Source organism: Streptomyces sp. NPDC056160 (assembly GCF_042268205.1).
Taxonomy (GTDB): Bacteria; Actinomycetota; Actinomycetes; order Streptomycetales; family Streptomycetaceae; genus Streptomyces.
Map to the genome: position 1 here is coordinate 1 of NZ_JBHJUW010000043.1, position 56,289 is coordinate 56,289.

49 protein-coding genes and 3 pseudogenes are annotated in these 56,289 nt (G+C 72.9%); 24 read left to right on the forward strand and 28 right to left on the reverse strand.

Going from position 1 to position 56,289, the window contains the following annotated elements; all coding sequences use genetic code 11:
- Positions 1-418: pseudogene (locus tag ACFC02_RS17915) on the reverse strand (transposase); the annotation flags it as partial.
- A gap of 89 nt (positions 419-507) precedes the next feature.
- Between ACFC02_RS17915 and ACFC02_RS17920 the strand changes: the two are divergent.
- Together ACFC02_RS17920 and ACFC02_RS17925 are read left to right on the forward strand one after the other, a co-directional pair.
- Positions 508-963, forward strand: coding sequence for an ImmA/IrrE family metallo-endopeptidase (locus ACFC02_RS17920; protein WP_376357576.1), 456 nt, complete (start codon positions 508-510; stop codon positions 961-963).
- Positions 927-2,585 carry a tyrosine-type recombinase/integrase gene (locus ACFC02_RS17925; protein ID WP_376357578.1) on the forward strand — a complete coding sequence of 553 codons (1,659 nt, stop codon included), beginning with the start codon at positions 927-929 and terminating at the stop codon, positions 2,583-2,585. The genes ACFC02_RS17920 and ACFC02_RS17925 overlap by 37 nt, the downstream gene beginning before the upstream one ends.
- Before the next feature lie 146 nt (positions 2,586-2,731).
- Here the strand turns inward: ACFC02_RS17925 and ACFC02_RS17930 are convergent, their stop codons facing one another.
- A complete protein-coding gene (locus ACFC02_RS17930; protein ID WP_360961442.1) occupies positions 2,732-4,177 on the reverse strand; it encodes a glyceraldehyde-3-phosphate dehydrogenase in 1,446 nt (481 codons plus the stop codon).
- Positions 4,178-4,366: 189 nt separating this feature from the next.
- Here ACFC02_RS17930 and ACFC02_RS17935 point away from each other — a divergent pair, with 189 nt between their 5' ends.
- The 7 genes from ACFC02_RS17935 (at position 4,367) to ACFC02_RS17965 (ending at position 9,351) form a co-directional block, all read left to right on the forward strand.
- Positions 4,367-5,428, forward strand: a complete 1,062-nt coding sequence (locus ACFC02_RS17935; RefSeq protein ID WP_376357581.1) for a PucR family transcriptional regulator — start codon at positions 4,367-4,369, stop codon at positions 5,426-5,428.
- Between the two features lie 665 nt (positions 5,429-6,093).
- A complete protein-coding gene (locus ACFC02_RS17940) occupies positions 6,094-6,639 on the forward strand; it encodes a hemerythrin domain-containing protein (protein ID WP_376357583.1) in 546 nt (181 codons plus the stop codon).
- Positions 6,636-7,724 carry a hydrogenase expression protein HypE gene (locus tag ACFC02_RS17945; protein ID WP_376357585.1) on the forward strand — a complete coding sequence of 363 codons (1,089 nt, stop codon included), beginning with the start codon at positions 6,636-6,638 and terminating at the stop codon, positions 7,722-7,724. The genes ACFC02_RS17940 and ACFC02_RS17945 overlap by 4 nt, the downstream gene beginning before the upstream one ends.
- A 1-nt stretch (position 7,725) precedes the next feature.
- Positions 7,726-8,322 carry a DUF5947 family protein gene (locus ACFC02_RS17950; protein ID WP_376357587.1) on the forward strand — a complete coding sequence of 199 codons (597 nt, stop codon included), beginning with the start codon at positions 7,726-7,728 and terminating at the stop codon, positions 8,320-8,322.
- Between the two features lie 10 nt (positions 8,323-8,332).
- Complete coding sequence (locus ACFC02_RS17955; RefSeq protein WP_376357589.1) at positions 8,333-8,539, forward strand: hypothetical protein; 207 nt, start codon at positions 8,333-8,335, stop codon at positions 8,537-8,539.
- A gap of 121 nt (positions 8,540-8,660) precedes the next feature.
- Positions 8,661-8,840, forward strand: coding sequence for a hypothetical protein (locus tag ACFC02_RS17960; RefSeq protein WP_376357591.1), 180 nt, complete (start codon positions 8,661-8,663; stop codon positions 8,838-8,840).
- A 10-nt stretch (positions 8,841-8,850) separates the two neighbouring features.
- Positions 8,851-9,351 (forward strand): nitroreductase family deazaflavin-dependent oxidoreductase, encoded by a 501-nt coding sequence (locus ACFC02_RS17965; RefSeq protein ID WP_376357593.1) that lies wholly within the window; start codon positions 8,851-8,853, stop codon positions 9,349-9,351.
- 101 nt (positions 9,352-9,452) lie between these two features.
- On the opposite strand, the gene ACFC02_RS17970 is transcribed toward ACFC02_RS17965, so the two are convergent.
- Positions 9,453-10,430 (reverse strand): SDR family NAD(P)-dependent oxidoreductase, encoded by a 978-nt coding sequence (locus ACFC02_RS17970; RefSeq protein WP_376357595.1) that lies wholly within the window; start codon positions 10,428-10,430, stop codon positions 9,453-9,455.
- Positions 10,431-10,745: 315 nt separating this feature from the next.
- On the opposite strand from ACFC02_RS17970, the gene ACFC02_RS17975 reads away from it, so the two are divergent.
- The 4 genes and pseudogenes from ACFC02_RS17975 to ACFC02_RS17990 form a co-directional block, all read left to right on the forward strand.
- Positions 10,746-11,513, forward strand: coding sequence for a DUF3566 domain-containing protein (locus ACFC02_RS17975; protein WP_376357597.1), 768 nt, complete (start codon positions 10,746-10,748; stop codon positions 11,511-11,513).
- A gap of 187 nt (positions 11,514-11,700) precedes the next feature.
- Positions 11,701-13,755, forward strand: a complete 2,055-nt coding sequence (locus ACFC02_RS17980; RefSeq protein ID WP_376357599.1) for a flavin monoamine oxidase family protein — start codon at positions 11,701-11,703, stop codon at positions 13,753-13,755.
- 61 nt (positions 13,756-13,816) lie between these two features.
- Positions 13,817-14,902: a hypothetical protein gene (locus ACFC02_RS17985; protein ID WP_376357601.1), complete on the forward strand. Its 1,086-nt coding sequence runs from the start codon at positions 13,817-13,819 to the stop codon at positions 14,900-14,902.
- Positions 14,903-14,914: 12 nt separating this feature from the next.
- Positions 14,915-15,214: pseudogene (locus tag ACFC02_RS17990) on the forward strand (TlpA family protein disulfide reductase); the annotation flags it as partial.
- Positions 15,215-15,303: 89 nt separating this feature from the next.
- Here ACFC02_RS17990 and ACFC02_RS17995 read toward each other — a convergent pair.
- The 4 genes from ACFC02_RS17995 to ACFC02_RS18010 all read right to left on the reverse strand — a co-directional run bounded on the left by ACFC02_RS17995 (position 15,304) and on the right by ACFC02_RS18010 (position 18,504).
- A complete protein-coding gene (locus tag ACFC02_RS17995) occupies positions 15,304-16,233 on the reverse strand; it encodes a DMT family transporter (protein ID WP_376357603.1) in 930 nt (309 codons plus the stop codon).
- A gap of 316 nt (positions 16,234-16,549) precedes the next feature.
- The gene (locus ACFC02_RS18000) at positions 16,550-17,350 is read right to left on the reverse strand and encodes a ribonuclease BN (RefSeq protein WP_376357605.1); all 801 of its coding nucleotides are present in this window, start codon (positions 17,348-17,350) and stop codon (positions 16,550-16,552) included.
- A gap of 63 nt (positions 17,351-17,413) precedes the next feature.
- A complete protein-coding gene (locus ACFC02_RS18005; protein WP_376357607.1) occupies positions 17,414-17,686 on the reverse strand; it encodes a DUF3040 domain-containing protein in 273 nt (90 codons plus the stop codon).
- A gap of 257 nt (positions 17,687-17,943) precedes the next feature.
- Positions 17,944-18,504, reverse strand: coding sequence for a hemerythrin domain-containing protein (locus ACFC02_RS18010; protein WP_376357610.1), 561 nt, complete (start codon positions 18,502-18,504; stop codon positions 17,944-17,946).
- A 281-nt stretch (positions 18,505-18,785) separates the two neighbouring features.
- On the opposite strand from ACFC02_RS18010, the gene ACFC02_RS18015 reads away from it, so the two are divergent.
- Complete coding sequence (locus ACFC02_RS18015; protein ID WP_376357703.1) at positions 18,786-20,423, forward strand: cytochrome bc complex cytochrome b subunit; 1,638 nt, start codon at positions 18,786-18,788, stop codon at positions 20,421-20,423.
- A gap of 65 nt (positions 20,424-20,488) precedes the next feature.
- On the opposite strand, the gene ACFC02_RS18020 is transcribed toward ACFC02_RS18015, so the two are convergent.
- The 5 genes and pseudogenes from ACFC02_RS18020 to ACFC02_RS18040 all read right to left on the reverse strand — a co-directional run bounded on the left by ACFC02_RS18020 (position 20,489) and on the right by ACFC02_RS18040 (position 25,201).
- On the reverse strand, positions 20,489-20,962 hold the full coding sequence (locus ACFC02_RS18020) for an SPW repeat protein (RefSeq protein ID WP_360961392.1): 474 nt from the start codon (positions 20,960-20,962) through the stop codon (positions 20,489-20,491).
- 120 nt (positions 20,963-21,082) lie between these two features.
- Entirely contained in the window at positions 21,083-21,475 is a 393-nt protein-coding gene (locus ACFC02_RS18025) for a cytochrome c oxidase subunit 4 (RefSeq protein ID WP_360961389.1), read from the reverse strand.
- Positions 21,472-23,190: a cytochrome c oxidase subunit I gene (gene ctaD, locus ACFC02_RS18030; RefSeq protein WP_376357706.1), complete on the reverse strand. Its 1,719-nt coding sequence runs from the start codon at positions 23,188-23,190 to the stop codon at positions 21,472-21,474. Before ctaD ends, ACFC02_RS18025 begins: the two co-directional genes overlap by 4 nt.
- A 78-nt stretch (positions 23,191-23,268) precedes the next feature.
- Positions 23,269-24,394, reverse strand: a pseudogene (locus tag ACFC02_RS18035) (B12-binding domain-containing radical SAM protein); the annotation flags it as partial.
- Positions 24,395-24,397: 3 nt separating this feature from the next.
- Entirely contained in the window at positions 24,398-25,201 is an 804-nt protein-coding gene (locus ACFC02_RS18040; protein WP_376357615.1) for an RNA polymerase subunit sigma, read from the reverse strand.
- A 268-nt stretch (positions 25,202-25,469) separates the two neighbouring features.
- On the opposite strand from ACFC02_RS18040, the gene ACFC02_RS18045 reads away from it, so the two are divergent.
- Both ACFC02_RS18045 and ACFC02_RS18050 read left to right on the forward strand, forming a co-directional pair.
- The gene (locus ACFC02_RS18045) at positions 25,470-26,597 is read left to right on the forward strand and encodes an enolase C-terminal domain-like protein (protein WP_376357618.1); all 1,128 of its coding nucleotides are present in this window, start codon (positions 25,470-25,472) and stop codon (positions 26,595-26,597) included.
- A gap of 175 nt (positions 26,598-26,772) precedes the next feature.
- On the forward strand, positions 26,773-27,567 hold the full coding sequence (locus tag ACFC02_RS18050) for an SAM-dependent methyltransferase (RefSeq protein ID WP_376357621.1): 795 nt from the start codon (positions 26,773-26,775) through the stop codon (positions 27,565-27,567).
- 61 nt (positions 27,568-27,628) lie between these two features.
- On the opposite strand, the gene ACFC02_RS18055 is transcribed toward ACFC02_RS18050, so the two are convergent.
- From ACFC02_RS18055 to ACFC02_RS18065, 3 genes are all read right to left on the reverse strand, one after another.
- Complete coding sequence (locus ACFC02_RS18055; protein ID WP_360961375.1) at positions 27,629-27,829, reverse strand: antitoxin; 201 nt, start codon at positions 27,827-27,829, stop codon at positions 27,629-27,631.
- Positions 27,830-27,973: 144 nt separating this feature from the next.
- A complete protein-coding gene (locus ACFC02_RS18060) occupies positions 27,974-28,453 on the reverse strand; it encodes an ATP-binding protein (protein ID WP_376357624.1) in 480 nt (159 codons plus the stop codon).
- Positions 28,454-28,643: 190 nt separating this feature from the next.
- Positions 28,644-28,799: a DUF6131 family protein gene (locus ACFC02_RS18065; protein ID WP_360961369.1), complete on the reverse strand. Its 156-nt coding sequence runs from the start codon at positions 28,797-28,799 to the stop codon at positions 28,644-28,646.
- A gap of 169 nt (positions 28,800-28,968) precedes the next feature.
- On the opposite strand from ACFC02_RS18065, the gene ACFC02_RS18070 reads away from it, so the two are divergent.
- Complete coding sequence (locus tag ACFC02_RS18070) at positions 28,969-29,391, forward strand: hypothetical protein (RefSeq protein ID WP_376357629.1); 423 nt, start codon at positions 28,969-28,971, stop codon at positions 29,389-29,391.
- Positions 29,392-29,451: 60 nt separating this feature from the next.
- On the opposite strand, the gene ACFC02_RS18075 is transcribed toward ACFC02_RS18070, so the two are convergent.
- Positions 29,452-30,240 (reverse strand): polysaccharide deacetylase family protein, encoded by a 789-nt coding sequence (locus ACFC02_RS18075; RefSeq protein WP_376357632.1) that lies wholly within the window; start codon positions 30,238-30,240, stop codon positions 29,452-29,454.
- 260 nt (positions 30,241-30,500) lie between these two features.
- Between ACFC02_RS18075 and ACFC02_RS18080 the strand changes: the two genes are divergently transcribed.
- The gene (locus ACFC02_RS18080; RefSeq protein WP_376357635.1) at positions 30,501-33,875 is read left to right on the forward strand and encodes a pyruvate carboxylase; all 3,375 of its coding nucleotides are present in this window, start codon (positions 30,501-30,503) and stop codon (positions 33,873-33,875) included.
- Positions 33,876-34,269: 394 nt separating this feature from the next.
- On the opposite strand, the gene ACFC02_RS18085 is transcribed toward ACFC02_RS18080, so the two are convergent.
- The gene (locus ACFC02_RS18085; protein WP_376357638.1) at positions 34,270-35,535 is read right to left on the reverse strand and encodes an amidohydrolase; all 1,266 of its coding nucleotides are present in this window, start codon (positions 35,533-35,535) and stop codon (positions 34,270-34,272) included.
- A gap of 293 nt (positions 35,536-35,828) precedes the next feature.
- On the opposite strand from ACFC02_RS18085, the gene ACFC02_RS18090 reads away from it, so the two are divergent.
- Positions 35,829-36,656 (forward strand): alpha/beta fold hydrolase, encoded by an 828-nt coding sequence (locus ACFC02_RS18090; protein WP_376357641.1) that lies wholly within the window; start codon positions 35,829-35,831, stop codon positions 36,654-36,656.
- 23 nt (positions 36,657-36,679) lie between these two features.
- Here the strand turns inward: ACFC02_RS18090 and ACFC02_RS18095 are convergent, their stop codons facing one another.
- The 4 genes from ACFC02_RS18095 to ACFC02_RS18110 form a co-directional block, all read right to left on the reverse strand.
- The gene (locus tag ACFC02_RS18095; protein WP_376357644.1) at positions 36,680-38,197 is read right to left on the reverse strand and encodes a polysaccharide deacetylase family protein; all 1,518 of its coding nucleotides are present in this window, start codon (positions 38,195-38,197) and stop codon (positions 36,680-36,682) included.
- A 100-nt stretch (positions 38,198-38,297) separates the two neighbouring features.
- Entirely contained in the window at positions 38,298-39,824 is a 1,527-nt protein-coding gene (locus tag ACFC02_RS18100; protein WP_376357647.1) for a glycosyltransferase, read from the reverse strand.
- Complete coding sequence (locus ACFC02_RS18105; RefSeq protein WP_376357650.1) at positions 39,821-41,230, reverse strand: nucleotide sugar dehydrogenase; 1,410 nt, start codon at positions 41,228-41,230, stop codon at positions 39,821-39,823. Before ACFC02_RS18105 ends, ACFC02_RS18100 begins: the two co-directional genes overlap by 4 nt.
- Before the next feature lie 164 nt (positions 41,231-41,394).
- Positions 41,395-42,816: an amino acid permease gene (locus ACFC02_RS18110; RefSeq protein ID WP_376357653.1), complete on the reverse strand. Its 1,422-nt coding sequence runs from the start codon at positions 42,814-42,816 to the stop codon at positions 41,395-41,397.
- Positions 42,817-43,060: 244 nt separating this feature from the next.
- Here ACFC02_RS18110 and ACFC02_RS18115 point away from each other — a divergent pair, with 244 nt between their 5' ends.
- The gene (locus tag ACFC02_RS18115; RefSeq protein ID WP_376357656.1) at positions 43,061-44,122 is read left to right on the forward strand and encodes an ABC transporter permease; all 1,062 of its coding nucleotides are present in this window, start codon (positions 43,061-43,063) and stop codon (positions 44,120-44,122) included.
- A 111-nt stretch (positions 44,123-44,233) separates the two neighbouring features.
- Complete coding sequence (locus ACFC02_RS18120) at positions 44,234-44,614, forward strand: DUF1330 domain-containing protein (protein ID WP_376357659.1); 381 nt, start codon at positions 44,234-44,236, stop codon at positions 44,612-44,614.
- Between the two features lie 69 nt (positions 44,615-44,683).
- Here ACFC02_RS18120 and ACFC02_RS18125 read toward each other — a convergent pair whose 3' ends face one another.
- The gene (locus ACFC02_RS18125; protein WP_376357662.1) at positions 44,684-45,706 is read right to left on the reverse strand and encodes a LysR family transcriptional regulator; all 1,023 of its coding nucleotides are present in this window, start codon (positions 45,704-45,706) and stop codon (positions 44,684-44,686) included.
- Between the two features lie 185 nt (positions 45,707-45,891).
- Here ACFC02_RS18125 and snpA point away from each other — a divergent pair, with 185 nt between their 5' ends.
- On the forward strand, positions 45,892-46,602 hold the full coding sequence (snpA, locus tag ACFC02_RS18130; protein ID WP_376357665.1) for a snapalysin: 711 nt from the start codon (positions 45,892-45,894) through the stop codon (positions 46,600-46,602).
- A 209-nt stretch (positions 46,603-46,811) separates the two neighbouring features.
- Positions 46,812-47,501, forward strand: coding sequence for a class I SAM-dependent DNA methyltransferase (locus ACFC02_RS18135; protein WP_376357668.1), 690 nt, complete (start codon positions 46,812-46,814; stop codon positions 47,499-47,501).
- Between the two features lie 89 nt (positions 47,502-47,590).
- Here ACFC02_RS18135 and ACFC02_RS18140 read toward each other — a convergent pair whose 3' ends face one another.
- Complete coding sequence (locus ACFC02_RS18140; RefSeq protein ID WP_376357671.1) at positions 47,591-48,328, reverse strand: SAM-dependent methyltransferase; 738 nt, start codon at positions 48,326-48,328, stop codon at positions 47,591-47,593.
- A 206-nt stretch (positions 48,329-48,534) separates the two neighbouring features.
- On the opposite strand from ACFC02_RS18140, the gene ACFC02_RS18145 reads away from it, so the two are divergent.
- On the forward strand, positions 48,535-49,119 hold the full coding sequence (locus ACFC02_RS18145) for a TerD family protein (protein WP_376357674.1): 585 nt from the start codon (positions 48,535-48,537) through the stop codon (positions 49,117-49,119).
- A 120-nt stretch (positions 49,120-49,239) separates the two neighbouring features.
- Here ACFC02_RS18145 and ACFC02_RS18150 read toward each other — a convergent pair whose 3' ends face one another.
- The 5 genes from ACFC02_RS18150 to ACFC02_RS18170 form a co-directional block, all read right to left on the reverse strand.
- A complete protein-coding gene (locus tag ACFC02_RS18150) occupies positions 49,240-51,567 on the reverse strand; it encodes a GH92 family glycosyl hydrolase (protein ID WP_376357677.1) in 2,328 nt (775 codons plus the stop codon).
- Between the two features lie 304 nt (positions 51,568-51,871).
- On the reverse strand, positions 51,872-52,930 hold the full coding sequence (locus ACFC02_RS18155; protein WP_376357680.1) for a hydroxyacid dehydrogenase: 1,059 nt from the start codon (positions 52,928-52,930) through the stop codon (positions 51,872-51,874).
- Between the two features lie 35 nt (positions 52,931-52,965).
- Positions 52,966-53,847, reverse strand: a complete 882-nt coding sequence (locus tag ACFC02_RS18160) for a carbohydrate ABC transporter permease (RefSeq protein ID WP_376357683.1) — start codon at positions 53,845-53,847, stop codon at positions 52,966-52,968.
- A complete protein-coding gene (locus ACFC02_RS18165) occupies positions 53,844-54,818 on the reverse strand; it encodes a carbohydrate ABC transporter permease (RefSeq protein ID WP_376357686.1) in 975 nt (324 codons plus the stop codon). Before ACFC02_RS18165 ends, ACFC02_RS18160 begins: the two co-directional genes overlap by 4 nt.
- A complete protein-coding gene (locus ACFC02_RS18170) occupies positions 54,815-56,158 on the reverse strand; it encodes an ABC transporter substrate-binding protein (RefSeq protein ID WP_376357689.1) in 1,344 nt (447 codons plus the stop codon). Before ACFC02_RS18170 ends, ACFC02_RS18165 begins: the two co-directional genes overlap by 4 nt.
- Positions 56,159-56,289 lie beyond the last annotated feature (131 nt).

Genomic DNA, 56,289 nt, shown 5'->3' on the forward strand with positions numbered 1-56,289 from the left:
CGCACCGAGCCCGCGTTGCCCGGCCTGAGCAGGGCCGCGGCCGGTTCCCCGGTGCCGTCCGGCCCGTGGTCGACGAAGGCCATGAGTGGGTGATGACTGAGCGTTTTCTTCCAGGTCTTGGCGCGTGCTCCTTCTCGGAGTGCGCCAGGATCAGGACGCCGTCGATGTCCACGATCACCTCGCCACCCGCATCCGGCGCTGTCTTGCCGGCCAACCACCAGACCCGCTCACGGACTTCGGCTCGTGCACGTCGGATCGCCGTGACCGCGAGGGGACCGGCTGCGGCCAGGGTATAGACCAGGCGGGAGACGGTCGGGGCGGAGGCCACCGGCCCGAACACAGCGGGCTCGGCCCGCAGCATGGTGATGTCCGTCAGGCAGGCTCCGCCGAGCGCGACCGCCAGAGCAAGGTCGAGGAGGGCGCACATTCTCTTCACTTGCCTGCCGCTACTGTTGTAGACATGGGATCCGGCGCGCTTCCCACCGTCCGAATGACCCTGGGGGGCGTATGTTCACAACTCCTAGCCTCGCTGTACCAGCCGGTCTCCACTACGCCCCCGAGGACATCCTCGACCAACTCGGCACACGCATCGTCCGCACCTGGCTCCGCGATACCTGGGGCATCTGGTCCCGCGACGATCACAGCATCGTCATCGCATCCGGACTCGGCGCCGCACAGAAGGGATGCGTCCTGGCGCACGAGTTGGAGCATGCCTTGGCCGGAGACATCGACTGCGGCAATCGAAGTTGGTCAATCCGCCAAGAACGAAGAGCGGACGTCGCTGCAGCCTGCAAGCTGATAGCTATCTCGGACTTCGCCGAAGTCGCCCAGTGGGCGCCCGACATCTACACCGCCGCTGGCGAGCTGATGGTGACGGAACGGCTCTTGGAAGTCCGCCTCAACGACCTGCGAGGGGAGAGCTGGCCGTGGCGACGTCAGGATGGATTGAAGATCGCTGGCTGAAGAAGAGGCCTAATCCCACCACCGGCAAGCGGGAACGCACCGAGCTGTACGGCAAGTGCAAGCGGTACCGCGTCGCTGGCATACCCGGCGTCCGCAAGCGGTCCTTCGACACGGCGGACGAGGCCAAGGTTTGGCTGTCGGACACGCTGGCGGCCATCAAGAAGGGCGACTTCTTCGACGAGCGTGCGGGGGAGATCCTGCTCGGCGACTACATCACCGACGTGTGGTGGCCGAACTGCGACTACGACCAGTCCACGGCCGAGTCGATGGAAGGGAAGATCCGCAAGAACATCGTGCAGACCTCGCTGGGTCGCACTCCCATGAACGTGGTCGGCGACGACCACCTCATCGCATGGAAGAAGGAACTGAAGGCCCGGCGCCTGGCCGACACCACGATGGAAGTGCTGTGGACGCACCTCTCCAGCATCTTCAAGAGCGCAGAGGGCAAACGCATCAAGCAGAACCCCTGCCGCGCTGCCGCCACCGGCGTCCGGCCGCAGGCATCGGGGGAAACGAAAGCACGCGCCTGGACCAGTCGCGAGGCCCACGCTATCCGGGAGGCGATACCCCGCCGCTACCAGATGGTCGCCGACCTGGGCATGCACGCAGGGCTGCGGCAGGGAGAGACGTTCGCCTTCAGCCTTGACGACGTTGACGAAAGCCTGATGGTCATGCGCATCCGTCGTCAGTTGCAGTGGAGCAAGGACGGCAAGACCGCGTACTTCAAGCTGCCGAAGAACCGGAAGGAACGTCAGGTCCCGCTGTCACCGGGCCTCCTCAAACGCATCAACGAGTACGCGGACGAGTTCCCCTCTGTCACGGTGACGCTGCCGTGGCAGGGGCCGGGGAACTCCGGGCGGGCGACAGCCACCGTCAGCCTGCTCGTTACAACGCAGTGGCGGAACCGGGTCCGTCCGGGCACGTTCAACGAGAAGACGATGAAACCTGCCCTCGCGGCAGCCGGCCTCATCAAGCCGCGGCGAGAAAACGAGGTCTGGGGCTGGGAGCCCTGCCGGGAGATGATGCACCACCGGTGGCGACACACCTACGCCAGCGTGCAGCTCGGTGCCGGGGAGGATCCGGTGTCAGTGTCGCACTGGATGGGGCACGCCTCGGTGACCATCACGCTGGAGACGTATGCCCACTTCCTGCCAGACAACGGGATGCGGGGCCGGACCGCCATGGACGCGTGGCTGGACAACGGCGCGCCCAAACCCCCGGCAGCCGTGGACCTACGCGCGTCGGTGCCCCTCGGCTACACCGAGATCAGCACTCTGTCGCTGCCGACCGACGGCATAGGGGAGCCGTCCGAGTTCCTCTTGGCGGGGGCTCGTTACGGCGGGGCCTGGGCCGTGGGCGTACAGGCAGCCGTCGATGCCCCTCTGTGCGGGGAGATCCGGACGGGCCCCGGTGACGGAGACGCTGCGCTGGCGGCCGGCCTCGCGTGGGTGGAAGAGTATTGTCAACGCGAAGGGCTCGCCGTGGCCCAGGCGCTGAACCTGAACGGTGAGTTCCCGGAGGCGGCCAGGCCGTATCAGACGCTCGGACGGCTTCGGATCGAGCCTCACGCGAGGGCACGCGTACTCCCGCGAAAACCCCCTGAGAACCCCCCGGGCCTGTAGGCGATCACCGAGGGCCGCCACCTGACTTGCGGGTGGCGGCCCTCGCTGTGTACGTCGATGATGTCTATCAGTGCAGGTCAGGCGCGATCTTCAGGAGCCTTGAGACGGCTCCGGCTGCACCTGCGTAGCCGAGGGGCGCGCCCGGGTCAGACCGCGGGCGCCGGGTAGGTCGGGTACTCGACGCCGGAGACGTGCTGGACGACCCGGATGACCTGGCAGGAGTAGCCGAACTCGTTGTCGTACCAGAGGTAGAGGATGGCGTTGTCGCCCTCGACCTTGGTCGCGCCCGCGTCGACGATCGAGGCGTGGCGCGAGCCGATGAAGTCGCTGGAGACCGCGTCGGGCGCGCTGATGAAGTCGATCTGCCGCCTGAGCGGCGAGGTCAGCGAGACCTCGCGCAGATGGTCGAGGACCTCCTCGCGGCTGGTCTCGCGCCGCAGCCGCAGGTTGAGGATCGCGATGGAGACGTCCGGCACCGGGACCCGGATCGAGCTGCCGGTGATCCTCGCCTCGAGGTCGGGCAGCGCCTTGGCGACGGCGGAGGCGGCACCGGTCTCGGTGATCACCATGTTGAGCGGCGCGCTGCGGCCGCGGCGCTCGGACTTGTGGTAATTGTCCAGCAGGTTCTGGTCGTTGGTGAAGGAGTGGACGGTCTCCACGTGACCGCTCTCCACGCCGAACTCGTCGTCCATCGCCTTCAGCGGCGGGACGATCGCGTTCGTGGTGCACGAGGCGCAGGACAGGATCCGCTCGTCCGGCTTGAGGGTGTCGTGGTTGACGCCGTGCACGATGTTGGGGACGTCGCCCTTGCCGGGCGCGGTCAGGACGACCTTCCCGACACCGGGGCGCAGGTGCTTCGACAGGCCCTCGCGGTCACGCCACTTGCCGGTGTTGTCGATGAGGATGGCGTCCTTGATGCCGTACGCCGTGTAGTCCACCGACGAGGGGTCGTCGGCGTAGATCACCTTGATCGCGTTGCCGTTGGCGAGGATGGTGCTGTTCGCCTCGTCGACGGTGATCGTGCCCTGGAACTGGCCGTGGATGGAGTCGCGGCGCAGCAGCGAGGCGCGCTTGACGATGTCCTGTTCGCCGCCCCCGCGGACGACGATCGCACGCAGCCTGAGCCCGTTGCCGGAGCCGGCCTTCTCGATGAGCAGCCGGGCGACGAGCCGGCCGATGCGGCCGAAGCCGTAGAGCACGACGTCGCGTCCCTCGCGGCGCTCGGCCTTGTCCGCGCCGGTGGCGCCCGCGACCGCCCCGGCCGTGAACTCGGCCACGGAAAGGCCCCGGTCGTCGGCCTTGTACGTAGCCGCCAGCATGCCGATGTCGATCTGCGACGGACCGAGGTCCAGCGCGGTGAGCGCCTCCAGGAAGGGGAGCGTGTCGGTGACCGACAGTTCCTCGCCTGCGATCTGCCGCGCGAACCGGTGGGTCTTGAGAATGCTCACCACCGACTTGTTCACCAGGGAGCGGCTGTGCAGCAGGACGTTCACGTCCCGCTCCCGGTGCAGCTTCCCGATCATCGGGATCATCGACTCCGCGATCTCCTCGCGGTGCTTCCAGTTGGTGAACGAGTCGTCGTTGACAGTCACAGGTTTCTCTTTCGAGCTAGGCAGCGCTCATATGCTAACCCGCCCGGTGAATCGTTCCTTCAGAGGGGTGGCCCGCCCGGTGACCCCGGCCCCGGCCACGCGCGACGGGGCCTGCGGCCGGGGTTTGGTACTGCCGTTCGGAGTGCGTTAAGAACAACGCCGACGACCGATCAAGGCTGGGGAGGGTCCGTGACACGGCCAGAGGTGCCCGACGAATACCTGACGGGCTACACCCGGATCCTGGCCGACGTCTGTGTCACGGGCCGCCGGCTCACCCGGGACGAACTGGAGAGCCTGCGGGCCCAGGGGGAACGGGCGGCGGAGGCCGGCCACGGCCTGCGCCGGCTCGTCCGCCGGCACCTCGCCGAGACCCGCGCGGTCTCCGCCACGCTGCGGGCCGCCGGTGTGGACCGGTTCCTCGCCGCCGTCGAACAGGCCATCGACGCGTTCGCCGAGGGCCACGAACGCGCCCAGAAGCTCGCCATGCGCCAGGAGGAAGCCGCCCGCCGCGAGTTCATCGACGACCTGCTCTACGGGCGCAGCGACCTGGGCCGGCTGGCGGAACGCGCCGAACGCTTCGGGCTGCTCTTCTCCCGCGCCCACGCCGTCGCGGTCGCCCAGGGCACGGAACCCGTCGACGACACCCACCCCGCCACCCGGCACGTCGAGGCCTCGCTGCTCGCCCGGTTCGGCGAGCGCAGCGTCCTGCTCACCACCAAGGACGGCCGGCTCGTCTGCGTGGCCCCGGGCGACCAGGACGACGTCCTCGCGTTCTTCGCCAAGCACGCCTACGCGGCCACGGACGGCGGCCGGGTCGCCATCGGGCGTCCGCACCCCGGTGCCGGGGGCGTGGTCCACTCCTACGAGGAGGCCCTCAACGCCCTCGACCTGGCCGACCGCCTGGAACTCCGGGAACCGGTGCTGCGCGCGGCGGACCTCCTCGTCTACCCCGTCCTCACCCGTGACCGGCAGGCCATGGCCGACCTCGTCCGCGACACGCTCGGCCCGCTCCGCGGCGCCCGCGGCGGTGCCCAGCCGCTGCTGGACACGCTCACCGCGTACTTCGACGCGGGCTGCACGGCCGCCGAGGCGGCGCGCCGCCTCAGCCTCAGCGTCCGGGCGCTCACCTACCGCCTGGAGCGCATCCACAAGCTGACCGGCGCCGACCCGGCCGACCCCATGCACCGGTACACCCTGCAGACGGCGGTCATCGGCGCGCGCCTCCTCGGCTGGCCCGAACGGGAGGTGTGAGGCGGGGGCCGGGTTCGCGGGCACGGTGAGGCGCGCGTGCGGCGGGCCGGGCGTCCGTCGGGCCGGGCGTCCGCCGGGCGCGGGCGGGTGGGCGGCACGACCGTCGCCGGGCCCCGCAGCGCCGCCTCGTGTGCCGCCCACAGGGCAGGCGCCCGTGCCGCCCACAGGGCAGGCGCCCGCACACCCCGGAACCGGCGACCAGCGCGCCGCCCGCCCCGAACGCCCGCGGGCCGGCCACGAGATCGTCCCGTACCGCCCTGATCTCGTGGCGTGCCGGTTCCGCCGCGTCCTGGCCCAGCCGCGCCGCCGCGTCACCCATCCGGCCCGCACCCGCCGTGCTGCCTCGCCCGGTGATCCCGTCTCCACGTCCGCGGTGCGTCCCGTCCGTGCCGTCCCGCCGGTCACCGTCGCCGCGCCCCGCGCCGGTGCTCCCTCCGGGTGCCGCCGGCGCGGAGGGAGAAACCCCCGGTCACGGCGGCGTACCGCCGCGGCGGGGGCCCGCGCCCGCCGCGTCCGCCCCGGCCGAACGCGCGGCCGGGGGCGACCTGTGTGAGCCTGGGGCGGGGACGGACCGTCCCCCGCGCTCCGTGCGTCGTCCGCCGAGGACCCGCGCCCGAGCCCGCCCGCCGTGCCGCGGATCGCCGCCTTGGACGAGGAAAGAAGCGATGGACGCGATCGAGCTGCTGAAACACGACCACCGGATGGTGGAGCAACTGTTCCGCGACTACCACGCCGCGGCTTCGCCGACCCAGCGGCGCGGCGTGATCGAGCTGACGATCCGCGAACTGTCCAAGCACGCGGCGCTCGAGGAGATGATGGTCTACCCGCTGGCCAGGAAGGCCCTGCCGGACGGCACGCTCAGGGCGGACGAGCACCTGGGCGAGGACATGGCCGTCAAGCAGCTGCTGCTGGCCCTCGACAAGCTGCCCGCGGGCGACCCACGGGAGAGCGACCTCATGGCCCGGCTCAGGCGGGAGGCCGAGGCACACGTACGCGCGCAGGAGACCGAGCTGATGCCCGCGCTGCGCGAGCACGTGGCCCAGCAGGACCTCGACGAACTGGGCCGGCTCCTCGACCAGGCCAAGCAGGGCGCCCCGACCCGTCCCCACCCGCACGCGCCCGACCACCCTCCGGCGCTGACGGTGGCCGCCCCGCTGGCCGCCGCCTACGACCGACTCCGCGACCGTCTCCAGGGGAGGCCGAGCACATGACCATCGAGAGCGGCACCACCCACGCAGGGCAGGAGCCCCAGGGCACCCGCGACCGGGAAGGGTTCGACGAGATCCACATCCTCTGGATCTCCGAGGGCATGAGCTGCGACGGCGACACGGTCTCCATGACGGCCTCGGGCCAGCCCGCGATCGAGGACGTCGTGCTCGGACTCGTCCCCGGGCTGCCGAAGGTGCACCTGTACAACAAGGTGCTCTCGCCGAGCCTGGGCGGCGAGGACTACCTCGCGCCCTTCCGCGCGGCGGCCCGGGGCGAACTGGCCCCGTTCATCCTCGTCATCGAGGGATCGGTCCCCAACCAGAACATCATCGAGGGCGACGGCTACTGGACCTCGTTCGGCAACGACCTGGAGACCGGCCAACCGCTCACCCTCAACTGGTGGATCGACCGGCTCGCACCCAAGGCCTGGGCCGTCGTCGCGGTCGGCACCTGCGCGACGTACGGCGGCATCCACGCGATGGCCGGCAACCCCACCGGCTCCATGGGCCTCGCGGACTACCTGGGCTGGGACTTCAAGTCGCAGGGCGCCCTGCCCATCGTGAACGTCCCCGGCTGCCCGATCCAGCCCGAGAACTTCATGGAGACCCTCACCTGGGTGCTCCAGCACGCGGCGGGCTCCGCGCCGCCCCCGCCGCTCGACCACATGCTGCGCCCGCAGTGGCTGTTCGGGAAGACGGTGCACGAGGGCTGCGACCGGGCCGCGTACTACGAGCAGGGCGACTTCGCCAAGGACTACAACTCGCCCAAGTGCCAGGTGAAGGTGGGCTGCTGGGGGCCGGTGGTCAACTGCAACGTGCCCAAGCGCGGCTGGATGGGCGGGGTGGGCGGCTGCCCCAACGTCGGCGGCATCTGCATCGGCTGCACGATGCCCGGCTTCCCCGACGCCTTCATGCCTTTCATGGACGAGCCCACGGGCGGCAGCCTGTCCTCCGTCCTCATCAGGCCGTACGGCGCGTTCATCCGCCGGATGCGCGGCATCACCAGCATGGCGGTCAACAAGGAACCGAAGTGGCGGCACAACGAACCCCAGCTGACCAGTGGTTACGACCCCTACTGGCGCGCCTGACATGGCCGGCACGCTGGCACGTCTGATCCGCGGTGCCGCCGACGCGCGGACCGGGGCCGAGGAATGCTGCGACCTGTGCGGCGCGGTGGTGGCCGAGGACCACCGGCACCTGCTCGACACCGGGACCGACGGCGGAGCGGAGCTGATGTGCGCCTGCCGGGCGTGCTCGCTGCTCTTCGCCGACGACGCCGCGGGTGGCGGGCACTACCGGCTGGTGCCCTCGCGGCGCCTGCGGCTGTCCCCCGTGGACACCGCCGCGCTGGGGGCGCCGGTCGGACTGGCCTTCTTCGTGGTACGGCAGGACGGCACCCCCACCGGGCACTGGCCCAGCCCGGCCGGGGCCACCCGCTGGGAGGCCGACCCCGGCGCCTGGCGCCGGCTGGTGGACGGCTGCCCGCCGCTGGCGACCCTGCAACCCGGCGTGGAGGCCCTCCTCGTCCACACGGCCCGCGGCGCCGAGCACCACTGGATCGTTCCCGTCGACGACTGCTTCCGGCTGGTCGCCGTCGTACGCCGGGAATGGCGCGGACTGTCCGGGGGCGACCGGGTGTGGGGCGCCGTCGACGACTTCTTCGCGCAGTTGGCGCAGCGACCGTGAGGAGTTGACCATGGGCAGGATCAGAGTCGGCAGGCCCGACGTGCGGCCCGACACCCCCGGGCACATCACCGGGCTGCACCAGGGCAACGAGGGGCCCTACCACCGCCAGCCGGGCCACCACGAGGACGGTACGTCCGACGCCCGCCGGTCCACCGGCATCCACTGGAAGAAGCACAACGCGATCCTGAAAGCCATGCCGAACATCTCGCCCGGATGAGCCCGGATGAGCAGCTGAGCCCGGACGAGGCCGGACGACCGCGGACACCGGGGGCGTGGGCACGGGCCCGGGCGCATCGGGCAGGGCAGGCAGGGCAGGCAGGAAGAGGGAAGGAGCCGGGATGACAGGCAGGCAGGTACTGGCGGCGGAGGCCGCGGTGGTGGGCGCACTGGCGCTCGCACTGCTGGCCAAGGAGCTTCCCGGCATCATCCGCGAGGTGCGGATCTGGCGCATGGTCGGTCTCCGCCCGGGCCCCCGGAATCCGCACCGGCCCCTGCTGGAGGGCGGCGCGCTTCCCTAGACTCCGCGCCATGGACGCGCAGCCGGAACCGGCCGAACACCGCCCGCCGCCCACCGGTTGGCGGCGGACCGTCGCCCGCCTGCCCCTGCGCCTGTACCGGGCGGGACTGGGCCCGTTGTTCGGGCAGCGGATGCTCCTGCTGCACCACACCGGGCGGACGTCGGGCCTGGACCGCACCGTGGTCCTCGAAGTGGTCACCCGCGACCCGGCGGGCGCCAGCTGGACCATCGTCTCCGGATTCGGGCCCCGCGCGGACTGGTACCAGAACCTGCGCAGGCGACCGGAGACGGTGATCCAGGTCGGCAACCGCCGCCACCGGGTGACCGCGCGGTTCCTGCCGCCGCAGGAGGGCGGCGACATCATGGCGCGCTACGCGCCCCACCACCCCCGGCTCGCCCGGCGCCTGTGCGCCTACATGGGCTTCGCCGTGGACGGCAGCGAGGCCTCCTACCGCAGGGTGGGCGAGTCGATCCCCTTCGTGCGCCTCGAGACGGCCGCTCCGCGCCCTTGACGCGTCCTCGGCCGATCACTGATCCACCAAGGGGCGGTACGGGGGGCGTCTCCCCGGCCCCTGGGCCCCCGGCTCCTGGGCCCCCGCGGCCCCTCGGCCTCTCAGTTCCTCAGGCCTTCAGCCTCTCCGCGTTCCCCCACCGGCGGTTCGACGTCCGCCAACTCGCCGCTGAGACGCCAGACTTCGGCGGCGACGGCGCCGTCGGTGAGGTGCGGCCAGACCGGCTCGCGGCGCGGCCTGCCGCGCAGCCCCAGGACGCGCGGCCCCCACAGCTCCCCGCCCCGCACGGCCGGGTCGAGGACCGCCCGCACGGCGGACCAGGCCCCCGCGTCCTTGCCCTGGAGCACGGTGGCCGCCGGCAGACCGAGCAGCCGCGCGCCCGCCGTCCGCGTGTGCACCAGCGGGCGCGGCGGGGTGAGCGAGTCCAGGGCACCCCCGGGGTGCACGACCACACTGCGCACCGCGCTGCCCGCGGCACGCAGACGCCGGTCGAGTTCGAGACCGAAGTACATCTGCGCGAGCTTGGACCGGCCGTAGGTGCGCTTGGGCCGGTAGTCGCGCACGGACTGCGGGTCCGCCAGGTCCAGCCGCTCGGACCTGGCCGCGAAACTGCCCATGGTCACCACCCGGGCCGCCGGGGCGGCGGCCAGCAGGGGCATCAGCCGTGCGGTGAGCGCGAAGTGACCGAGGTGGTTGGTCGCGAACATCAGCTCGTGGCCCGCCGCGGAGACCCGGCGCGGCGGGTCGTCCAGCGCGATCCCCGCGTTCAGCACGACCGCGTCGAGCCGCTGCACTCCCAGTGACTCCACGGCGGCCGGGAGCGAGGAGAGATCGGCCAGGTCCATCCGCACGGCGCGTACGCGAGCACCGGGCACCCGGTCGCGCAGCGACGCCTTCGCGGCCTCGGCCCGCCGCGGGTCGCGGCTGCCCAGCACGACCTCGGCCCCCGAGGCGGCGAGCTGTTCCGCGACGAAGTACCCGATACCCGCGTTGCCGCCGGTGACCAGGAAGACGCGGCCGTCCGCGCGCGGCGGCCGGCCGACGTCCCAGTGCGGTACGGAGGAGGTGGACGGTGACATGGCGGTTCCCTTGCGAGCGGCGGACGGACGGGCCGGGGCGCCCGCGGCGGGCTGCCCGTCACCCAACGTGTCAGCCGCCGCCGACAGATCGCCTACGGATCACCGACGGCCGCCCCGGCACCCTCGCCCGCCCCGGCCCCGGACGCCGCCCGGCCGTTCGGGTGAGCCGCGCGTGCGGGCCCGCACCGCCGCGCATAGCGTCGAAGGCGCATGGATGGCGCGGCTCCGCCGAGGCCCGGGTTCCGCTCGCCCGACGCGGTGACGAGCGGAGCGCCGGGAACCGTGCCGTGACTCTCACCTGTGGAGGAGACAGACATGGGCCGGAGCAGCAGACGTACCGAGCGCGCCGAGGGCACGGAGGGTGCTGCACGCACCGGCCGGAGGTCCGGCGCCGCCACCGCCGCCGGCACCGATGCGGCCACCGAGACCCGAACCGGTGCCGACACAGCCACCGAGACCGAGACCGAGACCGAGACCGCGACCGAGACCGAGACCAAGACCGAGACCGAGACCGACATAACCGCGGGGGCCGTCGCCGAAGCCGGCACAGCCGCGGAGGCCGCCTCCGGCACAGCCGCGGGGGCCGAGACGGTCACCGCCACCGAGAGTGCCACCGGCACCGCCACCGAGAGTGCCACCGGCACCGGCACCGGCACCGGCACCGGCACCGGCACCGCCACCGGCGCCCCCGCCGGGGCGGAACCGCCGACGACCGGTTCCGGGCCGCGGCCCTGGTACGCCGGCAGCGCACGGTTGCGCCTGGACACCGCCGAACCGTGGACGCTGATGGTGTCCGGTTTCCTGCTCTCGCTGGGGCTGGTCCTGTGCGCGGCCGTCACCATGCCGCCGGTGTGGATCCTGCTGCGGCTGCTGGGCCAGGACCCCTGGCCGACGGCGAGCGCGGTGACGCTGTTCGCCGTCGTCACGGTCGTGCTGGTCACCGCCTTCACGACGCTGTGCGCCTTCCTCTACAACGTGGTGGCGCGCTGCGCGGGCGGCGTCGAGGTGACCTTGGCCGAGGAGGACCCCCCGGCGGTGCCGGGACCCGGCCGGACGGTGGCGAAGGCGGCACCCGGTCCATGACCTCGCGGCGGGGGAGCGGGCAAACCCCTTCCTCCGGGCCGCCGGTGGCGTCCGGGGGGCGTGCGGAAGCGCGCACCCACGTGAACGAGCGGCGCGCGAGGGCGTGTTGCTCCCCGCGCTCGCTCGTTCAGGTGACCGGTGATCATCGCCCGCCCGGGGCACCCGGCCGGTGCCCTATCCAGGACCCATGCATGAACTCCGCACCGCAGCCAGCCAACCCCCGTTGTCCCGGCGGCGGTTCACGACCGCCGCCGGTACGGCCGCCGGCGCCGGCGCCCTCGCTCTGGGCACCGGCGAACCCGCCTCCGCGGCAGCGCCCCCGGCCGCACCGGGCGCCCCGGCCGCTCCCGCCGACCCGCGGCAGGCCCCCTCGACGCCCCGCGCCACCGCGGACTGGGACACCTGCCTCGCCGTCGCCCGCGCCCTGCTGGTCGTCGACGCCCACGACGAACCCCTCGTACCGCAGTACGAGAAGATCCTCGGCTCCGGACTGCCCCGTGCCCGCACGAAGGCGGCCAAGAAGATCCTGGTCGTGGGCGCCGGCCCGGCCGGACTCGTCGCCGCCTGGCTGCTCAAGCGCGCCGGACACCACGTGACCCTGCTGGAGGCCAACGGCAACCGCGTAGGAGGCCGCATCAAGACCTTCCGCACCGGAGGCCACGAGCGCGCCGCGCAGCCGTTCACCGACCGGCGGCAGTACGCGGAGGCCGGCGCGATGCGCATCCCCGGCAGCCACCCGCTGGTGATGCACCTGATCGACCAGCTCGGGCTGAGGAAACGGCCGTTCCACCTCATCGACGTCGACGGTTCCGGCAAACCCGTCAACCACGCCTGGCTGCACGTCAACGGCATCCGCGTCCGCCGCTCCGAGTACGCGCGATCCCCGCGCCGCGTCAACCAGTCGTTCGGCGTGCCGCGCAAATACTGGGACACGCCCTCCTCGAAGATCCTCGGCAGCGCCCTCGACCCCGTGCGCGACGAGTTCAGCACGGTCGGCCCCGACGGCAAGCGGATCGACAAGCCCATGCCGGAACGGGTGCGGGGCTGGGCGCGGGTCGTCCAGCGCTACGGCGACTGGTCCATGTTCCGGTTCCTGACGGAGCAGGCAGGTTTCGACGAGCGCACCATCGACCTGATCGGCACCCTGGAGAACCTGACCTCACGGCTGCCGCTGTCCTTCATCCACAGCTTCATCAGCCAGTCCCTGATCAGCCCGGACACCGCCTTCTGGGAGCTGGTCGGCGGCACGGCGACGCTCCCGGACGCGCTGCTGCACCAGGTCTTGGACGTGCTGCGCCCGGACCGGCGCGCGACGCGCATCGAGTACTGGGACGCCGACCGGCAGCGGGCCAGCGGCTCCGACGACGCCCCGCACGTACGCCGTGACGGTCCGCACGTCTGGATCGACACCGTCTCCGAGGGCCGCGACGGCAAGGTCGTGCGCGAGCAGTTCACCGGTGACCTGGCGATCGTCACCGTGCCGTTCTCCGGCCTGCGGCAGGTGCAGGTCGCCCCGCTGATGACGTACGGCAAACGCCGTGCCGTCGCCGAACTGCACTACGACAGCGCTACCAAGGTGCTGCTGGAGTTCAGCCGCCGCTGGTGGGAGTTCACCGAAGCCGACTGGAAACGCGCGCTCGACGCGATCAGGCCGGGCCTCTACGACGAGTACCGGCGCGGCAAGGCACCCGCCGACGGCAGCCTGCTCGGTGCCCACCCCTCCGTGCCGCGCGGCCACATCAGCCCGGCGCAGCGGGCTCACTACGCCGCCACCCGCTGGGCCGGCCGCGACCAGCCGGAGGCCGCGCACATCGTCGGCGGCGGGTCCGTCTCGGACAACTCCAACCGCTTCATGATCAACCCCTCGCATCCGGTGTCCGGCAGCAAGGGCGGAGTGGTACTGGCCTCCTACAGCTGGGCCGACGACGCCTCCCGCTGGGACTCCTTCGACGACGAGGCCCGCTACCCCTATGCCCTGCGCGGCCTCCAGCAGGTCTACGGGCAGCGGCTGGAGGTCTTCTACACCGGCGCCGGCCGCACCCAGAGCTGGCTGCGCGACCCCTACGCCTACGGCGAGGCGTCCGTACTGCTCCCCGGCCAGCACACGGAGCTCCTCGGGTACATCCGCTCCCCGGAGGGACCGCTGCGCTTCGCCGGGGACCACACCTCGGTCAAGCCGTCGTGGATCGAGGGCGCCGTCGAATCAGGCGTACGAGCGGCACTGGAGGCGCACCTGGCCTAGAGGCGTCCACCCGGGCCGCCGCGCCTGTTTGAACCCGTCCCCATCCGTGCACCCCTCAGACATGGAGGACCGCGACCGGCCGGAGCAGGGACCCGCCTGCTCCGTCGACCTCTCCCACCGCGTACGGGTCCACTGCCCCGTGGGCAAGGGGCCCGAGGCGGTCGTCGTCGACCCCGAGGGGCGGCGCGTGTACGTCGCCTGCTCGCGCAGCGACGCGGTCGTCGCCCTGGACCTGGACCGGGCGGCCCTCGTGTGGCGGGCCGAGGTGGGCCGGGAGCCGATCCCGATCGTCCTGGACCGGCCGACCGGGCGGATCTTCTCGGCGGACGCGCGCTCCGACACGGTCACGGTGCTCGACGCCGTGACCGGCGCCCGTCTCGCGCAACTGGCGGTCGGGGCCTACCCCGCCGGGCTCGGCCACCACCCGGGGCTGCGCCGGGTCTACTCCGGCAACACCGCCGACGGCACGGTCACCGCCATCGACGCCGACCGTCTGGAGGTGGTCGGGACGGTGCCCGCCGAACTGGGCGCGGGCAGCATCGCCGTCGACACCGAGCGCGACCGGGGCTACTGCGCCAACTTCATGGCCGGTTCCGTCACCGTGTTCGACGCCGCCGCGCTGCGCCCGCTGGAGCGGATCGCCGTGCGCGAGGGCCCCTGCAAGGCGGTGGCGAACCCGGCCGCCGGACACCTGTACGTGGCCAGCTCCCTGCACGGCACGGTGACCCGGGTGGCGCTCGCCACCGGCGCCGTGCTCGACGAGGTGCCCGTGGAGCGGGCGCCCGTCGGCATGTGCGTGGACGCGGCGGGCGAGCGGCTGTACGTCTGCAACCGCGGCGCCGGCACCGTGAGCGTCCTGGACACCGCGGCCGGCCGCGAGGCCCACCGCATCACCGTGGGCAACGCCCCCGGGGACTGCGCCCTCGACCCCGTCTCCGACACCCTGCTCGTGTCCAACGCGGGCAGTGGCACCCTCAGCTTCGTGCACCGCCCCTGGCTGCCGGGGCCGGTCCTGCCCGCCGTGCATCCCCTGGTGGGCCGGCCGCTGCCCGCGTTCGAACTGCCCGATCTGCGCGGCGGCCGCATCCGCACGTCGCGGGAGTGGGCCGAGCGCAAATACGTGATCAACTTCTTCGCCAGCTGGTGAGGCCCGTGCAACGCGGAGGCGCCGGTCCTCGAAGAGCTGCGCCGCCGTACGGCCCGGTCCGGGCTGGACGTCATCCTGATCAACGTCTGGGAGAACACCGACCCCCGGCAGGAGGCGGCGAACTTCGCCGCGGTCTGGGACATCGGCGCCACCGTGCTCCTGGACGGCACGGGCGAGTACGCCGCCCGCCTGGGCATCCGCGGCGTCCCCACCAATGTGCTCGTCGACGGCCGGGGCATGGTGCGCACGGTCGGCGGCACCACCCCCGCCGAACTGCACGCGGCGGTGGAGGCCCTGCTGAGGGAGGAGTGAACTCCCCGGAAGGAGACTCGGAGGGGGCCCTCGGGGATCTCCAGGGGCCCCCTCCGCGGGAGAGACGGCGCGGACCCGCGCGTGCCTGGTCAGGACCGCTGGGAGGCGGACCGCGCGGCGTCGGGCCCCGGCCCGCCCCGCTCGTCCGGCGTGGTGTCCCAGCCGCCGTCCGTGGCCGTGGCACGGGCCAGCCCCACACTGCCCGCACCGATGAGGGCGACCCCGATCGCCTCGGGCACCACCCGCACCCCGAGCCCGATGTACTCCTGGAACAGCACCCAGCCCAGGGCGACGCTCGTCAGGGCGTCCCCGAGGGTGAGCGCGGGCTGGGACGCCGTCAGGCTCCCGGCGCGAAAGGCGCTCTGCAGCAGCAGGAAACTGAGCCCGCCGACCACGAGCGTCGCGTACGGCGGCCACTGCGTCAGCACGGCGCCCACGCCGCCCTGCCCGAGCCGCCCCATGACCTCCTTGAGCAGCGCGGCCGTCGCCGCGAACGACACCGCGGACGCCAGCCCCAGCAGTGCGGCCCGCGCGGCGCCCCGCACCAGGCGGGACGCGGTCACGACGGCGGCCACCACGCCGAGGACCACCGCGCCCACCAGGAGCCAGAGGTGGGGCTCGGCCGTGGTCTGCCCCTTCGAGGGCGAGGCCGCCCCGAGGAAGAGGGAAAGACCCACGGCGAGCGCGGCGAACGCCAGCCAGGTCCGCCGGTCCGGCAGCCGCCGGAAGACGACGCTGCCGACGGCCAGCGTGAACAGCAGCTCGCTGGCCAGCAGGGGCTGGACCAGCGACAGACTGCCCACGGCCAGCGCCGCCGCCTGCAACAGGGTGGACAGCCCCAGCAGCCCGGCGCCCGCGAGCCAGTACGGACGCCGCAGCACCCGTACGAGCCAGCGCAGCGCCTGACGCGCCCCGGAGCCGCTCGTGGACTCGTCCGTCGCGGCCCGCCGCTGGAGCACCGACGCCGAGGCGTTGGACAGGGCCGCGCACAGCGCGAGCACGATCGTCAGTGCGCTCACCGGCGTTCGCCCGGGTCCGTGGGCCGGCCCGCGGCCGGGCACGGGCGCCGCGGCGTGCACCGGGACGGACCGCGGTGACCGGCCCGGACGCCCGCCGTCCGGGCGACGGCGGCTCCGATCGCTACGGCGGCGGAGCGGGACCGGGCAGGAGCGTGGGACACGGCGACCGACCTCGGCTGCGACGGGAAGGCGGGGCCGCGCAGCCGGGCTGCGGGCACCCCGCGATTCGGACGGGCTGGGCGGTCACGGAGTATCCCGCCGCCCGCTTCACCAAACCTGCGCGGGGCCGGGTGCCCCGCCCGGCCCGCCGGGCGCGCTACTTCCTGTGCGGCATCCAGTGGTGCTCGCAGAACCAGCGGCCGAACATGGCGCCGCCGTAGACGACGAAACCGACCCCCGTGAGCCACGACTCGACGACGAGAACGATCCCGACGGTGCCGTAGCTGATCGCGTTGTCGACGATGAGCGGAGTGAAGACCAGGTAGGAGAAGACGCGCAGGCCGCCCAGACCGATCATGGTGGCCAGAGCGCCCGGCAGCAGGGTCCGCCAGCGCAGCTGTCCGCCCAGCAGGAAGTGCTGGCCCCACCAGAAGAACAGCGCCCCCGTCGTCGCGGACACCGCGATCCGGGTCAGGCCGTGGAACTGGTGCCCGTTCAGCACCTCCTGGTACAGGTACGCGGTCAGTACCCCCAGCCAGGTGACCTGCCGCCACACCCGGTGCCAGGGTCCCGGCGGCAGGCCCCAGATGCGTTCGTAGCCGTTCTGGACACTGCCCGCGAAGGACACCCCGAACACGGCCAGCAGGATCCCGCCCCACACGCTCGTGGTGCCGATCACCTTGACCGGCGGGGTGATGATGTCGGTCAGGACCCGGGCGGAGCGGCCCGACAGCCCCATGCCGTCCACGAGCCACGACGCGAACCCGCCCTCGCCGAGCGGATCGGCGGCGGCCACGACGATGAGCAGGGGCGCCAGCGTGACGAGGGAGAGGGTGGCGAACCCCATGGCCCGGTGCATCAGCTCCAGGTCGCGGCCGCGCCGGACCAGGGCGTAGGCGCCGAGCCGGTGCTCCAGGCGGAGCACCGCCTGCCGGACCCGCGGCACGTGGCGCTTCACGACCGCCACTTTGCACGCGCGCCCGCCCGGCCGCAACGCACGGGCGTCCACCCGGCCCAGCCGTCACCGGCCATCCCGCTCCTGACCGGTCCCCGTCGGATGCTCCCGGACCACCTGCGGCGGCCTGGGGTGCTCGGCGGCCGTGCCGGCGGCGAGGGCGGAGGCGAGGGCGAGCAGGGCCAGGACGACGGCGGCGAGGAGGAACGCGTGCCGCCGGCCCGCCGTCCTCGGGCGGGGGGCGGTGATCTGCTCGAACGTCTTCAGCTTCGACGCCAGGAGCGGGTCCTGCGTCACCAGGTGCTTCTCGATCCGCGCGAGTTCGCGATCGACGTTCACGGGCGGACTCCTTCGGGTCCGGCGCTGCGGCGGATACGGCGTTGGCCGCGGGCGTGCCGCCGGCGGGCCCCGGCCCACCGGGTACGCGAAGAAGGACCCGGCCCCCGCACGGGCAGTGCGGTGCGGTCCGTAGCTCCGCAGTACCCCTCAGGGCGAGGGCCGACGCGCCGAATCCACCACGAGCGCCCCGCGTCACCACCGCGGTGCGACCACCGGGAACACGCCGTCGCCCCCGGCCATCCGGAGGCCGGGCCTTCTCACCTGCGTCCGCGGCGCGAGGCCAGATCCCTCAGGCGGTCCAGCGGGCCCCAGACCTGGGCGGTGAGTCTGACCAGAGGGGCCGCGTCCGGGGCGGCGGGCCGGGGGCGGGTCGGCGCGGACGCGGCGGCGGTGCGCGCCCTGGCCCCCAGCTCCCGCAGCGCTTCGGCGGGGCACAGGGCCTGCAGGCGGGGGAAGAGCAGCTGCTCCTCCTCGACGATGTGCTCCGTCGCCCTGGTGACGACCGCGAGCAGCAGCCGCCCGAACTCCTCGCCGTCCGGGGCGGCGGCCTCCAGGTCCACCAGCAGCTCCTCCAGCTCCTGGTGCGCGCTCAGTTCGCGCTCCGCCCACCGGTCACCGTCCGGCAGGTACCGGCGCACCGCCGGGTGGAGGCAGGCCTTCTCCACGACCGTGTGCCGCACCAGCTCCGCACAGGCCCGCTCGACCAGGGCCGACCGCTCGCCGCTGCCCGGGCGGGTGGACCGGATGCGGTCGAAAAGGCCCCGGATCCGCTGGTGGTCCCGCGTCAGCTGGCCGACGATGCCGCTACGACTGTCCACTCCTGCTCCTCGCTGAGGCGCCGGGCCGCTCGGCGCTCGCCTCGCCGACCGGTCCGTCGCGACCGGCACCACGGGGGTCCGCCGTGTGGCAATGGGGGTGCTCCCGGCACGCCTGCGCGATGCGCCCGGAGCGCACACCCAAGATTGAAGCACCTGGCAGGCGGGCGTTGCGTGCCCGCCGCGCCACCGGGCCGCCCGGCGGACGCCGGAGACGACATGTGTCACGGCGTGCGACGTCATGACACGTACAGACGCGTGAGGGGCGTGATGCGGGCGTGCTGATGCGGCGGCGCAGGGCGCGGGTCGAGGCGAGGGCGCGGCAGGCCGCGTTCCAGGCGTACGTCGTCGCCGACCGCAGGGCGCCGGTCTCGGAACTGGCCGGGCAGTTGCTGCGCAAGGCGTTCCCGGACCACTGGTCCTTCCTGCTGGGCGAGATCGCCCTGTACAGCTTCGTCCTGCTGGTGCTCACGGGGAGCTTCCTGACGCTCTTCTTCGATCCGAGCCTGGCCGAGGTGCCGTACCGGGGGACGTACGGACCGCTGCGGGGACTGCTGGTCTCGAAGGCGTACGAGACCACCCTCGACCTGAGCTTCGGCGTGCGCGGCGGGCTCCTGATGCGGCAGATGCACCACTGGGCCGCCCTGGTCTTCGTGGCGGCCATCGGGGTGCACATGCTGAGGATCTTCTTCACGGGCGCCTTCCGCAGGCCGCGTGAGATCAACTGGTTCGTGGGCGTGACCCTGTTCCTGCTGGCCCTCCTGGAGGGGTTCTGCGGCTACTCCCTCCCCGACGACCTGCTCTCCGGCACGGGGCTGCGCACCGCCAACTCCATCGTGCAGTCGATCCCGGTGGTCGGCACGTACTTCGCCTTCTTCGCCTGGGGCGGCCCCTTCCCGGGGCAGGCGATCATCCGGCGGCTGTACATCGTGCACGTCCTGTTCGTGCCGGGGCTGCTGGTGGCCCTGATCACCCTGCACCTGATCATGGTGGTGTACCTGAAACACACACAGTGGTCCGAGCCGGGAAAGACCAACCGCAACGTCGTCGGGCAGCCCATGTATCCCTCCTTCGTCGGCAAGTCCACCGGGCTGCAGCTGATCGTGTTCGGCGTGATGGCCGTCCTGGCGGGGATCGCCCAGATCAACCCCGTCTGGGACTACGGCCCCTACGTCCCCGACCAGGTCTCCACCGACGCCCAGCCGGACTGGTACGTCGGGTTCCTGGAGGGCGCGCTGCGGCTGATGCCCGGCGTGGAGTGGAACGTCGCCGGACACACCTTCATGTGGAACGTCGTACTGCCCGCGGTGGTGCTGCCTGCCCTGCTGTTCCTCCTGCTCTACTGCTACCCGGCCTTCGAACGGTGGATCACCGCCGACCTGGTGGAGCACCACCTGTGCGACCGGCCGCGCGACCGGCCCGTGCGCACCGGCCTCGGCGTCGCGGCCGTCGTCTGGTACGCCGTCCTGCTGCTGGCCGGCGGCAACGACGTGATCGCCACCACCTTCCAGGTCTCCGTCAACGGCCTCACCTGGATCTTCCGGGCGGCGTTCTTCCTGGGGCCCGTCCTCGCCTATCTGATCACCAAGCGGATCTGCCTGGCGCTGCAACGGCACGAGCGGCAGCTGCTGGAGGAGGGCGAGGAGACGGGCGTGGTGTACCAGGACCTGCCCGGCGGGATGGCGGAGAGCCATGAGGGCATCGACCCGCGGCACCGCTACAAGCTCCTGGTCAGGGACATCCCGCTGCCGCTGGAGCACCCGGGCCCGGGTGCTCCGCTGCGGCGCCGTCTGCAGGCCTCGCTCAGCGCCTGGTACTACGGCCGGCGGGTGGACATGCCCACCACGGCGGAGGAGCGCCTGCAGATCGCCGGCCGCACGGCCGATCCGGTGGCGGGCGGTGCGGGCCCCGCCGGGGAGTGACACACGCCGTGTCCGCACGGGGCGTGCGGGCACGACGTGTTCCTTCGTGTCAGCGGTGGGTTGTGTCAGTGGTGGGCGCGACGACCGCGTCCGACGCCGATCGTCAGCCCCATCGCGGCCAGACCCAGGGCGGCCGTCACCGCACCGACCCAGCAGTTGTTCCAGATGATGCCCGCCCGCGCGCCGTGTGTGAGGGTGACCACCCACGGGGAGATGAACAGCCACACGCCGAGCGGCACGAGCGCCCACGCCAGCCTGAACATGCGTTCCGGGGCCAATGCCAGGCCGAGCCCGATCACGCCGATGGTGATGCCGACGATCAGGTTGTTGACGGTGAGGGCGGGCTGGATCGCGAAGTGCACGACCCACGGTGAGATCGCGGCGTAGAGGCCGGCCAGGACGACCAGGCCCTCGATGGCGATCGCCGGGCCGCTCGAGGCGGTGCGCTCGAGCCGTTCCCGCATCTCCGCCATCTCGGGATGCGAGCCCATCATCTCCGGATGGGCGCCCGTGTCACTGGAGCGATGTGGATACGACATTCCTGTCGTCTCCTCTCCAAAAGGGGGTTCCTTTGCTCTATGCAAGGGTTCCCCCGTACGGGTGACTTATGCGCCATTTATCCCGAAATCTCATGTAAGTCCCGCGACTCCGCCGGGCGGTCAGCCGTCCTGGCGGCCCACGAACGCCAGTACCATGCCGATCAGCCCGGCGGCGAGGACTCCGAAGCCGATCATGAAGAGCCAGAACCCGTACACGACCCCGACGGCGCACAGCGTGACCCCGGCGGCGGTCACCACCGGGTGCCCGCTGTGCGGGGGGAAGAAGTCGACGCGACCACTGCGCTCGCGGATCTCCCCGGTGGCCCGGTCCTCCGGGCGCGCGCCCTTGCGCCGGTGGTTGATCAGGCAGAAGAAGGCGATCACGGACGACATGAAGCAGGACACCGTCAGCGCGGCGATGCCCGCGGGCTCCCGCGCGAACCAGATGTAGGCCGCGTCGGTGAGCAGGAAGAACACGGCCACGCCGGCGAAGAGGTAGGCCTCGGATTTCATTCGCTCTGCGTCCCCAGGGTGTCGGGTGTGGGCTCCGCGGCCCCGTGCCCGGCGGGCGGCAGCTCCCGCAGGACATCGGGATGGTGCAGGTCGAAGGCGGGCGAGTCGGACCGGATGCGCGGCAGCGCCGTGAAGTTGTGCCGGGGCGGGGGACAGGACGTCGCCCACTCCAGGGAGCGGCCGAACCCCCACGGGTCGTCCACGTCCACCTGCGTGCCGTGGCGGCCCGTCCGCCACACGTTGTAGAGGAACGGCAGGGTGGACAGGCCGATCAGGAAGGCGCCGATCGACGAGATGGTGTTGAGCGCCGTGAACCCGTCGGCCGCGAGGTAGTCGGCGTAGCGCCGCGGCATGCCGCTCTCACCGAGCCAGTGCTGGACGAGGAAGGTCGTCTGGAAGCCGACGAAGAGCGTCCAGAAGTGGATCTGGCCCAGCCGCTCGTCCAGCAGCTTCCCCGTGATCTTGGGCCACCAGAAGTACAGGCCGCCGAACGTCGCGAAGACGATCGTCCCGAAGAGCACGTAGTGCAGGTGGGCCACGATGAAGTAGCTGTCGGTGAGGTGGAAGTCCAGCGGCGGGGAGGCGATGAGGACCCCGCTGAGCCCGCCCAGCAGGAAGGTGACCATGAACCCGACCGTCCACAGCATCGGGGTCTCGAAGGAGAGACTGCCCTTCCACATCGTGCCGATCCAGTTGAAGAACTTCACCCCGGTGGGAATCGCGATCAGGAACGACAGCATGGAGAAGAACGGCAGCAGGACCCCGCCCGTGGCGAACATGTGGTGGGCCCACACGGTGGCCGACAGCATGGTGATCGCGATGGTCGCTCCCACCATGCCGACGTACCCGAAGACCGGTTTGCGGCTGAAGACCGGGATGATCTCCGTGACCACGCCGAAGAACGGCAGCGCCACGATGTAGACCTCCGGGTGGCCGAAGAACCAGAACAGGTGCTGCCACAGCAGTGCCCCGCCGTTGGCGGGATCGTAGATGTGCGCGCCCAGCTTGCGGTCGGCCTCCAGCGCCAGCAGCGCCGCGGTGAGCACCGGGAAGGCCAGCAGCACCAGGATCGAGGTGAACAGCACGTTCCAGGTGAAGATCGGCATCCGGAACATGGTCATGCCCGGCGCGCGCAGGCACAGGATCGTCGCGATGAAGTTGACGGCGCCCAGGGTGGTGCTCAACCCCGCCACGACCAGCCCCATGGCCCACAGGTCGCCGCCGTGCCCGGGGCTGTGCTCGGCGCTGTTGAGCGGCGCGTACGCGAACCAGCCGAAGGGAGCCGCGCCCAGGTCGACCGCGAACCCCGACACCACGGTGATCCCGCCGAACAGGAAGAACCAGTAGGTCAGGGCGTTCAGCCGGGGGAAGGCGACGTCCGGGGCACCGATCTGCAACGGCATGATCGCGTTGGAGAACCCGGCGAACGTCGGTGTCGCGAACAGCAGCATCATGATGGTGCCGTGGATCGTGAACAGCTGGTTGTACTGGTCCTCGTTCATGATCTGCAGCCCCGGACGGGCCAGTTCCGCCCGCATCAGCATCGCCATGATGCCGGCGGCCATGAAGAAGCCGAACGAGGTGACCAGGTACAGGTTGCCGATCTTCTTGTGGTCCGTCGTGGTCAGGTAGTCCCGGACCCGTTCGCCGGTGCCGGCCCGGGGAGGACGCGCGGGCCGCCGCGACGCCTCCAGACCGGGATGTGTGTGTGACATGAGCGTCCTCCACGCGCTGAACCAGTGACTCGCCGCCGCCTCAGGGCGTCCGGTCGGCCGGCCCGTCCGAAGGCCGGGCAGCCGCCGGGACTCGGTGTGCCAGATCCCCGTGCCCGGATAGGGGGTCATCACCGTCAGGTGCACGATCTCCGGCACGGACAGGGCGAACTCGCGCACCGGGCGGAAGCGTTCCTCGTCCCAGGCCGGATCGACGGTGAGGTTGACGGCCACGTTGATCCCCAGCCGCCGTGCCGTGTGCAGAGCACGGAAGTTGTCGTCCGGGTCGACTCGCTCGCGGAACAGGTCCGGGCCCTCGGAGTCCAGGGCCTCCATGCCGAGGAACATGTAGCGCAGGCCCGGCCGGGTCCAGCGCTCGAACACCTCGGTGTTGCGCAGCAGCACGTCGGCGGGTCTCCAGGGAGTACTGCTTGCGGACCCCGCGGCGTTCCAGCTCGGCGGCGATGTCGTTGCCGTGCTCGGGCCGGATGAAGGCGACGTCGTCGACGATGAAGACGTCCGGCTCGGCGGTGGAGGCCAGCTCGTCCGCGGCGGCGCGCGGGCTCGCCTTGCGGTAACTGCGTCCGGAGGAGGTCCAGGCGGAGCAGAAGGAGCAGTCCCACGGGCAGCCGCGGGTGAACTCGATCGAGGCGCAGGGGTCCAGCTCGCCGATGAAGTAGCGGCGGCGATGGCGCATCAGGTCGCGCGCCGGGCACGGCTCGTCGATGCCGTGCATCATGAGCGGCGCCGGACCGTGCCCGTCCGTCGTGACGATCCCGGGAACCTCCTGCAGGCCCCCCTCGCGCACCGCCCGCAGCAGCGGCGCCACGGCCGGTTCCCCCTCGCCCCGCACCACCGCGTCGACGGCCCCGCCCGCCTGGCGCAGCACGTCGTCGGCGACGAAGGAGACGCTGTGCCCGCCGAAGAAGACGAAACACCGCGGCAGCACCTGTTCGACGGCGCGGGACAGGCCGATGGCCTCCGGGATGTTCGCCAGGTAGTTGAGCCCGAAGCCGACCGCCTCGGGCCGGAAGGAGTGCACGACCTGGCGCGGATCCCGGTGCCGCAGCACCTGGAGGTCGACCACCCGCACCTCGTGCCCGGCGTCACGGGCCGCCGCGGCCACCCGCTCCAGGCCGAGCGGCTCCAGCCTGAGGAAGATCTCCGAGTACATCAGGGCACTGGGATGGACGAGCAGGACGCGCATGGATCACCTCGGGTTCCGCGGCGGGAAGCGGGGGAGTGGCCGCCCGCCGGTGGGCGAGAACAGGCATCGGCGGTGTGGCGCGGCGGTGGCCCGGCGCCCGAGGCGGCGCCCGCGCGCCGGCGGCGCGCCGCACCGCCACACCCGGCGGTCCCGCGGCCGCGCGCAACTCGGCGCGGCCGGACGGGACATGTGTGTCCGGGCCGGACCCACTGCCCGGGCCACCCGCCACCGGGTCGGCGGCTCAGGGAAGGACGGGCCCGGCACCCGGCGCTCCCGCGCGGGCAGGGCGCGCGGCCCGGCCCGCGGCGCCACCCGCTCGGTGGCCGGGTCGGGCGCGGGTTCCCAGGCGCCCGGCGTCTCGGCCCGCGGCCCCGCGCGGCCGGACCCGCGCTCCTCGTCCAGCGGTGCCGGACGCAGCGCCCGCTTTGCCCCGAGGGCCGGCCGGACGTCCTCCAGAGCCGTCCCCGCGGCCCGTTCCGGCCCGGCCGGCCTGCCGCCGTGGCCGTGCCCCGAGCGGCGCGGCGGCACCTGGTCCGCCCGCGGCCGGTGCTCGTCCCACCGGGCCCTCAGGCCCCGCAGGCCCCCCGCGCAGTCGCGCACATGACGCCGGACCTTCCCGGCCACGGTCGGCACCGCGTACGGCAGGAAGGCGTGCTCTCGCCGCGGGCCGCACCGGCCGACCGTCTCGACCGAGCCCGTGCAGGCGACCCGGACGAGGCCCTCGTCGCCGCCGGAGTGCGTGCCGCAGTGCCGGGAGGGCAGGGTGCGACGGGCACCGCGTCCCGGGACGCTGGTCGAGGTCTGCACGGCGGGTTCCCATCGGTGGACGGCTGCGCCCGGCGTCCAGGACGGGTCGGGATAGGCGCACGGAGTGCTTCATTCGGACCCGCTCCGCGACCGCCTCATGCAGGACTTCCGCCGCCTGCCGCGCACGTTCCGCCCCAGGGGTGACCCACCCGGTGTGTCGCGCCCGCCGTGTGCGCCGGGACGGTGGCCCGTTGGGCCGTGCCGTTTACGCACCCGGCCCGCGGGTCACACGCACAGAACGGCAGCGCCGACCCCGAAGGAGACAGCCATGGAGCCCGCGCGGATCGACGCCGTCGACGTCCACGCCTTCGAACTGCCCACCGACGGGCCGGACGGCGAGGAACAGGACGGCACCCTGGAGTGGGGCTCCACCACCATGGTCCTCGTCCGGGTGCACGCCGGCGGACGGACCGGCCTCGGCTACACGTACGGGGACCTGTCGGTCGCCGCTTTCCTGTCCGGCACGCTCGCCCCGCTGCTGACGGGCCGGGACATCTGCTCGCCGCCGGCGCTGTGGGAACTGATGGGCCGGCGGATCCGCAACGCCGGCCGCCCCGGCGTGGGCGCCATGGCCGTCTCCGCCGCCGACATCGCCCTGTGGGACCTCAAGGCCCGGCTGCTGGAACTGCCCCTGGTCCACGTCCTGCCCGCCCACCACGACCGGGTGCCGGTCTACGGCAGCGGCGGCTTCACCAACTACCCCCAGGACCGCCTCGCCGAGCAACTGGCCGGCTGGGTCGAGCAGGGCATCCCGCGCGTCAAGCTCAAGACCTCCCGCGACCCCGGGCGCGACCCGGGGAGGCTGACCGCCGTGCGCCGGGCGATCGGCGACGAGCCGGAGGTCTTCACCGACGCCAACGGCGCGCTGGGCCGCAAGGAGGCGCTGTACTGGGCGCACCGGTTCCACGAGGAGTGGGACGTGCGGTGGTTCGAGGAGCCGGTCAGCTCCGCGGACATCGAGGGCCTGCGGTTCCTGCGCGAGCACGGCCCGGCCCGGCTGGAGATCACCGCGGGGGAGTACGCCTACACCAGCCGCGACTTCGTCAACCTCGTCGAGGGGGACGCGGTGGACTGCCTCCAGGCGGACGTCACCCGCTGCGGCGGCATCACCGCACTCCTGGAGGTCGCCGGACTCGCGGCGGCCCGGCACCTCGACCTCTCCGCCCACTGCGCCCCGGCCGTCTCCGCCCATGCCTTCTGCGCCGTGCGGCGGCTGCGGCACCTGGAGTACTTCCACGACCACGTCCGCTTCGAGCACCTGGTGTTCGACGGCACCCTCCCGCCCGACGGCGGAGCCCTGCGGCCCGACCCCTCCAGGCCCGGCCTCGGCCTGGACGTCAAGTGGGCCGACGCGGAACCGCACCGCGTGTACGGGGAGCGACCGGCCCCGTCGTGACGCGCGGCGCGTCAACTCGCCGTGACGCGCGGCGCGTCAACTCGCCGTGACGCGAGGCGCCCCCACCTCGCCGTGACGCCGGGCACGCCCAACTCGCTTACGGGGACGGGAAACAGTGTGCGAGACTGCGGTGATCGACATCACCGCCTGATCCACTCGCACGACGGAGTCCGCCATGGCGACCGGCACCCCCGACCTCCCGTCCCCGCAGATAGACACCAGCAGGGCACATCCCGCCCGGGTGTACGACTGGCTGCTCGGCGGCAAGGACAACTACCCCGTCGACGAGGCCGTCGGCCGCAAGCTGCCCTCCGCGGCCCATGACGCCGCCCGGCAGAACCGCGCGTTCATGAACCGGGCCGCGGCCTGGCTCGCCTCCCGCGGCCTGGACCAGTTCCTCGACGTCGGCACGGGCATCCCCACCGAGCCGAACCTGCACCAGATCGTCCAGCGCACCGTCCCCACCGCCAAGGTCGTCTACACCGACAACGACCCGATCGTGCTGCGCCATGCGGAGGCCCTGCTCGTCAGCCGGCCCGAGGGCGTCACCGACTACATCGAGGCCGACGTACGCCGCCCGGACCAGATCCTCGAACACGCCCGCAGGGTGCTCGACTTCGACCGCCCCGTGGTCCTCTCGCTGATTGCGCTGATGCACTTCGTCCCGGACGACCAGGACGCCCACGGCATCGTCCACGCACTGCGCGCCGCGCTGCCCCCGGGCAGTTACCTCGTGCTCTCGCACGCCGCTTCCGACCTCTATCCGGAACTGGCGCGGCAGGTCACCGCCGAGTACGCCAAGGGCGGCATCCGCCTCGGTTTCCGTACCCGTGGGGAGGTCGCGCGCTTCTTCGACGGCCTCGATCTCGTCGAGCCCGGCCTCGTGACGGCGACCGAGTGGTACCAGCGGCCCCCGGCGCCGCGCCCCGAGGGCAGCGGCATCTACGCCGGCGTCGCCCGCGTTCCCTGACCGGGCACCGCCGCCCCGGTGCGCGCACCGTAATGAACGTCCTCAGAGGGTGAGCCGCGGGTCAGCGCGGCGGCTGGCCGGTGCCGGGGCCCCGGTCCTGGTCGCCGAGCTGCTCCCGGAGCTTGTCCTGGCCCGTGTCCACCTGGCCGCGGTACTTGCCCTGGGTGCGTTCGTCGATGTAGTCACCGCCCTTGTCGATGCCCTTGCCGGTCTGCTCCTCATGCCCCTTGAGCAGCCCCTTGAGCTTGTCCATCATGCTCATCGCGTACTCCTTCACGGCTTCACGGCGTGGTCCCCTCCAGCATGGCCCGGCCGTCCCGGCGACGCATCCGCAGCCGGAGGCCGCGGGCGCCGGCGGACGGCCCGGGAGAAGGCCTGGCACCCTGCCGGACCGGCCACCGGCGGCTCAGCCCTCCCGTGACGGGGAGGGCAGCCGCAGCTGAGCGGTGATCTCCTTGCCGCTGTCACGGTCCGTGACGGTCAGGCTGCGGCTGAGCGCGCCGACGATTTCGAGCCCGTGCCCGCCCACCCGGCGGCCGTCGCGCGGCCGGGGCCGGGGCGGCCGGGGCGAGGTGTCCCATACGCTGATCCGGACGAGCCCGGTCTCGGGCTCCGCTTCCAGGCGCAGCCCGCAGGGGCCCGGAGCATGCCGTACCGCATTGGCGATCAGCTCGCTGACCACCAGTTGCGCGTCCTGTTCCACGCGTTCTGGGACGGGTGTGCGGCCGGTGACACGAACGCGGTCCAGGAATCTGCCCACGGCCGCGCGAGCTTCCGCGGCGGTGATCGCCCCGCTGTCCCAGCGGGCGTCCCAGCGCAGTGCGGCGGGCGTGTTCCTGTACCGGTCCGGCTCATCCGACGCCTTCTGCCTAAGCGGGATGGCCATACGGTTGCCTCAAACTGTCACATTGTGTTACTGCTCTTCCGATTCTCCGGTTACCCAGACCCACGCGGAATAGACCGGGTCCGTGCACGCGGTGGGCCAAGTGGGTACGGCGGACCCGCGCGGAGCGGAGCGCCGGCTGGGCGCGGCACGCGCGGGAGAGCGGATGACGGCGGGGCGACCGTGCGGACGGTCACCAATAGTGGCGATGGCCGGCCACGGCGTGCCCCATGGAGCCGAGCACCCACAGCACCGCGCCGATCACGGCCAGGATGATGCCGATGGTCCACAGGATCGAGATGCCGGTGACGAAACCGACGACGAGCAGAATGACACCGAGGAGGATCATGACCGCCTCCTGTTAGGGGTAGTACTCCTCCACTGTGCACCCAAAAAGGCGCAAGTGGGTATGTACGCACAGAAAACAGGGCAGTCAGGGTCGGTCGCTCGTACAGGACTTCCACGGTTGTGCTGGTCCTGCTCCCATACAGGGTTTCTCGTCAACGGAGGTGCGTTCGGTGCGTACAGGACTGCTGCGTTCGGTCGGGGCGGCGACGGCCGTGTACGGAGTCGTGGCGGCGTACCGCCCGGACTGGCTGGCCCGCCCGGTGGGCCTGGTGGACCCGGAGGGGAACACCCATCCGCACACCGCCATGGCCCTGCGCCCACTCGCCTGGCGCGACGCGGCGAGCGGGCTGGCCATGCTGCTCGCCCCCCGCGGCCCCGCCCTGGTCACCGCCACCCTCGTCCGCATCGCCTCCGACGTGGGCGACGCGGCGCTGTTCGGGACGGGCGTCACCGGACGCGTCCGCCGGGCGGCCGCCGTCGCGACCGCGCTGGGCTGGACCGCCGTCACGGTCGCGGCCCTCGCCGCCAGTCGGGAGGCCGGGCCCGCCGCACCGGCCGGGGACGGCGACGGCCGGGCGGCGCGCCCCGTCTGAACCGACAGGAGCGCACCACCCGGCCGCCGCCCACCTCACGCCGTACCCGGCCGGGCGCGGTCAGCGCACCGGGAAGCCGAAGGAGTACCCCTGCTGCTTCAGCCAGGGCAGCACCTCGCGCAGGGCGGCCACGGTCTGGGCGCGGTCGCCGCCCGCGTCGTGGAAGAGGACGGTCGGCCCGTTGCGGACCTCCTGCTTTACGGTGGCGACGATGGCCGCGGTGCCGGGGTGCTCGAAGTCCTTGGTGTCCACGTTCCAGCCCAGCGGACGCATCCCCCGGGAGGCGGCGAGCTGACGGCTGTACGGGGTGAACGCCCCGCCCGGTGCCCGGTAGTACATCGGCCGGACGCCGCCCGACGCCTCCGTGATCATCTTCTCGGCGTCGAGGATCTCCCGCGACTGGTAGGCCTGCGACTTGTGGTCCATGGCGGTGTCGTGCGACACCGTGTGGTCGCACAGCCGGTGCCCGGCGGCCACCACCGCCTTCACCATGTCCGGGTACGCCTTCGCCTGCGTGCCGACCATGCAGAAGGTGGCCTTCACCCCGTTCTCCCGCAGCACCTGGAGCACCTGCGGCGTCCAGTGGGGGTCCGGCCCGTCGTCGATCGTGATGTTGACGCCCCGGGCTCCCTTGTCCGAGGCGTGCGCGATGGTCACCGCCACCTTCGCGGCCGAGCCCTGCGCGCCCGCCGCGTCCGCGCTCGCCGACGCGTCCGCTTGCGCCTTGCCCCCGCCCGAGGGATCGGCCTGCGCGGTCCACACCGAGGTGGCGGCGGCCACCGCAGTCACCCCGAGAGCCGCCGCCAGCACCCGCCCGTGCCAACCCCGTCCGCCGCCATGCCGCACCATGTCCCGCCCCGCTTCTCGCCGTCTTCCGTGTTGCCGTGCACCCAGGATGACGGGGAAACCCCCCCGGGGGATCCCGCTGTTACCGATCACTGACAATTCCGCGGACGATACGCGACAGTCGGGCCCCGGACCGGGCCTCCTGACGGCCCGTCGGACGACCGCGCGCACCCGTGAGCGCGACAAGTGGCCCGGTTCACATGGCGTGCCGGGGGTGTGACCGACACCATGGTCCTCGTCACCGGCAGGCCGAAGGGATCCAGATGTTCCGCAAGGTACTGGTCGCCAACCGCGGCGAGATCGCCATCCGCGCGTTCCGCGCCGGCTATGAACTGGGCGCGCGCACCGTCGCCGTCTTCCCCTACGAGGACCGCAACTCGCTGCACCGGCTGAAGGCGGACGAGGCCTACGAGATCGGCGAGGCGGGGCACCCGGTGCGGGCCTACCTCTCCGTGGACGAGATCGTCGGCGCGGCGCGCCGGGCGGGCGCCGACGCCGTCTATCCGGGCTACGGCTTCCTGTCCGAGAACCCGGAACTGGCGCGCGCCTGCGAGCGGGCGGGGATCACGTTCGTCGGCCCGGACGCCGACACCCTCGAACTGACCGGCAACAAGGCCCGCGCGGTGGCCGCCGCCCGGGCCGCGGGGGTGCCTGTGCTCGGCTCCTCGGCCCCCTCCACCGACGTGGACGAACTGGTCCGGGCCGCCGACGACATCGGCTTCCCCGTCTTCGTCAAGGCCGTCGCGGGCGGCGGCGGGCGCGGGATGCGGCGGGTGGAGGACCCGGCCGCGCTGCGGGAGTCCATCGAGGCCGCCTCCCGCGAGGCCGCCTCCGCCTTCGGCGACCCCACCGTCTTCCTGGAGAAGGCCGTCGTGGAACCCCGCCACATCGAGGTGCAGATCCTCGCCGACGGCACCGGGGAGGTCATCCACCTCTTCGAGCGGGACTGTTCGCTCCAGCGCCGCCACCAGAAGGTCATCGAACTCGCCCCCGCGCCGAACCTGGACCCGGACCTGCGCGAGCGCATCTGCGCCGACGCGGTCCGCTTCGCCCGCGAGATCGGCTACCGCAACGCGGGCACCGTGGAGTTCCTGCTCGACCGCGCGGGCCACCACGTCTTCATCGAGATGAACCCGCGCATTCAGGTCGAGCACACGGTGACCGAAGAGGTCACCGACGTCGACCTGGTCCAGGCGCAGTTGCGCATCGCCGCGGGCGAGAGCCTGGCCGACCTCGGACTGTCCCAGGACACCGTGCGGTTGCGCGGCGCGGCCCTGCAGTGCCGGATCACCACCGAGGACCCGGCCAACGGCTTCCGCCCCGACACCGGCCGGATCAGCGCCTACCGCTCACCGGGCGGCTCCGGCATCCGCCTGGACGGCGGAACCACCCACGCCGGTACGGAGATCAGCGCCCACTTCGACTCCATGCTCGTCAAACTCACCTGCCGCGGACGGGACTTCAAGACGGCGATCGGCCGGGCCCGGCGCGCGGTGGCCGAGTTCCGCATCCGCGGCGTGTCCACCAACATCCCCTTCCTCCAGGCCGTCCTCGACGACCCCGACTTCCAGGCCGGGCGGGTCACCACCTCGTTCATCGAACAGCGCCCGCACCTGCTCACCGCACGCTCCTCCGCCGACCGCGGCACCAAACTGCTCACGTACCTCGCCGACGTGACGGTCAACAAGCCGCACGGCGAGCGCCCCGGGACCGTGGACCCCGTCACCAAGCTGCCGCCGCTGCCCGCCGGCGAGCCGCCCGCGGGCTCCCGGCAGCGGCTGGTCGAACTCGGCCCCGAGGGTTTCGCCCGGCACCTGCGCGAGTCACCCGGCCTCGGCGTCACCGACACCACCTTCCGCGACGCCCACCAGTCACTGCTCGCCACGCGGGTGCGCACCAAGGACCTCCTGGCCGTCGCCCCCGCCGTGGCCCGCACCCTGCCCGGCCTGCTGTCCCTGGAGTGCTGGGGCGGCGCCACCTACGACGTCGCGCTGCGCTTCCTCGCCGAGGACCCCTGGGAGCGCCTGGCCGCCCTGCGCGAGGCCGTGCCCAACATCTGCCTGCAGATGCTGCTGCGCGGCCGGAACACCGTCGGCTACACCCCGTACCCGACCGAGGTCACCGACGCCTTCGTGCAGGAGGCCGCGGCCACCGGCATCGACATCTTCCGCATCTTCGACGCGCTCAACGACGTCGGCCAGATGCGGCCGGCCATCGACGCCGTACGGGAGACGGGGACAGCCGTCGCCGAGGTCGCCCTGTGCTACACGTCCGACCTCTCCGACCCCGCCGAGCGCCTCTACACCCTGGACTACTACCTGCGTCTGGCCGAGCAGATCGTCGCGGCGGGCGCACACGTGCTGGCCGTCAAGGACATGGCCGGACTGCTGCGGGCGCCCGCCGCGGCCACGCTGGTCTCGGCGCTGCGCCGCGAGTTCGGCCTCCCGGTCCACCTGCACACCCACGACACCGCGGGCGGTCAGCTCGCCACCTACCTCGCCGCGGTCCAGGCCGGTGCCGACGCGGTGGACGGCGCGGTCGCCTCGATGGCCGGCACCACTTCCCAGCCGTCGCTGTCGGCGCTCGTCGCCGCCACCGACCACTCCGAGCACCCCACCGGCCTGGACCTGAAGGCCGTCGGCGACCTGGAGCCGTACTGGGAGAGCGTCCGCAGGATCTACGCCCCCTTCGAGGCGGGCCTGGCCTCGCCCACCGGACGCGTCTACCACCACGAGATCCCCGGCGGGCAGCTGTCCAACCTGCGCACCCAGGCGGTCGCCCTCGGCCTCGGCGACCGCTTCGAGGACATCGAGGCGATGTACGCCGCCGCCGACCGCATCCTGGGCCGCCTGGTGAAGGTCACCCCTTCCTCCAAGGTGGTCGGCGACCTCGCCCTGCACCTGGTGGGCGCGGGAGTCGACCCGGCGGACTTCGAGCAGACCCCGGACCGGTTCGACATCCCCGACTCCGTCATCGGCTTCCTGCGCGGCGAGCTCGGCACTCCGCCCGGCGGCTGGCCGGAACCCTTCCGCACCAAGGCGCTCAAGGGGCGGGGCGAGGCCAAGCCGGTCGCGGAGCTGAGCGCCGAGGACCGCGAGGGCCTGGACAAGTCCCGGCGCGCGACCCTGAACCGGCTGCTGTTCCCCGGGCCCACGCGCGCCTTCGAACAGCACCGCCAGGCCTACGGCGACACGAGCGTGCTGGAGAGCAAGGACTTCTTCTACGGCCTGCGCCCCGCCAAGGAGTACGCCGTCGACCTCGAACCCGGCGTACGCCTGCTGATCGAGCTTCAGGCCGTCGGCGAGGCGGACGAACGCGGCATGCGCACCGTGATGTCCTCCCTCAACGGCCAACTGCGCCCGATCCAGGTGCGGGACACCGCCGCCGCCTCCGACGTGCCCGTGACGGAGAAGGCGGACCGGGGCGACCCCGGGCATGTGGCGGCCCCGTTCGCCGGTGTGGTGACCCTCGCGGTGGCCGAGGACGAGGAGGTCGCGGCCGGGGCGACCGTCGCCACGATCGAGGCGATGAAGATGGAGGCCGCGATCACGGCCCCGAAGTCGGGCCGCGTGCGCCGGCTGGCCATCAACCGCATCCAGCAGGTGGAGGGCGGCGACCTGCTCATCGAGGTCGTCTGAGCCGCTCCCACCGCCGCTACCGCGTGCGGTGACGACGGGGAGGGCGCCGCGCGCCGGCCGGGAACGGCGCCCCTCCCGGCGCGCTTCCGGGCGTGTCACCCTCCGGGTCCCGCCGGGCGGCTGCCGGCGGGGTCCCCGCCGGGCGACCCTCCGGGACGGGTGGCGTGCGCGAGCCCGCACCGTCCCGCGCCGGAGACCGAGGTCGTTCACCGTCCTGTGCGAACAGCACCGCCACTGGGCCGTTCGTCGTCCTGCGCGAGCACTTCGGTCAGCCGATCGTCGAACAGCCAGGCCGGTCGGCCGCGGACCGGGCCGCCCGGCCTCGGGTCGGCCCCGTGGAGCCCGGCGAGGGTGAGCGTGCGGCCGTATCACCCCGTGGCGGTGTCCCGGTCGTTCACCTGGCCGTGAGCCAGGCCCGGGCGGCGGCGGACAGGGTCGCGACACCCGCGCGGAGCGTCGGCTCGACAACCGGGGCGAACAGCGGGGAGTGGTTGGACGGCAGGGCGCGGGCCACCCGGGCGACGTCCTCGACGGTGCGGGCGGCGGCGAACCCGGCCGGGTCGGCGCCGCCCAGCAGCCAGTAGACGCACGGGGCCCCCGCGGCCTCGGCGAGCATGCCGACGTCCTCGCTGGCGGTCGCGGGCCCGGGATCGACCACCTGTGCCTCGCCCAGGGCCCCGGCGAGCGCCCGCCGCGTCCGCTTCGACGCCTCGGGGTCGTTGACGACCGCCGGGAACGACTCGGTCACGGAGATCTCCGGATCGCGGGGCGCGCCGGAGGCGGCGGCCTCGGCCCGTACGATCCGCTCCACGGCCCGCAGGACCGACGTACGCACCGCGGGCTCGTAGGTGCGCACGCTCAGCAGCAGTTCGGCGTGGTCCGCGATGATGTTCGGCTCGGTCCCGGCGTGCAGGGCGCCCACGGTGACCACCGCGGTGGAGGTGCCCGCGACCTCCCGGGCGACGACGCCCTGCAGACGGAGCACGGTCGCGGCGGCCATCACGACCGGGTCGACGCACGCCTCGGGCCGCGAACCGTGGCCCCCGCTGCCGTGCAGGACCACACGCAGCGAGTCGGAGGCGGCGAAAGCGGGCCCGGGGTGCAGCCCGGCGTAGCCCGCGGGCAGCGGCGCCACGTGCTGGCCGAGCACGACGTCCGGCCGGGCGAACCGCTCGAAGAGACCGTCGTCGATCATCGCGCCCGCGCCCCGGCCGACCTCCTCCGCGGGCTGGAACACCAGCAGCAGCGTGCCGCGCCACGAGGAGCGGTCCGCCGCGAGCCGTGCCGCCGCGCCCAGCAGGCAGCTGACGTGGACGTCGTGACCGCAGGCGTGCATCACGGGCACCGCGTTGCCGTTCCCGTCGGTCGCCCGCGCGCTGCTGGCGTAGGGCAGGCCGGTTCGCTCCTCCACCGGCAGGGCGTCCATGTCGGCGCGCAGCGCCACGGTGGGCCCGGCGCCGTTGCGCAGGACGCCGACGACGCCCGTACCGCCGACACCGGTCGCGGTCTCGTACCCGCAGGCGCCCAGCCGCTCGGCCACGATCTGCGCGGTGCGGTGTTCGCAGAAGGCGAGTTCGGGGTGGGCGTGGAGATCGCGGTAGAGACCGGCGAGGGCCGGCAGGTCGGTGAGGTCGGTGTGCGGGGACGGGCTGCTGGGCATCGTGCCACCTTCCGGAACTGGGCCGGCGCTGCCGCCGGACAGACCCTGACGCTCGTCAACCTAACCGGCGCAGGAGCGCGCGGTCGTGCACGGCCGAATTGCGGCGGCGGCGCCGGCGGGGACGATGGAGGAGGGAAGCGCCCGGGGCGTGCCCGTGCCGGCCGCTTCCGCGCGGCAGTGTCCGGCCGCGCGTGCGTGCGCTCTTCTCCCTCGTGTTTCCCCTGCTTCACCTGTGTTCCCGGCTTCTCCCGGGACTTCCCGCGATCTGCCGCGACCGGCGAAAGGTGTCGAGCATGCCCGTGTGCACCACGCGAGACGGTGTCGAGATCTTCTACAAGGACTGGGGGCGGGGACGGCCGGTGGTGTTCATCCACGGCTGGCCCCTGAACGGCGACGCCTGGTACGACCAGCTCAAGGCGGTCGCCGACGCCGGATACCGGGGCATCGCCCACGACCGCCGCGGCCACGGCCGCTCCACCCCGGTCTACGACGGCTACGACTTCGACACGTTCGCCGACGACCTCGACGACCTGCTCACCCACCTGGACCTGCGCGACGTCACGCTGGTGGCGCACTCCATGGGCGGCGGCGAACTCGCCCGCTACATCGGCCGCCACGGCACCGGACGAGTGCGCTCGGCCGTGCTCCTGTCCGCCATCACCCCCCTGATGCTGCAAGGCCCGGACAACCCCGAGGGCGTTCCGCAGAGCGTCTTCGACGACATCAAGGCCGGCATCCTGAAGGAGCGTTCGCAGTTCTGGAAGGACACCTCCGAGGGCTTCTTCTCCGCGGACCGCGAGGGCGGCGGGGTCACACAGGGCAACCGGGACGCGTTCTGGTACATGGCCATGGCCCAGACCATCGAGGGTGCCGTCGCCTGCGTCGACGCCTTCGGCACCACGCCCTTCCACGGCGACCTGGCGAAGTTCGACGTCCCGACCCTGGTCGTGCACGGCGACGACGACCGGATCGTGCCCGTCGACGCCACCGCGCGCAAGACCGCGCAGCTCGTCCACGGCGCCGAACTCAAGGTCTACGAGAGCGGCAGCCACGGCATCGCCATGGTCGACGGGGACAAGCAGCGCTTCAACCGGGACCTGCTCGACTTCCTCGGACGCTGAGCACCGGCGGCCCCCGCCAGGTGTCAAGGGAGGATCCGCAGCGCGGCCACCCGGGGCCACGGCTGCTCCGGGTCCTCGTTGCGCACGGCCAGCGCGACCCCGCCGGCGGTGCGGCCCGCCTCCCGTGAGGTCACCGGCCGGGTGAAGGCCGGCGTGCCGTCCACCGTCACGGTGACGGCCGCGGGCGACACCTCCAGCCGGACCCGGTGGATCCCGGCAGGCCCGAGACGGCGCACGGTCGTACGAGCCGGGGCGCCAGGGAGCCGCTCGGTCAGCCGCGCCGTGCGGGCGCCGACCGTGAGGACGCACGGGTACGCGCTGCCGTCGCGCACGGTGACGGACACGCTGTCGCGCGTGCCGTCCAGCCGGTCGGCGGTGACCTCCACCCGGTACGTCCGCCAGTCCGCCGTGGCGACGGGCCGGTAGGAGGCCGCCGCGTACGTGCCCCGGCGCGGGCCGCGCCCGGTCAGCGTGTCCAGGCGGGTGCCGGGCGCACCGTCCCGGGACTCCCACAGTTCCTCGTGGCCGAGCGGATCGCGCACGTCGCCCGGCACGGCGGTGCGCCAGGAGCCGATCCGGCGCAGCAGTTCCTGCGGCGTCGTCCCCCTCAGTACTTCGAGACGCTGGACCTCTCCGGCCGCGGCGGCCCGCCTGCCCGGCGGCAGCGCGGGGGAGGCCGTGTTGGTCAGGACGGCTGTGAAGTGCTCGCGCAGCAGCTGCCGCAGCACCTCGTTGTGCCGCTCGGCCGACTCCGAGAACGGGTAGGCGAACAGCCGCGGCGCGGGCAGGCCGTGGTCGCGGAAGGCCGCCAGCGACTGCCGCAGGTCCCGCCGGACCCGCTGCCGGTACTCGGCCGGCGTCTCCGGGCGCCGCGGCCCGGGCAGCCACAGCCGGTGGGCGAGCACGGAGCCGAGCCGGCCGGCCGCGTCGACCGGCGCGCGCCGGTGGCTGCGGTGGGTGTGGTCCTGGAAGTCCCAGCGGCCGGAGTCCGCCATCCGCCGCACCTCGGGCCAGGAGAGGTAGTACGGGCGGTGGGTGCCCACGGAGCCCGTGACGAGGTAGGCGGCCGCCGTCATCCGGTGGTCGGCCAGGATCGGGTCGGCGTACGCCCACAGGCCGCGGGTTCCGTCGTCGAAAGTGAGGTAGACGGTGCGCGGGCCCGGGGCGCGGCCGGTGGCCAGGAAGTCGGTGAACTCGCCGGTGGACAGGGTGCGGTAGCCGGCCGCGCGCAGCGCGGTCAACTGGGCGGCGAACCGCTCGGGCGCCACCGCGAAGCGGCTCTCGGAGTGCGGTGCGATGTCGTGGTAGGCGAGCACGACCGGGGCCGCGGCCGGCCCGGACGGCACAGGCCCGGGCCGGGCGTCGTCCGGGCCGGCCGGCGGCGGGGCCTGCGCCGAGACCGCACCCTGCCGGTGGCCCTCGTAGTGCCAGGCCACCGCGAACGGCGTGCCGAGGACAGCGATGCTCAGCGTGCCCAGCAGGCCCGTGAGCAGGGCGCGGCGCAGCGAACGGGAGCGGCCGTGCCGCACCCCGCCCGTCACAGCGGACGTCCCCTGGTCAGGACGGCGTAGTACAGCAGCGCCACACAGGCCAGGGTCAGCAGCGTGGCGGTCAGCCGGCCCAGGGCCGGCAGCAGCTTCTTCACACGGGGCTCCTCGTCCAGGTGCCGCGGCGCAGGGTGAGCGCCGCGTACGGCAGCAGCCACGCCAGCACACAGCACGACAGCAGGCTCATCAGCGGCCGGTAGCGCCAGCGGCGGTCACCGGGGTTGTCCAGCCGGTAGGCCAGTCCCCACAGGCAGCCCTTGAGCAGGACTCCGCCCAGGTACAGGGCGCTCAGCGTGACCGTGAAGTGCGCCGGTGCCCACAGCAGGTGGTAGGCGACCAGCGCGGGCGCCGCGAGCACCCACAGGGCACGCCCGTAGTACAAGGCTGCCGGGGCCAGGCCGCGCCGCCACATGAACCGGCCGGTGAAGCACAGGCTGCGCAGGAAGCTCTTCTTCCAGCGGATCTGCTGGCGCAGGAAGGGCCCCCAGCGCGCCGGCACCTGGGTCCACACCCTGGCCGCCTGGCTGTACCCGACCTGCCAGCGCCGCTCGGGGTGGTCCTCGTCGCGGACGAAGGGGGAGTCGGCGTGCCGCCGTTTGAGGGCCCGGCCGCACCAGGTCTGGCCCAGCACGTAGCCGGTGAGCTGCCGGTCGGTGGCGAAGCGGAACGGCGCGCGCAGGAACCGGTCCTCGGCCCAGGCGGGCAGGTAGTTGACGATGGCCTCGCGGCGGAAGGCGGCCAGCGGCCCCGAGACGCAGCACACCGAGCCGAACGCCGACTCGGCTGCCTTGGCCACCCGGAACTGTCCCTCGTACCAGACGTCCTGGATCCGCGCCAGCAGCCCGGAGCCGGTGTTGAGCGCACGGCAGTGGCCGCTGACCGCGCCCAGGTCGGGATGGCGGACCATGGCCTCGACGCACAGGCGCACGGCGTCGGGGGCGAGCAGGCAGTCGGAGTCGGTGAACACCAGGACGTCCCCGTCCGCGTGGGCGCAGGCGCGCACCAGGGCCGCCTTCTTGCCCACGTTGTGCTCCAGGCGCAGGACGGTGATGCCGAGTTCCCCGGCCAGGGCCTGAAGGATGTCCCCGGTTCCGTCCCGCGAGCCGTCGTCGACGACGACGATCTCCAGGTGGGGGTAGTCGGAGGCGGCCATCGACCGTACGCACGCCTCCACGTGCCCGGCCTCGTCCTTGACCGCCAGCAGGAAGGTGACCCGCGGCCGGTCCGGCAGCGCGGGGAAGCGCTTGTGCCCCGGCGCGCGGGAACGCATCTCGCACACCGCCGGGTCGTCGTAGCGGGTGTAGGCGAAATAGAGCAGGCAGAGGGTGCCGGTCAGGACGGCCACGCCGTACAGGGCGGTGACGCTCGTGCCGTGCGGCAGGCGCACCGCGCGCCCCGCCAGCAGGAGCAGCAGCGGCGACAGCGCCGTCAGGGCCAGCAGGCGGAACAGGGCGTGCCGCACGGGCCGCTCCGCCCCGCGCAGCGGCGCCCCCAGCCGGGCCGTCATCGCGCGTCGCAGGGCGGAGCCCTCCGGGGAGGTGGTCGCGGCGGGCAGCAGACGACGGACCTGGTCGGTGACGTCCGCGGCCGGGGGCGCCGTGGTCCCGGCCGGTCCGCTCACCGTGCCACGCCCACGACGGGGTCGGCGGCGCGGTGGAAGCCCGGGTCGAGCACCCGGTGTCCCTCGTCGAGCCAGGCCAGGTCGGTTCCCGGCTGGACCGTGTGGACGATCACCAGGTCCCAGTGCCGATCCCTGGGCGCTGCCTCGGAGCGCAGTACGGAGCCGTCCGCCAGCGTCAGCGCGGGCACGCACGGGTCGCTGTAGGAGACCTGGACGCCTTCGGCGGCCAGCAGCGCGAGAATGCGCAGGGCGGGGCTCTCCCGCACGTCCGAGACGCCCGGTTTGTACGCCGCGCCGAGCACCAGCACCCTCGCCCGCTGCGGAGCGAGGCCCGCTGCGCGCAGCATGCGCAGGGCCGTGCGGGCCACCCCGGCCGGGCGCTCGTGGAGCGCGGACATGGCGGAGCCGATGAGCGGGGCGTCGTCGGCGCCGCCGGGCAGCTGGGCCAGCAGGTAGTGAGGGTCGCAGGGGATGCAGTGTCCGCCCGCACCGGGTCCGGGACGGAACGGCATGAAGCCGTAGGGTTTGGTGGCCGCGGCGTCCAGCACGTCGACGGGGGACAGGCCGAGGCCGACGCAGGCGTCCGAGAGCTCGTTGGCCAGGGCGATGTTCACCGCCCGGAAGGTGTTCTCCCACAGCTTGGCCATCTCGGCGGCCTCGGGGCAGGGAGCCTGGTGGATCCGTGCGGCGGTCGGAGCGAGCAGCGCCGCCGCCGCCCGCGCGCTGAGCGGTCCCGCCGCGCCGATCACCCGCGGGGTGGCCTCGGGGGCGTGCCGGACGTTGCCCGGGTCGATGCGTTCCGGCGCGAACGCCACCAGCACCTGGTCCTCGGGCACGAGCCCGCGCGCCCTCAGCGGTTCGATCAGCAGGTCGCGGGTGGTGCCGGCGTAGCTCGTGGAGGTCAGCACGATCAGCTGCCCCTCGCGGGCCCGGTCCACGACGTCCGCGCAGGCCCGGCGCAGCGGCCGCAGGTCGGGGGCGCGTTCGGCGGTGACGGGCGTCGGTACGCAGATCAGTACCGCGTCGGCCTCGCGCAGGGCGTCGGGCCGGGCGGTGAGGACGAAGCCGTCGTCGCGTGCCGCGCACGCCAGCACCGCGTGCCGGCCGGGCAGGACGTCCACGCGTCCGGCGCGGACCGCGGCGAGCCTCTCCGCGCTGCGGTCGACGCCGATGATCCGGGCACCGGCCTCCCACAGGCCGAGCGCCAGGGGCAGCCCGACGTAGCCGAGCCCGACCACGGCGACGCTCATGCCGCTCAGCGGCGCCCCTCCGGGCGTGCCCGCCAGACGTTCCAGCCAGCGCGGGGCGACGCTGAGCCGCGGTACCGGGAGGGGCGGGGGCCGTCGGTCGAGGGCGGCCGGGGCGGACGGTGCGCCGGTTTCGCTGGGAATTGCTGTGATCGTCACACCGTGATGAATAACGATCTCTGCTAGTGGATGCCGACGCCACTACGCCCGGTGCCGTGGTCTTCACCCGTTCGGCGGGGCGGGAGGAGGCGGCGCGGGCCGCCCGGCTTCCTCCGTACGGCCCGGTCTGCCGGACGACTCCGCGCGCGACCGGGCGGAGGGGGCTACGGCGTCCTGGGGCGGCGAGCCGCCATCACGGCGTAGACGAGGACGCCCGCGAACAGGAACAGCACTCCCTGGTACACGGCCGCGTAGCCCGCGCCCGCCACCAGCCACATCGAGAAGGCCGCCGCGACGGCCGCGACCACGCAGTCCCGCGCCAGACGGGCCCGGTTCACCAGGTGGCCGCGCCCGGCGACGAGGTGGAAGATCTGCGCGGCGGTGGCCAGCAGGTAGGGCACGGTCGCGGTGAACGTGGTGACGAGCACCAGGACCTGGAAGACCTTCGCCGAGCCCGACGTGTAGTTGTAGACGGTGAGCAGCGAGGCGAGGACGACGGTGACACCGACACCGACGGTCGGCACCCCGCGCCGCCGCCGTGCGAAGGCGGCGGGGAACAGGCCGTCCTGGGCGGCGGCGTACGGGGTCTGGGCGCTGAGCAGGGTCCAGCCGTTGAGGCAGCCGGTCATCGACACCAGTGCGGCGAGCGCGACCGCCCAGCCGCCCCAGGAGCCGCCGAACATGGCGTTCACGGCGTCCGAGAAGGGCGCGGAGGACCCGACCAGACGGCTGTGGGCGACCGTGCCGAAGACGGACAGCGTGCCCAGCAGGTAGACGAGGGCCGCGCCGGCGGTGCCGATGACGGTGGCCCGTCCGACGTTGCGCCGGGGGTTCTTGACCTCGCCCGCGCTGACGGCGGCCGACTCCACACCGAGGTAGGAGAAGAGCAGGATCGCCGCGGAGGCGGAGACCGCGCCGACCGCGCTGTGGCCGCTCGCGTTGAACGGGCCGAGGTTGTGCGGGTCGAAGAAGAACAGCCCGCCGACCGCGACCAGCAGCAGTGGCACGAACTTCAGCACGGTGGAGACGACCTGCACGGCACCCACGTACCGGGTCCCCGCGAAGTTGGAGAGCGCGGGCAGCCACTGCAGGGCGAGCGCGGCCAGGCACGCCGTCCAGCGGTGATCGTTCACCGGGACCAGCACGTCGAGGTAGCCGACGGCGGCCACGGCCAGCGCCGCGTTCGACACCCAGGTCGTGATCCAGTACGCCCACGCGGCCAGGAAGCCGGCGAAGTCGCCGAAGGCCTCACGGGCGTAGACGTAGGGGCCGCCGGTGCGCGGGTCCCGCTGGGCGAGCCGGCCGAAGACCAGCGCGAGCGCGATGGCCCCCACGGTCAGCACGCCGAAGGCGACCAGGCTGACCGTGCCGTAGGAGGCGACGGACGCCGGGAGCAGGAAGATGCCGCCGCCGATGATGTTGCCCATGACCAGGGCGGTGGCGACGGGCAGCCCGAAGCGGCGGGAGTGCCTGCCGGGGGCGGGAGCGGCCGGTTCACCGGCGGGGGTGTTTCCGGCCGGGGCGGGGGCCGCGGGGTTCTCCCGCGGGGCCGGAGCCGACTGCGGGGCGGTCCCGGGGACGTGCATGGAAGTGGTGCGCCTCTCGTCGAACAGGGCCCGGGATCGCCGGGCACGCCCATGGTCGGGCAGAAGCCGGCGTTCCTCCAAATCACACGGGTTTGTCCGGTATGAGTGCACCGGAAACCGTAAAAAGTGCACGCCAAGTCCATCCGCGGCGGGAATCGTCCGGTCGGCGGGGTGGCGGTACGTGCGGCGCGCGCACCGGCCGCCGGTGCGAGGAGTCACCTCGAAATGACCTAGCGTGGTCGTCATGTCCGAGTTGCCGCACGGTGAGCACGGCCGGCCGCCCACCACGGGCGAGCGCTGGGCCGCCTTCCGGAAGTCGCCCTTCCTGCCCGCCACCGTTCTGACACTGATCCTCGCCGCCGCGGCCGGACTCTTCGCCGGCTCCTACACGTACGCCATGGCCAACCCCACCCCGCACACCATCCCCACGGCGGTCGTCGGCGCCTACGACCAGCCGCAGGGCGGGCGCTTCGTCACCGGCATGGAGGAGGCGCTCGCCGCCTCGCTGAAGCTGCACCCGTACGGCAGCCTGCCCGCGGCGCGCACGGCGGTGGACGACCAGAAGGTGTTCGCCGTGCTGGAGATCCCGGCCGGCCGGGGAACCGTCGTCCTCGACGTGTCCGGCGCCTCGGGCGCCACGGTCGCCCAGGTGCTGGAGGAGGCCGCGCAGAAGGTCGGCCGGAGCACCGGCGTCCCCGTCACCGTGCGCGACCTCAACCCGCTCCAGCACGGCGACCCGCGCGGCCTGGCGATCTTCTACATCTCGCTCGCCGCCGTGATCATCGGCTTCGTCGGCGCCATCCAGCTCAGCGTCCACGCCCGGGCGCTGAACCCACTCGAACGCATCGCCTTCACCGTCGCCTACGCCCTGCTCGGCGGCTTCGTGATCGCCGCCGTCGTGGACTGGATGCTGGGCGCCCTGCGCCTGCCGTTCGTCGAGTCCTGGCTGATTCTCGCGCTGACCATGTTCACGTCCGGCATGGTCTTCACCATGTTCAACACCCTCTTCGGACGCTGGGCCATGCTGCCGACGTGGGGGCTGATGGTGCTGCTCGGCAACCCCTCCTCCGGCGGCGCGGTCTCCTGGCCCCTGCTGCCCTCCCCCCTCGGCCGGATCGGCCGCTGGCTGCCGCCCGGCGCCTCGGTCAACGCCCAGCACACCGCCGTCTACTTCGCCGGTCACCAGCACGTTTTCCCGTTCCTGGTCCTCGCGGCCTGGGCCGTCGTCTCCTGCGCCGTCTTCTGGGCCTGGCGCCACCGCCACCCCGGCGGCCGCGAGGCACGCCCGGCGCACGCGGCCGACTGACGTACCGGCCGCCCCGAGCGGTGCTTACCCGAGGGGTCATCGACGCCTCCCCGCCCCGGTGCGAGGATCACCGCGTACGCACCGCAGCCCCCCCACCGACCGGAGGACGCCATGCCCGCCTACGTCATAGGCCACCTGCGCGACGCCGCCCCGCACCCGGAGATCGCCGAGTACATCGAGCGCATCACCGCCACCTTCGCGCCGTACGGCGGTCGCTTCCTGGTGCATGGCGCCGGGCACGAGGTGAAGGAGGGCGCCTGGCCCGGGCACGTCGTCGTCATCGAGTTCCCCGGGATGCAGGAGGCGCGGGCCTGGTGGGACTCCGCCGCCTACCGGGAGATCGCGCCCCTGCGCTCCCGTCACATCGAGGGCGACATCATCCTGGTCCCGGGCGTCCCCGAGGACTACGACCCGGCGGGCACCGCCCGGGCGATGCGCGACACGCTCGCCGTCGGGGCGACCGGGGCGGGCGCGGCGACCGCGGAGCGCTGACCGCGCCGCGACGGCCGGTGCCCGCTCGTGCCAGGTCGTCCGGGCCCGCGGGCCCGGACGCGGTGGGCGTCAGCGGGCCGGGACCCGCCGACCGGTGAGTTGTTCCGGACACGGGGCCGCGCTCCGCGCGGGCGGCGCAGGGGGAACGGCGCCGGCGGCGGGAGCGCCCGTGCGGCTCAGCCACTCGCGGTACGCCGGCGCCTGGAACGCCGCCTCCCAGTAAGCCTCCTCCAACTCTGCGTAACCGCAGTCGAGTTCGTCCTCCGTGCGGGCCGCGAGCAGCAGCCGCACCCCGATCGGGTCGCCCTGGAGAGGACGGATGGCGAGGTCCGAACGGGGGCGCGCGGTGGGCTGGCTGACGGTGACGACCTCACCGGTGGCGGCCAGGGAGTACGCGGTGAGGTAGTCGCCGTGCAGCATGTCGGGTTGCAGCCCCGCTGAGCGCAGCACCCGGCACAGGGCGTCCCACTCGCCGTCGACCGTGGAGTCGACCATCCAGCGGTCCGCCGCGAGATCGCCGAGCCGCACCTCGCGGCGCGCCGCCGCCGGGTGGTCGACGGCGAGGGAGACGAACTGCGGTTCGCGTTCCACCAGCACCCGCACGCGGAGCCCGGCCGGCACGCGCAGCGGACTGCCTTCGACCTCGTGCACGAAGGCCATGTCGAGGCGGCCCGAGGCGACCATGGCCAGCAGGGAGTTCGCGGAGACGTCCATCTGCAGCGTCGGTTCCGTCCGGGGAGTACGGGCGCGCAGCCTTCGCAGCCAGCCCGGCAGGGCACGGCTCGCCGTGGCGCCGATGCGCAGGCGGGGGCCGCCGGACGCGCGGGCGGCCGCCGCCCGGGTCTCGGTGACCAGCGCGCTCAGTTCGCTGACGAGGGGGCGGGCCCGGCTGAGCACCGCGTGGCCCAGCGGGGTGGGCCGGCAGCCGGTGCGCGCACGGACGAAGAGCTGACCGCCGAGCGCGTGCTCGATCCGGCGCAGCTGCGTGCTCAACGAGGGCTGGGCCATGCCGAGTTCGCGTGCCGCCCGGTGCAGACTGCCGGTGTCGGCGATGGCGCAGAGCACGCGCAGATGCCTCACCTCGAGCTCCATGAGGGGGAGCGTAGGGCGGTGCGGCCGCACCGCACCAGACGTTCAAATACCGACGGAACCGTACGAGTCGGCCGCCGATAGCTCCGGGCTATCCCCAGTTGCCATCATCCCCCGGGCGTTGGCCTGCCCGAGACTCATGCGCAACCGATCGTTCACACCCCACGACGAACGAGTAGGAGCCCCCCATGATGTCGCGTTCCACGACCGCCAAGTCCCCGAAGTCCTCCAGGAGACTCGTGGCCCTCGCGCTCGGCCTCGGCCTGGCGTCCGCCGCGCTGGGCACCGCGATGCCGGCGAGCGCCGCCCAGAGCACCGCCCCGGCCGTCGCCGCCTCCGCCAAGGCCCCCGTCGCCCGGTACACGGGCTCCGCCGGACACGCCGCCGACAACCAGGCGTTCTTCGACGCCGTGATGAAGTCGGTCGCCGAGAAGCAGGCCGCGCACCCGAACCTCAAGTCGGTGACCGTCTACTACAACGCCTCCCAGGCGCCGAGCTTCCGCTCCCAGATATCGAGCGCCGCCTCGATCTGGAACAGCTCCGTCTCGAACGTGAAGCTGGCGGCGACCTCGGGCGGCGGCGACTTCTCCTACTACGAGGGCAACGACCCCTCGAACGGCTCCTACGCCTCCACCGACGGCCACGGCAGCGGCTACATCTTCCTGGACTACTCGCAGAATCAGCAGTACGACTCGATCCGCGTCGTCGCGCACGAGACCGGCCACGTGCTGGGGTTGCCGGACCACTACAGCGGCCCGTGCAGCGAACTGATGTCGGGCGGCGGCCCCGGCCCGTCCTGCACCAACCGCTACCCGAACGCCACCGAGCGCTCCCGCGTGAACCAGTTGTGGGCCAACGGTCTGGCCGCGGCGCTGCAGAAGGCCACCGGCGTGCACTGACGCCCCGGCGGCCCACCTCCCCGCCCGCACCGCAGGCACCACCTGCACCACCTGCACCGCCCGCACCGCGCGGACCGTGGCCCCGGCCGCGGCCCGCGCGGTGTGCTGCGCTCACCTCCCGCGGCCCCCGCCGGGACGGTAACGTCACACCGTGCGTGCCGGTGGACGCTCCGCACGGCACACGACCAGGCGCGAGGGGGAGACATCGTATGAGCAGTCCCACCGGTGGTCCCGGCCACGGCGTCCCGCCGCGTGACCGTACGGGGCAGGCCGAGGCCTTCGACTCCATCGGCGAGAGCTACGACGCCGCCTTCCCGCACAAGGAGGGGCAGATCGCGGCGACCGACTGGCTCATCGCCTCCCTGCCCGCCGGGGCCCGGGTCCTGGACCTGGGGTGCGGCACGGGCGTACCCACGGCCCGGCGGCTGACCCGGGCGGGCCTCGACGTCGTGGGCGTCGACCTGTCGGCCGGGATGCTCGCGCTGGCCCGTGCGCGGGTGCCCGGGGCGCGGTTCCACCAGGCCGACATCGCGGACATCGGTCCCCACGGTCCCGTCGGCCTCGGGCGGTTCGACGCGGTCGCGGCCTTCTTCTCCCTGCTCATGCTGGGCCGGGCCGAGATCCCGGCCGCCTTGGCCTCGGTCCGTGAACTACTAGCTCCCGAAGGCATGTTCGCGCTCGCGATGGTCGAGGCGGACGCGGACGATCTCCCCGTGCCGTTCCTCGGCCGCACCATCCGGGTCTCCGGTTATCCGCGCGGCGACCTGCGCGCGGTGGTGGAACGGGCCGGCTTCGAAGTCGTGGAGGAGTCCTCGCGCTCGTACGCGCCCCACACCTCCGACGGCGCGGGGGCACCGCCCGAGGTGCAGCTCTTCCTGCGCTGCAGACGGCTCGACTGAGGAACCGCCCCGCCGGCCGCCGGTCCGCCCTGACGCCGAGCCGTCGGGACGTGGGTCCCTCCGCGCGCCGGTTCACCCGGTCCGCCGGTTCATCCGGACGTCGGACGCAGGACCAGGCACACGAAGCCGAAGCAGTCCCGGTAGACGCGCACCCATTCGTCACGGTGGGCGTCGGCCGCCGCAAGGGCCTGGGCGCTGTCCGGGTCGGCGGGATGGTCCAGGGCCCACGAGGCCAGCGATCCGGTCCACGCCCATTCGTAGGCGTCCAGTTCGCGGCGCGCGCTGATGTGCCCGCCGACGGGGGTCCAGCCGCCGGCGGCGACGGTGTCCATGACGGACGGGAGGTCGCCGAGGTCCCCCAGCATCTCCTCGGCCTCCGGGGAGGGCGCCCGTTCCCAGAACCCGTCCCCGATCAGGACCCGTCCGCCCGGCGCCAGGTGCCTGCGGGCTGCCGCGAGAGTGGCGCGCAGGCCACCGAAGGCGTGCGTGGCCCCCACGCTGAGCACCACGTCGAAGGTGTGCGCGGGGGCGAAATCGGCCGCGTCCTCGTGGTGCAGCACCAAGCGGTCCTGGACGCCGAGGGCGTGCGCGGCCTCACGGGCGCGGGCCAGGGCGTCGGCGGAGACGTCCACCCCTTCGGCGCGCAGCCGGGGGCGCCCGGCGAGCGCCCGCAGCAGCCACTCCGCCGGGCCGCAGCCCAGGTCGAGTACCCGGGCGTCCACGTGGGGCAGGACACGGTCCAGCAGCAGGCGGACGGAGTCGTCGTCGAGCGGGGCGGCGATCGGGTGGCCGGCATGGGCGAGCAGGGAGATCTGAGCGCGATTCACCGGCGGAGCCTGACACGGACCGAAGTCCCCCGCATCCGTTTTTCCCCGGCCGCCGCTCCTGCGGTGCCCCGCCGACAAAAAGGCCGGTTCGGGACCCGGGGGATTTCCGGGCGAACGGGCGCAGGACGGACCCGCCGTGGAGCGTGCCGGACGCTCCGGGCACACTTTGGGTGTCGCAAGTCCCATGACCAGAGGATGATCAACGGATGATTACGCTGACGAAGGAAGACGGCCCGGCGGACCTGGACGGTGTCACCCATCTGTCCATCGGAGTGTCGTGGGACCCCACGGCGGGCGCCAGTGGCGGCGTGATGGGCATGCTGCGCCGCAAGACCGGTACCGATCTGGACCTGATCGCCGTCGCGATGCAGGGCGGCGACCCGGTGCGCCTGGCCGGTCTGGACTCGCTCGATCCGATGGGCAACGGCTCGCTGGTGCACAGCGGGGACAACCAGACCGGGCGGGGCGACGGCGACGACGAGACGGTGACGGTGGAGTTCGCCCGTATCCCGCAGCAGATCACCTCGATCGTCTTCGTGGCCGCCGCCTTCAAGAAGGGCAGCTCCTTCCAGAAGGCCCGCAACATCAGCTTCAAGGTGTACGACGCCACGGGCGGGACCAGCCAGCAGGTCGCCGACATCTGGCCCAGCCTGCTCACCCAGGACAACGGCTGCGCCGTGGCCAAGGCGGTGCGGCTGGGGGGCTCGTGGAAGCTCGAGGTGATCAACGTGACGGGCAGGATCAAGCAGGGCGACGAGCACGCCCTGATGCGCTTCGCCGTGAGCAAGTGACCCCGGGCCCGGGGCGGCACGTCGCCGGAGGCCGGGGCCGGGGCCGGTGCCCGGTCCCGGTGGCGGGCGGGCGCGCCACCGGGACGGGTGCGGCTCCTGCGAACAGGGCCTCCGCGGCGGTCAGTTCAGCGGGGGAGGACCGGCCTGGGCGTTGGTGCCCCAGGCCGAGGGCTCGGCGCCGACGGTGAACGCCAGCGACCGCGTGTGCCGCAGGTCGCCCGTCGTGAGGTACGTGCGCCCGTAGGCGGAGCCGTCGACGCGCGCCGACTGGACGTAGTGACGGGTGCCGGAGGTGCCGGGCGCCGTGATCGTGAGGGCGCCGTGCGGGTAGTAGTGCCGGTCGAGGGTCAGGTCGACCCGTTCGAAGACGGGGGTGGACAGGCCCCAGGTGTCGTAGCCGGGCTGGACCGGGAAGACACCGATCGACGAGAGCACGTTCCAGGCGGACATCGTGCCCAGGTCGTCGTTCCCGGTCATGCCGGTCGGCGTGTCCGTGAACAGGGTCAGGGCGGCGTGCACCACGTCGGTCGTCTTCCACGGCTGTCCGGTCGACAGGTACGTGTAGGGCGCGATGAGGTCGGGCTCGTTCTGCGGGTTGTACTTGTCCGCGTTGTAGTAGTCGTACGGGCCGTTCACCCACACCTCGCGGGCGGTCTTCGCGGGGTCCTTCACCAACCGGTCGTAGGCGAAGAAGGAGTCCAGCCGGTCGTTGGCCGCCTGCTTGCCGCCGATCAGGCCGATCATGCCGGGCAGATCCTGCGGCACCAGCCACTGGTACTGCCAGGCCGTGCCCTCGTGGAACCCCTCGCTCCGGGCGGGGTCGGCCGGCCCGGTGAAGGCGCCGGAGGCGTCGCGGGCCCGGAAGAAACCGGTCGAGGCGTCGAAGATCTTCCGGTAGTTCTGCGCCCGCGCGGCATAGCGCGCCGCGTCCGCGTCGTGGCCGAGGCTACGGGCCATCTCGGCGAGCATGGCGTCCGACAGGGCGTACTCCAGGGTCGCGGACGGGCCGTGGTCGTAGTCCGAGTCGCCGGGCTTGGCGTGCGGGCGGCCCTTGATGTAGGGCGCGAAGCCCTCGGCCAGGTACTCCTTGTTGGCCTCGCGGCCCACCGCGGGGGAGTCGGCGGGCGGCACGCCGTCGGCGTTCTTCTTCAGGGCGCGGTAGGCCCGGTCCTCGTAGCCCTTGAGCAGGCCCTGCTGGTAGGCGTTGGTCAGGAACGGGGTGACCGGGTCGCCGGTCATGATGTTCGTCTCGACCGTGCCGTAGCCCCACTTGGGCAGCCAGCCGCTCTCCTCGTCGATGTGGATGACGGAGATCGCCATGTCGCGCGCCTCACGCGGCGCGAGCAGCGACAGCAGCTGGGACTGGGTGCGGTAGGTGTCCCACAGCGACCAGTTCTGGTAGTAGGTGAAACCCCGTGCGCGGTGGACGCGCTGGTCCCAGCCCGTGTAGCGGCCGTCGGCGTCGCTGCCCACGTTGGGCGCGAGGAAGGACCGGTACAGGGACGAGTAGAAGGTACGGCGGAGCGTGTCGCTGCCGCCCCGCACCCGGACGTCGTCGAGCCGGTCCTCCCACGCGCGCTGTGCGGCCTCGCGGACCTTGTCGAAGGAACGTCCGCCCTCCGCGCGGAGGTTGAGGGCGGCACCGTGCGCGTCGACGTACGACAGGGCCGTCGTCGCCTCGACGGTACGGTCCTTGGTGGTGTCGAAGCGGACGTACGCCCCGCCCTGCCCGGTCCGGGACCCGGCGGTGACGGTGGAGCCGTCCCAGGTGCCGTACGCGGTGAAGGGCCGGTCGAAGCGGGTGATCGTGTACACGGTGTACGGCTTGGTGTCCTGGCAGAAGCCGCTGCCGGTGATGGCGGTGCGCACGGTCCGGTTGTCGAGCACCTCGACCTTGGTGGAGAGTGTGCGGTGCAGTGACTGGCCCGCGTCGAGCAGGACGTTGGCCTTGTCGGTGGCCGGGAAGGTGTAGCGCTGCACGCCCGTGCGGGCGGTCGCGCTCAGCTCGGCGCCGATGCCGTTGTCCAGCCCGACCTTGTAGTAGCCGGGGCTCGCCTTCTCGGTGTCGTGGCTGAACTCCGCCTGGTACTTGGCGTAGTCGGTCTCGGTGACGTCCCCGGTGGTGGGCAGCACGGGCAGGTCGCCGCCGAGTCCGCAGCCCACGCCGGAGAGGTGGACGAGGGAGAAGCCCCGGATGTGGTTCTGGGAGTGGTCGTACCCGGTGTTGTGCCCGGTGTCCGGCGAGAACTGCACCATCCCGAAGGGCACGGCCGCGCCGGGATAGGTGTTGCCCTCGTTCTCGGTCCCGATGAACGGGTTGACGAGATCGGTGAGCGGCGCGTTCCGGGCGGTGGCGGCCTGGGCGGTGGGCGCGGCCAGGGCGGCGCCGAGGAGTGCGGCCGCGGTCACGGCCGTTCCCGCGCCGCGTATGCGCTGGATCCATCTCATGGGCGTCAGCCCCTCTCCGCGAGCAACTGGACAACGTTGTCAGAAGCGGCGCTCATTCTTCGGCCTGTACGTGTACTCGTCAAGAGTGGGCGCAGGTGCCGTGGACGGAGGCGTGCGTGCCGAGGGTGGCCGGGGCGGGCGGACCCGCCCCGGCGCGCCCGCCGGGCTTTTGACGGGGCGCCGTTGACGACGCGTCGGGCGCCGGTGAGCCGCGCGGGCTGCGCGGTCCGGAGGTCCGGAGGTCCGGAGGTCCGGGCCGTCCGCTCGGCCGCTTCCTTCGCTCGCGCCCTCGGCCCCGGCCGGGTCAGGCCGAGCGCGTGGCGTCCTCGCGGCGGACGGCGTGCGCGAAGGGGAGACCGGCCGTGTAGCGGGTCAGCTCGTCGGCGGCGGCCGCCGCCATGCGGTGCAGTTCGCCGCCGAGGGAGCCCGCGACGTGCGGGGTGAGCAGGACGTTGGGCAGGTCGTACAACGGCGAGTCGGCGGGCAGGACTTCCGGGACGGTGACGTCCAGGACCGCGTTGAGCCGGCCGGTGCGCAGCTCCGCCACGAGCGCGTCCTGGTCGACGAGGGAGCCCCGGGAGGTGTTGACCAAGGTGGCGTCGTCGCGGAACAGGGCGAGGCGGCGGCGGTCGATGAGGTGCCGTGTGGTGGGCAGCTCGGGCGCGTGCACCGTGACCACGTCGCTGCCCGCGCACAGCTCGTCCAGCTCGACCGCGCGGGCGCCGAGCGCGGCGGCCTCGGCGGTGCCGACGTAGGGGTCGTGCAGCAGCAGGTCGAGGTCGTGGGGGCGGAGCAGTTCCAGGACCCGGCGGCCGATGCGGGAGGCGCCGACGACACCGACCGTGCGCCGGTAGTTGCCGACGCCGGTGTAGGCCGCCTGCCAGTCGTGGTCGGCACGCCGGGTGCGGTAGTCGTCCCGGATGCGCAGGAGTTGCTTGTTGGCGAGCAGCACGACGGCCACGGTGTACTCGGCGACGGGCAGCGCGTTGGCCCAGGCCGCCGAGGTGACCTGGATCCCGCGCCGCCAGCAGGCCTCGGTGACGTGGTGCTTGACCGAACCGGCCGCGTGGATGACGGCTCGCAGCGCGGGCGCCCGGTCCAGGACCGCTTCGTCCAGCGGCGGGCACCCCCAGCTGCTGACGATGACCTCGGTCTCGCGCAGCGCGGCGGCGGCCCGCGGGGCGGCGAAGTCGTCGACGACGAGGGTGGGGTCGAGGTCGGCGAGCATGGTGAGCCGGGTCAGGGTGGCCGGGTCGATCAGCCGGGCGGCGAGATCGGTGTGCATGGCCAGCAGGGCGCGCGGACGCCGGTGCGCGCGGGGCGCCGTGTCCGGCTGGGCGGGACTGTCGGGGGGGTTGGACACTCGGTTCTCCGGTACGTGTGCGGCAGGGGCGGACGTCACTTGACGCTTCCTGCGGTGAGGCCGGCCTTCCAGTGGCGCTGGAGGGCGACGAAGGCGATGACCAGCGGGACGATGCCGAGCAGGGAGCCGGTGACGACCAGCGGGTAGTACTCGGGGAATGCGTGGGTCTGCGTGTTCCAGCTGTACAGGCCGAGGCTGACGGGGAAGAGCCGGTTGTCGGAGAGCATCACCAGGGGGAGGAAGAAGTTGTTCCAGATGGCGGTGAACTGGAACAGGAAGACGGTGACGAAGCCGGGCATCACCATGCGCAGGCCCACCGACCAGAACGTCCGCAGCTCACCGGCGCCGTCCATGCGGGCGGCCTCCAGCACCTCGCCCGGCACGTATCCGGCGCAGAAGACCCGTGCCAGGTAGACCCCGAAGGGGTTGACCAGGCTGGGGACGAAGACGGCCCAGAAGGTGTTGACGATGCCCACCTTGGAGGCCAGCAGGTACATCGGCAGGGCCAGCGCGGTGGTCGGCACCAGCACGCCGAGCAGGACGAGGCCGAAGAGCTTCTCCTTGCCGGGGAAGGCGTAGACGTGGAAGGCGTATCCCGCGCACACGCACACCAGCGCGCACAGCACGGCACCGATCCCGGCGTACAGCAGGGAGTTGAGGTACCAGCGGAAGTAGATGCCGTCGCCGGTGGTGACGAGGGCGTGCAGGTTGGCGCCGAGGTGCCAGGTGGAGGGGGAGAGGGCACGGCCGCCGAGCAGGTCGCCGGTGTTCTTGGCGGCGGCGGTCAGCAGCCAGCCGAGCGGCAGCAGGGTGTAGGCGGTGGCCAGTACCAGGGCGCCGTTGACGGCGGTCCGGGACAGCGACCAGGGGCGGCCGCGTCCGCGGGTGGCACCGGGCTGTGCGGTGGCGGTGGTCATACGGCGGCCTCCGTGGCGTGCTGGGGCCGGGCCCGCTCGCCCCGGCCGCGGGTGGCGCGGGTGACGACGAAGGAGAGCGCGGCGGCGGCCAGCGCGAGCAGGACGGAGGACGCGGCGGCCAGGCCGTAGTCGTGCCGCTCGAAGGCCGCGGTGTAGGCGTACATGTTGGGGGACCAGGTGGAGACGACGCTGGGCGTGGCGCCGTGCAGGATCACCGGCTCGGTGAACAGCTGCAGCGAGCCGATGACGGTGAACAGGCCGACGACCGTGAGCGAGGAACGGATCAGCGGGAGCTTGATGCTGAGCGCGGTGCGCAGCGGTCCGGCGCCGTCGACCACGGCGGCCTCAAGGACCTCGCGCGGGATGGCCTGCAGAGCGGCGAAGAAGATCACCATGTTGTAGCCGGTCCACTCCCACACCGCCATGTTGACGACGGCCGGCAGCGGGTGGCCCAGCAGGTCGGCCCGGCCGCCCAAGGAGTTCAGTGCGCCGATGACCGGGCTGATTCCGGGCGTGTAGAGGTACACCCAGACCAGCGCGGCGATGGTGCCGGGCACGGCGTGCGGCAGGAACAGCGCCAGCTGGAAGAAGCGGCGCGCCCGGACCAGCGCGGAGTCCAGCAGCAGGGCGAGGACGAGGGCCAGCGCCATCATCAGCGGGATGTACAGCAGGCAGTACTGGAGGAGGTTGAGGAAACCGCCGCGGAAGGCGCTGTCGCCCAGGGCCCGGGTGTAGTTGCCGAGGCCGGTGAAGACGGTCTCGCTGCCGCCGAAGCCGAGGCCGGAACGGTGCTCCGCGTACAGGCTCAGGTAGACGGCGTAGCCGATCGGGACCAGGGTGGCGGCGGTGAAGAGCAGGAAGAACGGTGCGAGCAGGAGGGCGGGCGCCCCGTACCGCCGCCGCCGGACGGCAGCGGTACGGGAGGGCGCGGCGGGATGCGCGCGGGCTGCCGTGGGGGCGGTCGGTGTCATCGCGCGGAGACCTTCAGGCCGCGGGTCTTCATCTCGCCGACGGTGTCCTTCTGCGCGGTGGCGAGTGCCTGGGCGATGCTGCCGGAGCCGGAGGCGAGCTTGCCGAAGGAGTCCTTGAGGGAGTTGTTGGTGACGCCCATCGCCGGTCCCCAGGTCCACTTCTGCCCGATGGAGCGCGCGCCGCTCCGGTAGACGGCGTAGATGTCCTGGCCGCCGTAGAACTCGGTGGAGAAGGCCTTCGCGGCGACCGGGACCAGCTCGGGGTCGGCCGGGTAGGCCGAGGAGTCGCCGGAGGAGATCCGGGCCTGGATGCCCTGGGCGGTCGTGGTGGCCCAGGTGGCGAACTCCACGGCGGCCTTGGCCTTCTTGCTGTCCTTGGAGACGGCGAACGTGCTGCCGCCGAGCATGCCGCTGGCCGGGGTGCCGTTCCAGGAGGGCAGCGGGGCGACGGCCCACTTGCCGGCCTGGTCCTTGGGGAGGGTGGCCTTCAGCACGCCGCCGCCCCACGAGGCGCCCAGGTAGCCGGCGGTCTGCCCCTTCTGCAAGGAGGCCGTCCACTGCTGGCTGAACGAGGGTTCCACCCGGACCAGATCGTCGTCGATCATCTTCTGCCAGTAGGCGGCGACCTTCTGGGTCCCGGCCCCCTCCAGACTCACCTGCCAGGTGTCGCCGGCCGTGCCGAACCAGGGGGCGCCGGCCTGCCACGCCATCGCCTCGAACGTGGTCGGGTCGTCGGGGAAGAAGGTGGCGATGCGGCTGCCCGGCTCGGCCTTCTTCAGCTTCTCGGCGGCCGAGCGGAACTCGTCCCAGGTCGTGGGCGCCTTGACGCCGGCCTTGGCGAACAGGTCCTTGCGGTAGTAGAAGGCCTGCGGGGCGGCGTCCAGCGGCAGGGCGTACGTGGCGCCGCCGAGCGTGGTCAACTGCACCGCCTGCGGCAGGTACTTGTTCTTCAGGCCGGAGTCGACGTACTGGCTGATGTCCTGTACGGCGCCCTGGCTGACGAAGTCGGGAAGCTGCGGGTACTCGACGTTGAAGACGTCGGGGGCGTTGCCGGCCTTCACCGCGTTGGACAGCTTGGCGTAGCCGCCGGCCGAGCCGGAGGGGATCTCCTCGTAGCTGACGTGGACGTCCTTGTGGGAGGCGTTGAAGGCGTCCACCACCTGCTTGGTCCCCTTGGCCCAGCCCCAGAACGTGATGTCCACGGGCTTGCCCGCACCGGCCGAGGGCCCGTCGTCGCCACCGCCGCCGCAGGCGGCGAGGAGGGTCGCGGACAGGGCGGCGGCGGTGAGCGCGGCGGCGGCGCGGAGGGCTCTGCGACTGCGGGCGGGGGCAGCGGACATGGCTCGGCTCCTGGGGACGTGACGGGTGGAAGGTGCCCGGTGGGAACCGGCGGCGACGAGGCCTGCCGGACTCCGTGGCCGTCGGGCCCGGGTAGGCACATCTTGGGAACACATCCGATCGAAGTCAATAC

Excerpts from the sequence above, each read along its gene's own strand:
- ACFC02_RS18110 (WP_376357653.1), bottom strand. The coding sequence starts at position 42,816 with ATGCACGTCCCCGGGACCGCCCCGCAGTCGGCTCCGGCCCCGCGGGAG.
- ACFC02_RS18120 (WP_376357659.1), top strand. The coding sequence starts at position 44,234 with ATGCCCGCCTACGTCATAGGCCACCTGCGCGACGCCGCCCCGCACCCG.
- ACFC02_RS17940 (WP_376357583.1), top strand. The coding sequence starts at position 6,094 with ATGGACGCGATCGAGCTGCTGAAACACGACCACCGGATGGTGGAGCAA.
- ACFC02_RS17950 (WP_376357587.1), top strand. The coding sequence starts at position 7,726 with ATGGCCGGCACGCTGGCACGTCTGATCCGCGGTGCCGCCGACGCGCGG.
- ACFC02_RS17975 (WP_376357597.1), top strand. The coding sequence starts at position 10,746 with ATGGGCCGGAGCAGCAGACGTACCGAGCGCGCCGAGGGCACGGAGGGT.
- ACFC02_RS18145 (WP_376357674.1), top strand. The coding sequence starts at position 48,535 with ATGATTACGCTGACGAAGGAAGACGGCCCGGCGGACCTGGACGGTGTC.
- snpA (WP_376357665.1), top strand. The coding sequence starts at position 45,892 with ATGATGTCGCGTTCCACGACCGCCAAGTCCCCGAAGTCCTCCAGGAGA.
- ACFC02_RS17970 (WP_376357595.1), bottom strand. The coding sequence starts at position 10,430 with ATGTCACCGTCCACCTCCTCCGTACCGCACTGGGACGTCGGCCGGCCG.
- ACFC02_RS18025 (WP_360961389.1), bottom strand. The coding sequence starts at position 21,475 with ATGAAATCCGAGGCCTACCTCTTCGCCGGCGTGGCCGTGTTCTTCCTG.
- ACFC02_RS17985 (WP_376357601.1), top strand. The coding sequence starts at position 13,817 with ATGGAGGACCGCGACCGGCCGGAGCAGGGACCCGCCTGCTCCGTCGAC.
- ACFC02_RS17920 (WP_376357576.1), top strand. The coding sequence starts at position 508 with ATGTTCACAACTCCTAGCCTCGCTGTACCAGCCGGTCTCCACTACGCC.
- ACFC02_RS17980 (WP_376357599.1), top strand. The coding sequence starts at position 11,701 with ATGCATGAACTCCGCACCGCAGCCAGCCAACCCCCGTTGTCCCGGCGG.
- ACFC02_RS18160 (WP_376357683.1), bottom strand. The coding sequence starts at position 53,847 with ATGACCACCGCCACCGCACAGCCCGGTGCCACCCGCGGACGCGGCCGC.
- ACFC02_RS18060 (WP_376357624.1), bottom strand. The coding sequence starts at position 28,453 with ATGGCCATCCCGCTTAGGCAGAAGGCGTCGGATGAGCCGGACCGGTAC.
- ACFC02_RS17955 (WP_376357589.1), top strand. The coding sequence starts at position 8,333 with ATGGGCAGGATCAGAGTCGGCAGGCCCGACGTGCGGCCCGACACCCCC.
- ACFC02_RS18150 (WP_376357677.1), bottom strand. The coding sequence starts at position 51,567 with ATGAGATGGATCCAGCGCATACGCGGCGCGGGAACGGCCGTGACCGCG.
- ACFC02_RS18075 (WP_376357632.1), bottom strand. The coding sequence starts at position 30,240 with ATGGTGCGGCATGGCGGCGGACGGGGTTGGCACGGGCGGGTGCTGGCG.
- ACFC02_RS17945 (WP_376357585.1), top strand. The coding sequence starts at position 6,636 with ATGACCATCGAGAGCGGCACCACCCACGCAGGGCAGGAGCCCCAGGGC.
- ctaD (WP_376357706.1), bottom strand. The coding sequence starts at position 23,190 with ATGTCACACACACATCCCGGTCTGGAGGCGTCGCGGCGGCCCGCGCGT.
- ACFC02_RS18045 (WP_376357618.1), top strand. The coding sequence starts at position 25,470 with ATGGAGCCCGCGCGGATCGACGCCGTCGACGTCCACGCCTTCGAACTG.
- ACFC02_RS17965 (WP_376357593.1), top strand. The coding sequence starts at position 8,851 with ATGGACGCGCAGCCGGAACCGGCCGAACACCGCCCGCCGCCCACCGGT.
- ACFC02_RS18135 (WP_376357668.1), top strand. The coding sequence starts at position 46,812 with ATGAGCAGTCCCACCGGTGGTCCCGGCCACGGCGTCCCGCCGCGTGAC.
- ACFC02_RS18050 (WP_376357621.1), top strand. The coding sequence starts at position 26,773 with ATGGCGACCGGCACCCCCGACCTCCCGTCCCCGCAGATAGACACCAGC.
- ACFC02_RS18090 (WP_376357641.1), top strand. The coding sequence starts at position 35,829 with ATGCCCGTGTGCACCACGCGAGACGGTGTCGAGATCTTCTACAAGGAC.
- ACFC02_RS18125 (WP_376357662.1), bottom strand. The coding sequence starts at position 45,706 with ATGGAGCTCGAGGTGAGGCATCTGCGCGTGCTCTGCGCCATCGCCGAC.
- ACFC02_RS18080 (WP_376357635.1), top strand. The coding sequence starts at position 30,501 with ATGTTCCGCAAGGTACTGGTCGCCAACCGCGGCGAGATCGCCATCCGC.
- ACFC02_RS18165 (WP_376357686.1), bottom strand. The coding sequence starts at position 54,818 with ATGACACCGACCGCCCCCACGGCAGCCCGCGCGCATCCCGCCGCGCCC.
- ACFC02_RS18170 (WP_376357689.1), bottom strand. The coding sequence starts at position 56,158 with ATGTCCGCTGCCCCCGCCCGCAGTCGCAGAGCCCTCCGCGCCGCCGCC.
- ACFC02_RS18020 (WP_360961392.1), bottom strand. The coding sequence starts at position 20,962 with ATGTCGTATCCACATCGCTCCAGTGACACGGGCGCCCATCCGGAGATG.
- ACFC02_RS18055 (WP_360961375.1), bottom strand. The coding sequence starts at position 27,829 with ATGAGCATGATGGACAAGCTCAAGGGGCTGCTCAAGGGGCATGAGGAG.
- ACFC02_RS18015 (WP_376357703.1), top strand. The coding sequence starts at position 18,786 with ATGCGGCGGCGCAGGGCGCGGGTCGAGGCGAGGGCGCGGCAGGCCGCG.
- ACFC02_RS17960 (WP_376357591.1), top strand. The coding sequence starts at position 8,661 with ATGACAGGCAGGCAGGTACTGGCGGCGGAGGCCGCGGTGGTGGGCGCA.
- ACFC02_RS18115 (WP_376357656.1), top strand. The coding sequence starts at position 43,061 with ATGTCCGAGTTGCCGCACGGTGAGCACGGCCGGCCGCCCACCACGGGC.
- ACFC02_RS18085 (WP_376357638.1), bottom strand. The coding sequence starts at position 35,535 with ATGCCCAGCAGCCCGTCCCCGCACACCGACCTCACCGACCTGCCGGCC.
- ACFC02_RS18065 (WP_360961369.1), bottom strand. The coding sequence starts at position 28,799 with ATGATCCTCCTCGGTGTCATTCTGCTCGTCGTCGGTTTCGTCACCGGC.